At 72.5% G+C, this 56894-nt stretch carries 51 protein-coding genes, 1 pseudogene and 1 riboswitch (1 of these 53 running past the window's edge); of the genes and pseudogenes, 22 read left to right on the forward strand and 30 right to left on the reverse strand.

What is annotated here, in order from left to right:
* Positions 1 to 8 precede the first annotated feature (8 nt).
* The gene (locus tag AC156L_RS41065; RefSeq protein WP_330881824.1) at positions 9 to 1091 is read right to left on the reverse strand and encodes a VanZ family protein; all 1083 of its coding nucleotides are present in this window, start codon (positions 1089 to 1091) and stop codon (positions 9 to 11) included.
* 120 nt (positions 1092 to 1211) lie between these two features.
* Positions 1212 to 4844 carry a BTAD domain-containing putative transcriptional regulator gene (locus tag AC156L_RS41070; RefSeq protein ID WP_330881826.1) on the reverse strand — a complete coding sequence of 1211 codons (3633 nt, stop codon included), beginning with the start codon at positions 4842 to 4844 and terminating at the stop codon, positions 1212 to 1214.
* A gap of 436 nt (positions 4845 to 5280) precedes the next feature.
* Between AC156L_RS41070 and AC156L_RS41075 the strand changes: the two genes are divergently transcribed.
* On the forward strand, positions 5281 to 5904 hold the full coding sequence (locus AC156L_RS41075) for a helix-turn-helix transcriptional regulator (protein WP_330881828.1): 624 nt from the start codon (positions 5281 to 5283) through the stop codon (positions 5902 to 5904).
* A gap of 322 nt (positions 5905 to 6226) precedes the next feature.
* Here AC156L_RS41075 and AC156L_RS41080 read toward each other — a convergent pair whose 3' ends face one another.
* Complete coding sequence (locus tag AC156L_RS41080) at positions 6227 to 9925, reverse strand: BTAD domain-containing putative transcriptional regulator (protein WP_330881830.1); 3699 nt, start codon at positions 9923 to 9925, stop codon at positions 6227 to 6229.
* A 98-nt stretch (positions 9926 to 10023) separates the two neighbouring features.
* The gene (locus AC156L_RS41085) at positions 10024 to 12864 is read right to left on the reverse strand and encodes an AfsR/SARP family transcriptional regulator (RefSeq protein WP_330881832.1); all 2841 of its coding nucleotides are present in this window, start codon (positions 12862 to 12864) and stop codon (positions 10024 to 10026) included.
* A 731-nt stretch (positions 12865 to 13595) separates the two neighbouring features.
* On the opposite strand from AC156L_RS41085, the gene AC156L_RS41090 reads away from it, so the two are divergent.
* From AC156L_RS41090 to AC156L_RS41100, 3 genes are all read left to right on the forward strand, one after another.
* Positions 13596 to 13934, forward strand: a complete 339-nt coding sequence (locus AC156L_RS41090) for a response regulator transcription factor (protein ID WP_330881834.1) — start codon at positions 13596 to 13598, stop codon at positions 13932 to 13934.
* 220 nt (positions 13935 to 14154) lie between these two features.
* On the forward strand, positions 14155 to 14439 hold the full coding sequence (locus tag AC156L_RS41095) for a hypothetical protein (RefSeq protein WP_330881836.1): 285 nt from the start codon (positions 14155 to 14157) through the stop codon (positions 14437 to 14439).
* Positions 14440 to 14481: 42 nt separating this feature from the next.
* The gene (locus AC156L_RS41100) at positions 14482 to 14772 is read left to right on the forward strand and encodes a WXG100 family type VII secretion target (protein WP_330881838.1); all 291 of its coding nucleotides are present in this window, start codon (positions 14482 to 14484) and stop codon (positions 14770 to 14772) included.
* 50 nt (positions 14773 to 14822) lie between these two features.
* On the opposite strand, the gene AC156L_RS41105 is transcribed toward AC156L_RS41100, so the two are convergent.
* The gene (locus AC156L_RS41105; protein ID WP_330881840.1) at positions 14823 to 15380 is read right to left on the reverse strand and encodes a DUF2017 family protein; all 558 of its coding nucleotides are present in this window, start codon (positions 15378 to 15380) and stop codon (positions 14823 to 14825) included.
* Positions 15381 to 15573: 193 nt separating this feature from the next.
* A riboswitch (cobalamin riboswitch) is annotated at positions 15574 to 15792 on the forward strand.
* Positions 15793 to 15917: 125 nt separating this feature from the next.
* Between AC156L_RS41105 and metE the strand changes: the two genes are divergently transcribed.
* The gene (gene metE, locus AC156L_RS41110; RefSeq protein ID WP_330881842.1) at positions 15918 to 18167 is read left to right on the forward strand and encodes a 5-methyltetrahydropteroyltriglutamate--homocysteine S-methyltransferase; all 2250 of its coding nucleotides are present in this window, start codon (positions 15918 to 15920) and stop codon (positions 18165 to 18167) included.
* 61 nt (positions 18168 to 18228) lie between these two features.
* Entirely contained in the window at positions 18229 to 19044 is an 816-nt protein-coding gene (locus AC156L_RS41115) for an arylamine N-acetyltransferase family protein (protein ID WP_330881844.1), read from the forward strand.
* Between the two features lie 12 nt (positions 19045 to 19056).
* Here AC156L_RS41115 and AC156L_RS41120 read toward each other — a convergent pair whose 3' ends face one another.
* The 12 genes from AC156L_RS41120 to AC156L_RS41175 form a co-directional block, all read right to left on the reverse strand.
* Positions 19057 to 20124, reverse strand: coding sequence for an ABC transporter ATP-binding protein (locus AC156L_RS41120; protein ID WP_330881846.1), 1068 nt, complete (start codon positions 20122 to 20124; stop codon positions 19057 to 19059).
* Positions 20103 to 20906 carry a molybdate ABC transporter permease subunit gene (modB, locus tag AC156L_RS41125; RefSeq protein WP_330881848.1) on the reverse strand — a complete coding sequence of 268 codons (804 nt, stop codon included), beginning with the start codon at positions 20904 to 20906 and terminating at the stop codon, positions 20103 to 20105. Before modB ends, AC156L_RS41120 begins: the two co-directional genes overlap by 22 nt.
* Entirely contained in the window at positions 20903 to 21691 is a 789-nt protein-coding gene (modA, locus tag AC156L_RS41130; RefSeq protein ID WP_330881850.1) for a molybdate ABC transporter substrate-binding protein, read from the reverse strand. The genes modB and modA overlap by 4 nt, the downstream gene beginning before the upstream one ends.
* Positions 21692 to 22090, reverse strand: coding sequence for a TOBE domain-containing protein (locus AC156L_RS41135; protein WP_330881852.1), 399 nt, complete (start codon positions 22088 to 22090; stop codon positions 21692 to 21694).
* A gap of 411 nt (positions 22091 to 22501) precedes the next feature.
* Entirely contained in the window at positions 22502 to 22939 is a 438-nt protein-coding gene (locus AC156L_RS41140) for a cupin domain-containing protein (protein WP_330881854.1), read from the reverse strand.
* Positions 22940 to 23123: 184 nt separating this feature from the next.
* The gene (locus AC156L_RS41145) at positions 23124 to 23708 is read right to left on the reverse strand and encodes a TetR/AcrR family transcriptional regulator (protein WP_330881856.1); all 585 of its coding nucleotides are present in this window, start codon (positions 23706 to 23708) and stop codon (positions 23124 to 23126) included.
* Between the two features lie 136 nt (positions 23709 to 23844).
* Positions 23845 to 24450 carry a response regulator transcription factor gene (locus AC156L_RS41150; protein ID WP_330881933.1) on the reverse strand — a complete coding sequence of 202 codons (606 nt, stop codon included), beginning with the start codon at positions 24448 to 24450 and terminating at the stop codon, positions 23845 to 23847.
* On the reverse strand, positions 24450 to 25421 hold the full coding sequence (locus AC156L_RS41155; RefSeq protein WP_330881858.1) for a sensor histidine kinase: 972 nt from the start codon (positions 25419 to 25421) through the stop codon (positions 24450 to 24452). The genes AC156L_RS41150 and AC156L_RS41155 overlap by 1 nt, the downstream gene beginning before the upstream one ends.
* 92 nt (positions 25422 to 25513) lie before the next feature.
* A complete protein-coding gene (locus AC156L_RS41160) occupies positions 25514 to 27289 on the reverse strand; it encodes a peroxidase family protein (protein WP_330881859.1) in 1776 nt (591 codons plus the stop codon).
* Between the two features lie 61 nt (positions 27290 to 27350).
* Positions 27351 to 27920 (reverse strand): hypothetical protein, encoded by a 570-nt coding sequence (locus AC156L_RS41165; protein WP_330881861.1) that lies wholly within the window; start codon positions 27918 to 27920, stop codon positions 27351 to 27353.
* Positions 27921 to 27963: 43 nt separating this feature from the next.
* On the reverse strand, positions 27964 to 28542 hold the full coding sequence (locus AC156L_RS41170; protein WP_330881863.1) for a hypothetical protein: 579 nt from the start codon (positions 28540 to 28542) through the stop codon (positions 27964 to 27966).
* A 9-nt stretch (positions 28543 to 28551) separates the two neighbouring features.
* A complete protein-coding gene (locus tag AC156L_RS41175) occupies positions 28552 to 29130 on the reverse strand; it encodes an NADPH-dependent FMN reductase (RefSeq protein WP_330881865.1) in 579 nt (192 codons plus the stop codon).
* Between the two features lie 52 nt (positions 29131 to 29182).
* Between AC156L_RS41175 and soxR the strand changes: the two genes are divergently transcribed.
* Entirely contained in the window at positions 29183 to 29638 is a 456-nt protein-coding gene (gene soxR / locus AC156L_RS41180; protein WP_484407817.1) for a redox-sensitive transcriptional activator SoxR, read from the forward strand.
* 7 nt (positions 29639 to 29645) lie between these two features.
* On the opposite strand, the gene AC156L_RS41185 is transcribed toward soxR, so the two are convergent.
* Together AC156L_RS41185 and AC156L_RS41190 are read right to left on the reverse strand one after the other, a co-directional pair.
* Positions 29646 to 30824: an NAD(P)/FAD-dependent oxidoreductase gene (locus tag AC156L_RS41185; protein WP_330881869.1), complete on the reverse strand. Its 1179-nt coding sequence runs from the start codon at positions 30822 to 30824 to the stop codon at positions 29646 to 29648.
* A gap of 48 nt (positions 30825 to 30872) precedes the next feature.
* Positions 30873 to 31688, reverse strand: a complete 816-nt coding sequence (locus tag AC156L_RS41190) for an SAM-dependent methyltransferase (protein WP_330881871.1) — start codon at positions 31686 to 31688, stop codon at positions 30873 to 30875.
* 337 nt (positions 31689 to 32025) lie between these two features.
* On the opposite strand from AC156L_RS41190, the gene AC156L_RS41195 reads away from it, so the two are divergent.
* Positions 32026 to 33306 (forward strand): cytochrome P450, encoded by a 1281-nt coding sequence (locus AC156L_RS41195; RefSeq protein ID WP_330881936.1) that lies wholly within the window; start codon positions 32026 to 32028, stop codon positions 33304 to 33306.
* A 547-nt stretch (positions 33307 to 33853) separates the two neighbouring features.
* Positions 33854 to 34072: pseudogene (locus tag AC156L_RS41200) on the forward strand (ATP-binding protein); the annotation flags it as partial.
* A gap of 37 nt (positions 34073 to 34109) precedes the next feature.
* Here the strand turns inward: AC156L_RS41200 and AC156L_RS41205 are convergent.
* Positions 34110 to 35204, reverse strand: coding sequence for a VanZ family protein (locus AC156L_RS41205; protein WP_330881873.1), 1095 nt, complete (start codon positions 35202 to 35204; stop codon positions 34110 to 34112).
* Positions 35205 to 35386: 182 nt separating this feature from the next.
* On the opposite strand from AC156L_RS41205, the gene AC156L_RS41210 reads away from it, so the two are divergent.
* Genes AC156L_RS41210 through AC156L_RS41230 form a run of 5 tightly spaced genes read left to right on the forward strand, consistent with a single transcriptional unit; the run spans position 35387 to position 41023 of the window.
* The gene (locus tag AC156L_RS41210; protein WP_484407818.1) at positions 35387 to 36448 is read left to right on the forward strand and encodes a sugar ABC transporter substrate-binding protein; all 1062 of its coding nucleotides are present in this window, start codon (positions 35387 to 35389) and stop codon (positions 36446 to 36448) included.
* A 30-nt stretch (positions 36449 to 36478) separates the two neighbouring features.
* Positions 36479 to 37567: a mandelate racemase/muconate lactonizing enzyme family protein gene (locus AC156L_RS41215; RefSeq protein WP_330881877.1), complete on the forward strand. Its 1089-nt coding sequence runs from the start codon at positions 36479 to 36481 to the stop codon at positions 37565 to 37567.
* Positions 37564 to 38583, forward strand: coding sequence for an ABC transporter permease (locus AC156L_RS41220; protein ID WP_330881879.1), 1020 nt, complete (start codon positions 37564 to 37566; stop codon positions 38581 to 38583). The genes AC156L_RS41215 and AC156L_RS41220 overlap by 4 nt, the downstream gene beginning before the upstream one ends.
* Positions 38580 to 39524 carry an ABC transporter permease gene (locus AC156L_RS41225; RefSeq protein WP_330881881.1) on the forward strand — a complete coding sequence of 315 codons (945 nt, stop codon included), beginning with the start codon at positions 38580 to 38582 and terminating at the stop codon, positions 39522 to 39524. The genes AC156L_RS41220 and AC156L_RS41225 overlap by 4 nt, the downstream gene beginning before the upstream one ends.
* Positions 39524 to 41023: a sugar ABC transporter ATP-binding protein gene (locus AC156L_RS41230; RefSeq protein ID WP_330881883.1), complete on the forward strand. Its 1500-nt coding sequence runs from the start codon at positions 39524 to 39526 to the stop codon at positions 41021 to 41023. Before AC156L_RS41225 ends, AC156L_RS41230 begins: the two co-directional genes overlap by 1 nt.
* A 250-nt stretch (positions 41024 to 41273) precedes the next feature.
* On the opposite strand, the gene AC156L_RS41235 is transcribed toward AC156L_RS41230, so the two are convergent.
* Entirely contained in the window at positions 41274 to 41975 is a 702-nt protein-coding gene (locus AC156L_RS41235; RefSeq protein WP_330881885.1) for a GntR family transcriptional regulator, read from the reverse strand.
* Positions 41976 to 42227: 252 nt separating this feature from the next.
* On the opposite strand from AC156L_RS41235, the gene AC156L_RS41240 reads away from it, so the two are divergent.
* Positions 42228 to 42581 (forward strand): hypothetical protein, encoded by a 354-nt coding sequence (locus AC156L_RS41240; RefSeq protein ID WP_330881887.1) that lies wholly within the window; start codon positions 42228 to 42230, stop codon positions 42579 to 42581.
* 15 nt (positions 42582 to 42596) lie between these two features.
* Here the strand turns inward: AC156L_RS41240 and AC156L_RS41245 are convergent, their stop codons facing one another.
* Positions 42597 to 44444, reverse strand: coding sequence for a DNA/RNA non-specific endonuclease (locus AC156L_RS41245; protein ID WP_330881889.1), 1848 nt, complete (start codon positions 44442 to 44444; stop codon positions 42597 to 42599).
* Positions 44445 to 44514: 70 nt separating this feature from the next.
* On the reverse strand, positions 44515 to 45267 hold the full coding sequence (locus AC156L_RS41250) for a hypothetical protein (protein WP_330881891.1): 753 nt from the start codon (positions 45265 to 45267) through the stop codon (positions 44515 to 44517).
* 287 nt (positions 45268 to 45554) lie between these two features.
* Here AC156L_RS41250 and AC156L_RS41255 point away from each other — a divergent pair, with 287 nt between their 5' ends.
* Genes AC156L_RS41255 through AC156L_RS41275 form a run of 5 tightly spaced genes read left to right on the forward strand, consistent with a single transcriptional unit; the run spans position 45555 to position 49600 of the window.
* On the forward strand, positions 45555 to 46682 hold the full coding sequence (locus tag AC156L_RS41255) for an acyl-CoA dehydrogenase family protein (protein WP_330881893.1): 1128 nt from the start codon (positions 45555 to 45557) through the stop codon (positions 46680 to 46682).
* The gene (locus AC156L_RS41260; RefSeq protein ID WP_330881895.1) at positions 46682 to 47701 is read left to right on the forward strand and encodes a s-methyl-5-thioribose-1-phosphate isomerase; all 1020 of its coding nucleotides are present in this window, start codon (positions 46682 to 46684) and stop codon (positions 47699 to 47701) included. Before AC156L_RS41255 ends, AC156L_RS41260 begins: the two co-directional genes overlap by 1 nt.
* Entirely contained in the window at positions 47698 to 48384 is a 687-nt protein-coding gene (gene mtnC, locus AC156L_RS41265; RefSeq protein ID WP_330881897.1) for an acireductone synthase, read from the forward strand. Before AC156L_RS41260 ends, mtnC begins: the two co-directional genes overlap by 4 nt.
* Positions 48381 to 48983, forward strand: a complete 603-nt coding sequence (gene mtnB / locus AC156L_RS41270) for a methylthioribulose 1-phosphate dehydratase (protein ID WP_330881899.1) — start codon at positions 48381 to 48383, stop codon at positions 48981 to 48983. Before mtnC ends, mtnB begins: the two co-directional genes overlap by 4 nt.
* Positions 48980 to 49600: a 1,2-dihydroxy-3-keto-5-methylthiopentene dioxygenase gene (locus tag AC156L_RS41275; RefSeq protein WP_330881900.1), complete on the forward strand. Its 621-nt coding sequence runs from the start codon at positions 48980 to 48982 to the stop codon at positions 49598 to 49600. The genes mtnB and AC156L_RS41275 overlap by 4 nt, the downstream gene beginning before the upstream one ends.
* A gap of 170 nt (positions 49601 to 49770) precedes the next feature.
* On the opposite strand, the gene AC156L_RS41280 is transcribed toward AC156L_RS41275, so the two are convergent.
* The 7 genes from AC156L_RS41280 to AC156L_RS41310 all read right to left on the reverse strand — a co-directional run bounded on the left by AC156L_RS41280 (position 49771) and on the right by AC156L_RS41310 (position 55044).
* Entirely contained in the window at positions 49771 to 50382 is a 612-nt protein-coding gene (locus AC156L_RS41280; RefSeq protein WP_330881902.1) for an HD domain-containing protein, read from the reverse strand.
* A gap of 1 nt (position 50383) precedes the next feature.
* The gene (locus AC156L_RS41285; protein WP_330881904.1) at positions 50384 to 51664 is read right to left on the reverse strand and encodes a HAMP domain-containing sensor histidine kinase; all 1281 of its coding nucleotides are present in this window, start codon (positions 51662 to 51664) and stop codon (positions 50384 to 50386) included.
* Positions 51661 to 52347, reverse strand: a complete 687-nt coding sequence (locus AC156L_RS41290; RefSeq protein ID WP_330881906.1) for a response regulator transcription factor — start codon at positions 52345 to 52347, stop codon at positions 51661 to 51663. Before AC156L_RS41290 ends, AC156L_RS41285 begins: the two co-directional genes overlap by 4 nt.
* A gap of 14 nt (positions 52348 to 52361) precedes the next feature.
* Positions 52362 to 52517: a hypothetical protein gene (locus AC156L_RS41295; protein ID WP_330881908.1), complete on the reverse strand. Its 156-nt coding sequence runs from the start codon at positions 52515 to 52517 to the stop codon at positions 52362 to 52364.
* Positions 52514 to 52918, reverse strand: coding sequence for a hypothetical protein (locus AC156L_RS41300; RefSeq protein WP_330881910.1), 405 nt, complete (start codon positions 52916 to 52918; stop codon positions 52514 to 52516). The genes AC156L_RS41295 and AC156L_RS41300 overlap by 4 nt, the downstream gene beginning before the upstream one ends.
* Positions 52919 to 52983: 65 nt before the next feature.
* On the reverse strand, positions 52984 to 54105 hold the full coding sequence (locus AC156L_RS41305) for a hypothetical protein (RefSeq protein WP_330881912.1): 1122 nt from the start codon (positions 54103 to 54105) through the stop codon (positions 52984 to 52986).
* 141 nt (positions 54106 to 54246) lie between these two features.
* Complete coding sequence (locus AC156L_RS41310; RefSeq protein ID WP_330881914.1) at positions 54247 to 55044, reverse strand: FadR/GntR family transcriptional regulator; 798 nt, start codon at positions 55042 to 55044, stop codon at positions 54247 to 54249.
* A gap of 488 nt (positions 55045 to 55532) precedes the next feature.
* Here AC156L_RS41310 and AC156L_RS41315 point away from each other — a divergent pair, with 488 nt between their 5' ends.
* Positions 55533 to 56750 carry an aKG-HExxH-type peptide beta-hydroxylase gene (locus AC156L_RS41315; protein WP_330881919.1) on the forward strand — a complete coding sequence of 406 codons (1218 nt, stop codon included), beginning with the start codon at positions 55533 to 55535 and terminating at the stop codon, positions 56748 to 56750.
* On the forward strand, positions 56747 to 56894 hold the 5' portion of the coding sequence (locus AC156L_RS41320) for a hypothetical protein (protein ID WP_330881921.1). The gene runs 56 nt beyond the window's last position; 148 of the gene's 204 nt are visible here — the first part of the coding sequence; it begins with the start codon at positions 56747 to 56749; the stop codon falls past the right edge of the window. The genes AC156L_RS41315 and AC156L_RS41320 overlap by 4 nt, the downstream gene beginning before the upstream one ends.

Raw genomic sequence — 56894 nt, forward strand, 5'->3', positions numbered from 1 at the left:
GCAGGCGGTCAGCGCGCTGCCAGAGGGGTGCGCACCGGTGCCAGCAGCACGCCGCGGGTGCCCGCCACGCGTTCGTTCCAGCCCAGCTGGTCGCGGCGGAACGCCGGGGTGGCGAAGGAGCCCAGCAGCACCAGCGCCACGGCGGCCAGGTCGAGGCCGAAGCCGGTCCAGCTGGTGAGGTGCGGGGACAGCAGCACCGAGTAGGCGACCAGTCCGGTCACGCCCAGGAGTTCGCGCACCGCGACCCTCGCCGGGGACGGACGGCCGCCGTCCAGGGCGCGCATGCGGTAGCGCATCAGCCTGCTGCCCAGGGTCCAGCCGCCGGTGGCGGCGGGCAGGACCACGCGCAGGGCCACCGCCAGGCCCACCTGGAGCCACCCGTTCGTCGGGAAGAGGAGCCGGGCGAGCACCAGGAACACCACGGCGTCCGCCGCCAGCGCCAGCGCCTTGCGCGGCACGCTCACCGTGCCGGGGCGGACCACCGCCTCGTCGGGGTCCGGCAGCGCGGGCACGACGATCGCCACCGGGGCGATCATCCAGCCGAGCAGGGAGCCGGAGGTGTTGGAGATGAGGTCGTCGACGTCGGAGATGCGGTAGGGGCACGGGTAGATGCCCATGTTCCCGGTGTACTGCACCACTTCCACGATGAGCGAGACGCCGAGACCGATGAACACGGTGGCCAGCACGCCCTTGCCGTAGGCCTTGCGCAGCACGATCCCCAGCGGGACGAACAGGGCGGCGTTGAAGGCCTGCTGGACGAACGCCGAGGACGTGGCCATGGCGACGACACCGGACCGGCCGTAGGCCTCCATGTTGTTGCGCATGTCCGTCACCCACTGGAACGGGACGGTCGAGAGCATCTGGTCGCCCTGGCACAGGTTCGCCCGGTCGGGGAACGGCAGGAAGATCAGGGCCATCGCCACCAGGCCGTAGGCCATCAGGCCGTAGAGCACGACCGCGCGACGCGGCTCGATCCGGCCGAACCGGTAGTAGTGCAGCGCCACGAGGGGCAGCAGCACCAGCGCGCCGATCCCCACGAAGGCCAAGAAGCCGGTGCGGATGTTCTCCAGGTACGAGCTCAGCATGTCCATCCGTTCCACGGTCGTGCGCGTGGGACGTCTCTACCCCCGCGCACCTCGGCGGAAACACGAATGGGAGCTGTTGCGCCGAACGGTAGCCACCGCTGCGGCGGACGCACCGCGGACGGTCCGTCAGGCGGTGGGAACGCGTCCCGCGTGCCGCTGCACCACCCGGCGGGTCACGCCCAGGCGGGAGTCGACGCCGAGCTTCTCCAGCAGCCTGGTCACGTGGACCTGCACGGTGTTGCGGGACATGCTCAACCTCGTCGCGATGTCCGAGTTCGGCCAGCCCGCCGCGATCAGGTCCGCCACGCGCCGCTCGACCTGGTCCAGCGGGCGGCCGTCGACCGCGCTGCGGCCGCCCACCCGCCAGCGGATGCCGAACGGCTTGAGCCGCGACTCGGCGCGGCGCACGTCCCAGGCCGCTTCCAGTCCTGTGTAGACGGTCAGTGCGTCGTAGAACGCGGTGTGCGCGTCCTCGGTGCGGCCCTCCGCCGCGAGCAGCACGGCCCTGTCCTCCGACACGGCGGCCTGCTCGACCTTGCGGCCGACGGTGCCGAAGTGCTTGGCGACCGCCGCCAGCGCGACCGGGTCGCGGTCGACCAGCGCCCGGCACCACTGCGCCGCGACCGCGGCCCGTGCCGGTGACTGCTCGCGGTCCGCGCCCCGCTGGCACAGGGCGAGCGCGCTCCGCGCGACACCGGTCTCGCCGAGGTCCAGCGCGAGCCGCGTCAGGCGCGGCAGCCACTGGTGGCGCGGGACCAGCGGCGGGTAGTCGTCGCCGAGCAGCGGCAGCAGCGCGCTCAGCGCCTCGTCCTGGCGGTCGAGCTGCTCGGCGGCGAGCGACGTCGCCATCGACAGGAAGTCGTCGCGGACCACGGCGGAGGACCGCTCGTACTCGGCCGCGGACTTGAGGTGCGTCTCCAGCGCCGTCGAGTCGTCGCGGTGCGCCGCGATCAGCGCGCGCACGCCGTGCAGCAGCCGGATCGAGCCGTGCTGCCGCACCGCGTGGAAGGTGATCTCCGGGCGGTCGCGCACCACCGCGTCCAGCTCCGCCAGCGCCTCGTCCCACCGGCCGAGCCAGTAGTGGTGCACGGCGGCGGGCAGGTGCGGTCCGCTGGACAGGCCGCGCTGGACGACGGTGTTGCGGGCACCGTCCAGCGTCCGGCCCGCCTCGTCCATCTCGTCGAGGTTGTGCAGGGTGTGGACCCTGTCCTCGGCCAGGCACAGCTCCAGGTCCACGTGCGCCGCGTCGCCCGCCAGCGCCGCGAGCGCCTCCTGCACGTGGGCCAGCGCGTCGCGGTGCCTGCCCTGCGCCGACGCCTCCTCCCACAGCCGCTCCGCGGCGAACGCGCGGGAGAACGGGTCCTCGCGGACCACTGTGGACGGTGCGACCGCGGCCAGCAGAGCACGGTGCCTCGCCCGCCAGCGGTCGGGCACGGACGGGTCGGCCGACACCTGCCGCAGCGCCGCCGCCGCGCGCTCGCCCTCGCCCGAGCCGTGGTCGAGGTAGGCGAGCACGAGCCGCATCTCGGCGGCCCGGTTCGGGTCGTCGGTCGTGGCCAGCACGGACCGGGCGTCCGTCGCGGGGCACTCGCCCAGCCAGAACCGCAGCCGCACCAACCGGGTGGTCAGCGCCTCGCGCGCCCGGTCCCGCAGGCTCGGGTCCGTCACGGCGCCCGCCAGCAGCTCGGCCGCGAGGGCGGGCGACCGGCCCGCGACGGCGTTCGTGTGCGAGAGCAGCCACTGCGCGACCCACGCGTCCGCCGGGACGGGCCCGCCGAGCAGCTGCTCCGCCACCCGTTCCACGTGCGCGCCCGCGGTGTCCAGGGTCTCGGCGGACTGCCGGTGCAGCGCGACCCGCACGGTCTTGGGGATCGCCTCGTACAGCGCGCGCCGCACGAGCGTGTGCCGGAACGCGAACCGCTGGCCGGACTCGCCGATCACGCCCGCCGCGGACGCCTCCTCGACGGCGGGCAGCAGCTCGGAGGCCTGCTTGCCCATGACCGTGGCGAGGTCGCTGAGGTCGAACTCGACGCCGAGCAGCGCGGCCCACCGCAGCGCGTCCCTGGTCGTGTCGTCGAGGTGGTCGAGCCGCCTGGTCACCACCGTGTTCACCGTCGGCTGCGCCGGGTACCGGGCGCGGTCGTGCGCGATGTCCGCGACGCCGTCGAACACGGCCACGGCGTCGTCGCGCACCAGGGCGTCGACGATCTCCTCCAGGTAGCGGGGGTTGCCGCCCGCGCAGTCGGTCGTGGCGAGCAGTTCGGCACCGGGCTCGGTGCCGAGCAGCCTGCGGACCAGCTCGGCCGAGGCGGCGTCGTCCAGCGGGTCGAGGCGCAGCAGCTCGCCGCCGCCCATCGACACCATCGTCCGCAGCGGGTCCAGCTCGGCCCGCCGCGGGTGCGGCCTGCACGAGCCGACGAGCAGCAGCGGCAGGTGCCGGGTCGCCTTCGCGAGCCGGTGCCACACCAGCAGGCTGGCGTCGTCGCCCCACTGGAGGTCTTCGAGCACCAGCACGACCGGACCGTCCGCGCACAGCTCGTCGACGAACCCGACGACGCGGTCCACCAGGCCGATCAGCCGGTCGACCGCCACCAGCACGGTGTCCTCGGACTCCCACGGGTACGCGGGCTCGACCGCGCGGCCCGGCAGCCCCGTCGCGAACTCGGCCCGGCGCGGGTCCGGCGACAGCGAGTCGATGTCCAGGCAGGCCAGGACCATGCTCAGCGGGAAGCGCCTGCCGACCTCGTCTCCCGCGTGCCACAGCACCTCGCAGCCCCGGTCGACCGCGTCGGCCAGACCGGTCGCCAGCAGGGCGGACTTGCCGACGCCCGGCTCGCCCTCGACCCACACGGCCGTGCCCCTGCCCGCCTGCACGTCGTGCAGCGCGGTGCGCAGCGCGGACAGCTCGGCCTCGCGGCCGACGAACACCGCCGGGTACGGCGGGATCGGCGACCGGGGCCCGACGGCGGGCGCGCCGCCCGCGCGCTCGTGGGCCGCGGTGATCTCGTCGTGGACCTTGCGCAGCTTCGCGCCCGGCTCGATGCCGAGCTGCTCGACCAGGACCTCCCTGGTCTCCCGGAACACCTCCAGCGCTTCGAGCCCGCGCCCGGAGCGGTGCAGCGCCAGCATCAGCAGCGCCCTCGGCGTCTCGCGCAGCGGGTAGGCGGTGCTCAGGTCGAACAGCTCGTCGACGGCGGCCGTGAGGTCGCCCGACTCCAGCATGATCTCGGCCCTGCGCTCCAGGACGTCGAGGTGCAGCTCGGCGAGCCTGCCCCGGTGCAGCGCGGCGAACGGGCCGTCGATGCCGGTGAGCGCGTCGCCGCGCCACAGCACGAGCGCCGCGTCCAGCGCCGCCCTGGCGCCCGCCGCGTCCCTGCGGTCCCAGCACTGCTGCGCCACCTCGCGCAGCCGGTCGAACTCGCGCACGTCCAGCAGGCCCGGTTCCAGCCGCAGGCTGTACCCGGAGCCCGCCGACACCAGCATCTGCCCGCCCGTCCACTTGGAACGGACGGGTTCGAGCGCGCGCCGCAGCCGGGAGACGTAGGTGTAGAGGCTGCTGTCGACGGCGCCGGGAGGGGACTCGCCCCAGATGGCGTCGACCAGCTCCTCGCGGGTCACGACCTGGTTCGCGCGCATCGCCAGCACGGTGAACAGCGCCCGCTGCCGCGCGGAGCCCAGCGCCAGCTCGGTGTCCCCGCGCCACGCGCGCACCGCGCCCAGCAACTGGACCCGCAGCGGTTCGGCTGACTCCGTCGACATCTCCGCCGCTCCTGGTTCGCAACGCGTCCGCTGACCCACGCGGGCACCGCTGGTGCCAGAAGTCCACTTTACCGGTCGTGAGGCCGAAAACCCTTGCGTTGAAAAGGCAACATCGTTGATGAATGACGGGTCAAGGGCCTCGGGAAGGGCTTACCCGCCAGTACCTTGACGAGTTCCGACGAAATGAGACGGAGTTTGCAAGGTCGTGGAGGCGGCGTCGAGAACGGTGAGGGCGGAAGTGCTTCCGGGCAGGCATCGCAGGTCAAAAGGCCACGATGTATCAAAACCGCGTGACAGTTCGAGGCTCGTGGGGCACGCTCTCATAGTAAGTTCACGCGTCGTCAAGACTGCGGCGTCCGTCGCGCGCGCGTCGTCAAGAGTTCATAGAGGTCGCTTGGCCACACTTCGATTCAGAGATCGAAGTGTGGAGGCACTCATGGCACGGGTACGGGTCGTCGTACACAGCACGGACCCCATGACCTACGTGGGGCTGACGAGCTACCTCAAGTCACGCCCCGAAATGGTCGTCGTCGAGAAGCACGAAGCAGGTCACGCGGACGTCGCCGTGTTCTCGACCGAGCGGCTCACGTCGGAGGCCATGAACCGGCTCCGGGCGCTCTCGGCGGAACGCACGGTGCCCACCGTCCTGATGGCGAGCGAACTCACCGAGGCGCCGCTGCTCGCGGTGGTGGAGTGCGGTGTGGTCGCGATCCTGCCCAGGAGCGCGGTGACCGGTGACCAGCTGGTGGACAGCATCATGGCCGCCGCCGCGGGCAACGGCGTGATGCCGCGCGACATCCTCGGCAAGCTGCTCAAGAGGGTGGAGATGCTCCAGCGGGAGGTGCTCGCGCCCAACGGGCTCAACGTCGCGGGCCTGGAGCCGCGCGAGGTCGACGTCCTGCGGCTGATCGCCGAGGGGTGGGGCACCGACGAAATCGCGAAAGAACTTCAGTATTCGGAGAGGACCGTCAAGAACGTCATCTACAACGTCACGAACCGCTTGAAGCTGCGCAACCGCGCGCACGCCGTCGCATACGCGTTGCGCGCGGGCGTCATCTGACACGCGAATGTTCGTATAGTTCACGTAAGTTCGTTTCGTTCACCGAGTGACCTTTAGTTCGTTCACCGTTTGACCTAATTGCCGCCGAGGAACCGCGCGCCGCCACGTGAGCGCACCGGTCCGGCGGACACCGTTTTTTCGGGAACGGCGATCGACCGCACGATCGCCGGCAGGAGAGGAACGCGCACCGGTACGGGTGCGCGTTGGACGGACCGGGGCGACCGCACGCCCCGGTCATTCGTCTGTCAGGGTCCTTGTGCACGTGCATCTGCTCAGCACCACGCCGTACGGGATGACCGCGCCGCGAAGTGGGACGCGACCGTCAGCGACCGGTGGCCGAGCGACCCAGCTCGTGGTGGCGTTCGGCGATCTGCGACCTCGACCGCACGCCGAGCTTCCCGAGTATCCGGGTGACGTGGGCCTGGACCATGCGGCGCGGCAGGGACAGCCGGACCGCGATGTCCGGGTTGGACTGACCGCTCGCGACCAGCTCGGCGATCCGGCGCTCGACCGGGGTGAGCGTGTCCCAGCCTCCGGTCGCGCGAGCGGACGCGGCGACCTCGTGGCGGATCCCGAACTCGTCCATCCTGGCCTGGGCCCTCGCCAGGTCCCACCTGGCGTCCAGCTCGGTGAAGATCTCCGCCGCCTCGGCGTAGGCCGCACGGGCGTCCGCCCGCTTCCCGGCCTTCGCCAGCAGCAGGGACGCCTCGTCCAGCGCCGCCGCCAGCTCCACCCGGCGACCCACCTGGCGGTAGTGGCTCACGGCCACGAGCGCCGGCTCGGGGTCACCGGTCACCAGCGCCTTGCACCGGTGCAGCGCGGTGTACGCCCGCGTCGGCACGGACTCGCGGGCCGCCTCCATCTCGGCGACCTCCATGACCTCGGCCACCCGCTCGTGGTCGCCGACGTCCAGCGCGAGCCGCAGGATGTCCGGCAGCCACTGGTGCCGCAGCATCATGTCGGCGTACGCCGGGTTCAGGATCCGCTTCACGGCGTCCAGGCCTCGCCGCACGTCGCCGCCCTGCACGGCGGCGAGGGAGCGGGCCAGCAGGAGGAAGTCGCACGCCTCGCGCTCGGCCGCCGTGACGACCAGCAGCTGGTCGGCCGCGTCCAGGTGCGCGGCGGACGTGGCGCTGTCGTGGCGGTGCAGCGCGATCAGCGCGGACACGCCGTGCAGCAGCAGGCCGTTCGGGCCGGGGTCGACCAGGCCGCTGTAGCTGATGGCGGGGCCGTCCTCGGAGACCGTGTCCAGTGCGAGCAGGGCCTCGTCCCAGCGGCCGGTCCAGTAGTGGTGCACCGCCGCCGAGATCTGGGGCCCGACCGGCAGGCCGTGCTTCACGGTCAGCTCGTCCACGGTGGCCAGCGCGACGTCGACCTCGTCGAGCTGGTCGAGGTTCTGGAGCGTGAACATCTTGTTGTCGAGCAGGTTGAAGTACATCCCGGCCAGCTCGGGCGAGTCCACGACCGCGGCGATGGCGTCGTCCACGTACCGCAGGGCGGCCCGGTGGTTGCGCCGCACCGACTCGACCAGCCACAGCGTCTGGAGCGCGTGCGCGATCAGGTAGGCGTCGCCGTTCGCGACGGCCTCGGCGTGCGCCGCCTTGCCGCTCACCTCCGCCTCGTCGATGTAGGTCACGTCGCGGCGCAGGTGCGCCAGCAGCGACTTGTGCCGGAGCTGCCAGATCTTCGGCACCGACGGGTCGACCTCGACCTCGGTCAGCGTGCGGAGCGCCAGTTCCCGCTTGTCCTGCCGCAGCAGCGTGGCCGCGAGCAGCTGGCGCAGCTCGGCCGAGCGCGCCGGGTCGGTGGAGATCGCCAGCGCCTGCCGCGCCTCGGCGTCGGGGTTGCGGGCCAGGCGGAACAGGACGCGCACCAGCGCCGTGAGCAGCAGCTCCCGGTTCGGGTCCCCCGGCCCGACCAGGTCGAGCGACTGCTCCAGCAGGTCGGCGGCGATCAGCGGCGCCCGGTTCGACAGCTCCGCCGCGCTCCCGATGAGCCAGTCGCCGACCCACGGGTCGAGGTCCGACGCGGCGGCCACGAGCTGCTCCGCGACGCGGCTCGGCGGCGCGTCCGCCTCGGCCAGCGCCTTCGCGGCCTGCTTGTGCAGCACCCCGCGCATCGGGGCGGTGATGCTGACGTACACGGCTTCGCGCAGCAGCGGGTGCCGGAACACCAGCCGCGGCTCGCCGTGGCCGAGCACGTTCGCGGCCATCGCGTCCTTGACCGCGCGGGCCACCTCGGGCACCAGGCGGCCGGACAGGCTCGCGATCTGCGCGATCGTGGCCTCGGCACCGAGGACGGCGGCCCACCGCAGCACCTCGCGGGTGCGTTCGGGCAGGGACTGGGACGTCCGCTGCACGGCGGCGAACAGGGTGCGCGGCGCGTCGTCGGCCTGCGCCTCGTCCACGTGCGCCACGCCGTCGATCAGGTCGACGGCCTGCTCGCGGACCAGCGCGCCCACCATCTCCCGCAGGTACAGCGGGTTGCCCGCGGCCCGCGCGGTCAGCCTGCGCAGCAGGTGGCCGGGGCGACCGCCGACCAGGTCCGCGGTCATCGAGTCCACGTCGGCGTAGGTCAGCGGTTCGAGGACCAGCACGTCGCCGTCGTTGGCGCGGACGCGGGAGCGGAGCTGGTCCAGCTCCGTGCGGCCGTGACGCGACCGCGAGCAGGTGACCAGCAGCAGCGGCAGCTGGCGGGTGGCGGCGGCCAGGCGCCGCCACAGCGACACCGAGGACTCGTCCGCCCACTGGAGGTCGTCGAGCACCAGCACGGTCGGCGCCCGGTGGCACATCCGGTCGACCAGGGCGAGCAGCCGGTCCACCGCGCTCTGGATCGGGTCGTCGTCATCGGTGCCTCGGCTGCTCGGCTCGCCCGTGCGGAGCCTGCGGGCCAGGTCGGCGCGGTCGGGGTCCGAAGAGGACTGGTCGACGCCGAGGCATTCGAGCAGCACCTGGAGGGGGAACCGGCCCGCCAGCTCGTCGGCGACCGCCCAGCCGACGTGGCAGCCGAGGTGCTCGGCGTCCGCGAGGCCGACGGCCAGCAGTTCGGTCTTGCCGATGCCCGGCTCGCCCTCGATCCACACCGTGCCGCCGACGCCCGCCGCGACGTCGACCAGCCGGGCGCGCAGGCGGTCGGTCTCGGCCTCGCGGCCGACGAAGACCTGGCTGTTGGCCTGCCGCAGCACGCTCGGAGCCTGCGGCTCCTCCTCCGGCTCGTCCTCGACGGAGTCGGCGGGGCTCGCGGCCTCCTCGCCGCTGAGCACCACGGCGTGCGCGTGCCGCAGCGCGGGACCGGGCTTCGTGCCGAGTTCGCGCATCAGGGTCTCGCGCGCGTCGCGGAACACCGCCAGCGCCTCGGCCTGCCGTCCGCCCCGGCTCAGCGCGATCATCAGCAGCGCCCGCAGCGACTCGCGCAGCGGGTAGTCCTGCACCAGCGCGCCCAGTTCGGCGGCCAGCTCGACGTGCGCGCCCAGCACCAGTCGGGACGTGGCCAGCGCTTCCACCGCGGCGACCCGGCGTTCGGCCCAGCGGGTGCGCATGTGGTCGGCGAACGGGCCCGGCACACCGGAGAAGGGCTCGCCGCGGAACAGGCCCAGCGCCTGCTCCAGCGTGCCCGCCGCGCCGCGGTGGTCACCGGAGCCCGCCAGGGTCTGCGAGCGGGTGAACAGCTTGTCGAACGCCACCGTGTCGACCCGGTGCGGGTCGAGCCGCAGCGCGTAGCCGTGCTTGGTGGAGAACAGCGTCTCCTTGCTGTCGGCCACCCCGGCCTCGGCGAGGGCGCGACGCAGCGCGGAGACGTAGGTGTAGACGCTGCCGGGGGCGCTGACCGGTGCGGACTCGCCCCACACCTGGTCGATCAGCTCCTCGCGGGAGACCGCCTGGCCCGCGCGCGAGGCGAGCACGGCGAACACGGCTCGCTGCCTGCTGGGGCCCAGTGGGATCTCGACACCGCCGAGCACCGCGCGGACCGGGCCCAGCAGCTCGACGTGCACCTGCTTGCCGCTCGTTTCCTGCACCTTCACTGTTTTCCTCAAGGCGTCGGTGTGCTCATCTGCTGGACGGTCACCCCCGGACGCCTCTGGTGCCGAATGGGGCACGGGGGCGCAGCGGGGTCAAAGTATCAGGCCTGATCCAGTCGGGCGATCCTCTCCCGGACCTCGTCCGCCGAGAACAGGGACGGTCCGACCCCTGCCATGCGGCCGTTCTCGATGAGGTCCGCCGCCTCGGACCACACCGCGCGGGCCTCGGTGCCCGCGCCGGAGCCCGCCAGCGCGTCGCCCATCAGCACCAGGCCCTCGACCTCCCCGACCAGGCTGGCCTGCGCGCGGTGCAGTTCCACCGCGCGCCGGAAGCAGGTGATCGCCTCCCCGTGCCCGCCGAGGCTCGCGTGCGCCGCACCGAGTTCCGACCAGCAGTTCGCCTCGCCGTGGAGGTCGCCCGCGAGGCGGAACGTGGACATGGCCCGGTCCAACAGCTCCAGCGCCTCGTCGGAACGGTCGAGGCGCAGCGCGCACACCCCCATGCCCTCCAGCGCGATGGCCACGCCCTGCGGGTGGTCCATGTCCTGGTACAGCGCGTGGGCGCGCCGGTAGTGCGCGAACGCCGTGGGGTGGTCGCCCCCGTCGCCGCGGCCCCGCCTGGCCAGCACGTCGCCGATGTTGCGCTGCACGTAGGCCTGCTCGCCGACCCAGCCCAGCTCGGCGAGCAGCTCCTCGGTGGCGCGCAGGACCTCCAGCGACCGGTCGACGTCGCCGGTGAAGTAGTGCGCGCCTGCCAGGCTGCGCAACGTCCGGGCCTCGCCGACCCGGTCGCCCGTGCCGCGCGCGGCGGCCAGCGCCGCGGTCATCGTCGCGGCCCACGACAGGTGCATGCCCCTGCGCTGGAAGAACTCCTGCATGTCCAGCGCCACCTGCCACGCGTGGTCGCCGAACCCGTCGGCCGGGGCGTGCTCGACGAAGTCGTGCAGCACGTCGTGCTCCGCGAAGAACCACGCCATCGCGCGGTCGGCGTTCGGCGCCGTCTCCGGTGTCACGCCGGGCGCGGGCTCCCCGATCGGCACGGCCGCCTGGTGGGGCTTGAGCAGCAGGCGGACGGCGTGGGCGGAGTGCAGGTAGTGGTCGGCCGTCCGCCGCCGCGCCGCCGCGCGGTCCTCCTCGGTGTCCAGCTCCTCGCCCAGCTCCAACCCGTAGGCGCGCACCAGGTCGTGGAACTGGAACCGGCCGGGCAGGTGCTCGGTCACCAGCCGGGTGCGGTTCAGCTCGGCGAGCGCTGCCCGCGTCGTCCTCGGGTCCTCGCCGAGGACGCTGGCGCTCGCGGCGAGCGAGATGTCCGGCCCCCTGGTGTGCGCGAGCAGCCGGAACAACCGGGCGGCGCGGGGGCTCAGCGTGCGGTAGGACCAGGAGAACACCGCCCGCAGGTCGCTCGTGTCGTCGTAGGCGAACGCGTCCAGGCCGCCCTGCGCGTCGCGCAGCTCCCTGGCGATGGCGCTCAGCGGCACGTCCGGGTACGTCGCCGCGCGGGCGGCCACGATGGCCAGCGCGAGCGGCAGCCGTCCGCACATCCCCACGATCCGGTCGACCGCGTCGGGTTCGCGCGCGCTGCGGGCCTCGCCCAGCCGCAGCGCCACCATCGCGCGGGCCTCGCGGACCGGCATGGGGTCCAGCGTGAACGTCTGGCCGCCCTCGGTGGCGACGAGCCCGGTGAGCCTGTCGCGGCTGGTCACGATCGCCAGGCAGTCGGGAGAACCGGGGATCAGCGGCAGCACGTGCTCGACGTCGCGGGCGTTGTCCAGCACCACCAGCATCCTCTTGCCCTTGAGGAGGCTCCGGTACAGGCCGGTCTGCGCGTCGAGGTCCGCCGGGATCCGGCTGCTCGGCGTGCCCAGCGCGTAGAGGAAACCGCGCAGCGCCTCCGCCGTCTCCATCACCGAGCCGCTCGGGTCGTAGCCGCGCAGGTTGACGAACAGCTGGCCGTCCGGGAAGTCGGCGACCACGTCGTAGGCGAGCCGGACCGCGACCGTCGTCTTGCCCGCTCCCGGCATGCCGTCGATGAGGGCCAGCGACATCGGCCGGTCCGGGTCGCGCAGCGACGCCACCATCCCGGCCAGCTCGGCGTCGCGCCCGCTGAACGTCGCCAGGTCCTTCGGCAGCTGGGCGGGGCGGACCGCGACGGGCTCGGGGGAGTCGCCGCCGAGCGCCTTCTGGTGGGCCGCCCGCAGCCGGGCACCGGGGTCGATGCCCAGCTGGTCGGCCAGTCGCTCCACCAGCGACCGGTACACCCCGACCGCCTCGGCCCGCGCCCCCGACGCGGCCAGAGCGAGGATCAGCCTGGCGTGCAGCTCCTCGTTCAGCGGGTCGAGCGGGGACACCTTGCGCAGCAGGGGGAGCACGTCCCGCGCGGCGCCGCAGCGCAGCGCCGTGTCGGCCGCCTCGACCGCCGCCGACACGCGTTCGCGGTCCAGCGCGGCGAAGTCCTGGTCCTCCAGCGGTCCCCGCCGCAACCCGTGCGCGCACGGGCCGTGCCACAGCTCGACCGCGTCGGTGAACAGCCGCAGCGCCTCGACGTCCGAGCCCCGCGCGGCGGCGGCACGGGCACCCGCCACGAGCTGCCGGAACCGCGGCACGTCGGACGACGCCGCGTCGACCCGCAGCCGGTAGCCACCGCCGTCGCGCAGCAGCCACCCGCCCGCCGCGCGCAGCGGCAGGTCCGGTTCCAGCACCCTGCGCATCTGGCCGACGTGCCGGTGCACGACGTTCGCCGCGCTCGCGGGGGCGTCGTCGCCCCACAGCGCCGCGATCAGCTCACCGAGGCCGACGGGCTGGTCCGGGTGCACCAGCAGCACCGCGAGGAGCAGGCGCTGCTGCCGCGGCCCGAGGTCCAGTTCGTCGTCCCCGTGCCACGCCCGCAGCGGACCGAGCACGGAGAACCGGATCCGCGAGGAGCCGCCGTGCGCGGTCGACATCCCGGCAACCCCCCCTCGCGTTCCGCGCGCCGCTACCCCGGTGAACGACGACGTGCCCGTCACGGGCGACGTTCCGATGAGGACCACTGACGCGATCCTAGTGCGACCCGAGGAGTGGGGGTCTCGACTCGGGGATGCTCATTTCGTTGTTTGCGCAACGAGCGGGGAGCGGCGGAACAATCATGGCGGTGGCTTTCGGTGTGATCTCCGAGGTCCCGTGAACCGTTCTGCGGCGGGCACTTCCGGCACGCGGGCGGGGTGTGCGGTCGGTGCGGCCCCCGCGGTGGCGGCAAGCGCTTCCCGCGTGACGGCGGAGGAGTCCGGGACGGCCCCCGAGCGCGCGACCGGGGGGCCGGCAGGCGCTCGGGGGCCGTCCCGCCCGCTCGCGCCGGGGGCGCGGAACGGGACGGTGCGCGCGGTGGGGAAGGGGGTGTGCGCACCCGGCACACTACGGGCGGAACCCTCCCTGAACAGGCGTTCTCGTGGCGTTTTGTTGCCAGGGGGAGGTGCGGTCCCGTCGGTGGCTCTATGGTTGCGCGACACGTGCCGCGAGCGCTGTCGCCGGTCTGACGACCCGCGTCACTGGTGCGTCACTACTTGGTCACTCTTTCTCCACACGCTTCTGCCTACGCTGAGGCGGACGCCAGGGCCGCGCCCTTCGAGTTCCGCCGCGGAACCAGGCCCCGTGAACGTGTCGGTCCAGGTTCCGCTCGCGTGGGTATGGAGAGACCATGACTATTTCAGACAATTCGACCCGAGTGGACGGGATCAGCTCCCCGCAGCAGCGGGGAAGCGCGGGGAAATTCTCACCTGAATTGGCCATGCTCAACGAGCAGCAATTCCAGCTCATGCAGATGTTGGCGATCGGTCTGCCTGACCGTTCGATTGCGCGTCGGCTGTGCCTCGCACCGCGCACGCTCGCGCGGCGGATATCCGAGATCTACCGCATCCTCGGCGTCGAGACGCGGTTCCAGGCGGGGGTGGCGGCCCAGCGGCTCGGGCTCATCGGCGAGCCGGTAGGGGTGGACCGACCCGTGCGACCTCGTACGGGAGCCGCTGCTCACGGGTGATGTGCGGAAGGGCAGAGTAGGGGTACCCCTAGGGCAGTGTTGTTGCGGGAACCGGGTGTCCTGTCGTTAGCTGGACATCGTCGTACTGTTCAGCATCCAGCACCTCACATCTCGTTCGCGGTTTCACGGGCACGGGGATGAACGCTGTTCTCCTGTTTGGTCGAATTGAGATGATTCCCGCCCGAGGAGGGTTCCAGTGCCGGCAGGTGACAGCACCTCGGTGGACTTGGTCGGTATGGGTCAGGCGCGGATCCAGTTCGAGAACACCGCCTCGGCCTTCGCCAGGCAGCTCGGCCAGGTCGTGGACGAAGTCACTTTGTTGCATTCCACCTGGATGGGCGGCGAGTCGTTGGAGTTCGGCTCGGCGGTGGACGACTGGGAGAACAGCCTCTCCACCGTCATCGAGGAGTTGCGGGCCGTGGTCGAGGCCATGGGCGGCGGTGCCCCGGCGTCGACCGCGCGGCAGGACGACGCCGCGGGCGGTTGGTCCGACGGCAACGGCTAGGCCCGCCCCTCCTGCTCCTCGACCGCCGAAAGGACAGCCGCGATGACACCCGCGTACACCTTCAGCTTCCAGATCGCGGACAGCGTCCGCGACAACATGGCGGCCTGCACCAGGGCCGTGCTGGACCAGCTCGCCGAGCTCAACACCACGGCCCAGAGCGGCCTTGCCGGTTGGGACGGTGCGGCGCGCGACGCCTACGCGGCCCACAAGGCCAATTGGGACAGCGCCGCCGCCAGGATGCCGGAGGCGCTCGGCCGCGCGGAGGCCGCGCTGAACGAGATCTCCGGCGGGTACCTGAAGGTGGAGCACTACGCACGGGGTGCGTGGCTGTAGCGGGAGGTCGGGGCCGCACGTCCCGTCGACGCGGCCGTTCGCCCGCGGGGTCAGATCCAGTACGTGCGGACCTGGTTGATGCTGTCGACGAGGTCCTGGGGCACCGGCTCGGGAGCCTTGGTGGCCGCCGTGTCGAGCGTGCGCACCACGGACTTCAGCCACCGGGTGGTGAACCGGGTCCGGCTGGCCAGCACGGGATCACCGTCCCGCGCGGCGGCGGACATCGCGACCCGCAGGTCGGTCAGCGACCGGGACCAGGCCTGCGCGCAGTCGACCGAGTGCAGCTGGACCAGCCCGCCCCGCTCGGGCAGCGACCCGAGGACCCTGGTGATCGCCTTGTGCAGGGGCCGGAACACCTCGGGCTCGCGCCACGGGCCGACCTCGCCGACGCGGCGGCGCATGATGGCCCGCAGCCGCTTGTCGTCGCTCTCCACGAGGGGGTAGGGCACGCCGAGCTGCTTGCCGGGCGGGCAGTCGCGGGTGTACTCCGCGAACCGCGCGTCGAGCACCTCCCGCAGCCCCACCAGGTAGCCGCGCAGGCGGTCGACCTCCATCTGGTCGAACAGGCCAAGCACGAGGTGGTCGCCGACTCGGTCCCAGCAGATCACGGCCTGCACCTTCCTCGTTGACGGGTCGCGTCCGAGTAGACCACCGTCCTCCGGTGAAAGTCCGGGAATCGCCGATCTGTGGTCGCCGGTACTCCGACGGCTGCACTTTCGCACGTCGGCCGGTGCGTTCCGGTCGGTCATTGCGTTGGCAACGACCGCTCCCACCCCTTGGAACGGACGTTCCGACTCCGCTACCCTCGGTCGCGCTGGTGGTTCGCCGAGCCCTCCGGGGCGGAGCGAGGCAAGAGGGAACCCGGTGGGAATCCGGGACTGCCCCGCAGCGGTGAGCGGGAACGACCGCCGTCACGAGAGCACTGGGCCCGCGGGGCCCGGGAAGCGACGGCCACTAGGTCCACCGGTCCTCCGGTGGGTGCCCGCGAGTCCGAAGACCTGCCACCGGTACGCGCACCACCGGTGCGCGTGGAGTCCGGGACCTCGTGGGAGGGTCCGCGCGGACCTGGACGGCGTGCGCGCCGTCCCTCCTCGTGTGCCGCCACGCCGCCTCGGGCTCGTCGGCACGCTCGCGAGGAGAGAGCTGTGAACACCCCCGAGATCGGCAGCACCGTGCTGGGCTACCCCCGGATCGGCCCCCGGCGGGAGCTCAAGCGCGCCGTGGAGGCCTACTGGGCGGGCCGCACCGACGCCGACGCGCTGGCCGCCGTCGCCCGCGACCTGCGCGCCGACACCGTCCGGGAACTGGTCGAGGCGGGCCTGGATTCCGTGCCGGGCAACACCTTCTCGTTCTACGACCACGTGCTGGACACGGCCGTGCTGTTCGACGCGGTGCCCGCGCGGTTCCGCGACCTCGGACTGTCCGCTGTGGACACCTGCTTCGCCGCGGCGCGCGGCCGGGACGGTGTCGCGCCGCTGGAGCTGACCAAGTGGTTCGACACCAACTACCACTGCCTCGTGCCGGAGCTGGAGCCGTCGACCCGGTTCGCGCTGACCGGGGACAAGCCCGTCGCCGAGTTCCGCGAGGCGCTCGACCTCGGCGTGACGACCCGGCCGGTGCTGCTCGGCCCGGTCACGTTCCTGCTGCTGGCCAAGGCTTCCGCCACCGCGCCGCCGGACTTCGCGCCGCTCGACCTGCTCGACGAGCTCGTGGACCGCTACGTCGAACTGCTGTCGGCGCTGGCCGACGCGGGCGCGCCGTGGGTTCAGCTCGACGAGCCCGCGTTCGCGGCCGACCGCACCGAGGCCGAGCTGGCGGCGCTGCGCCGCGCGTACACCCGGCTCGGCGGGGCCACCGCGCGCCCGGCGATCCTGGTCGCAGGCTACTTCGGCGACCTCGGCGACGCCCTGCCCGTGCTGGCCGACGCGCCCGTCGAGGCGGTCGCCGTCGACCTCGTCACCGCGCCCGCCGCGCTGAACCGGATCCCGACCCTGCTGGGGCTGCGGGACAAGACGCTGGTCGCCGGGCTCGTGGACGGCCGCAACGTGTGGCGCACCGACCTCCGCGGCGCACTCGCGACGGCCGCGACGCTGCTCGGCTCGGTGGGCTCGCTCGCCGTGTCGACGTCGTGCTCGCTGCTGCACGTGCCGTACGACCTGGACGCGGAGACCGACCTCGACCCCGCGGTCGTGTCCAGGCTGGCGTTCGCGCGGCAGAAGGTCGCCGAGGTCGTCCTGATCGGCAGGGGCCCTGCGGTGCGAGGGCACCGAGATCGGCTCCTCGGCCGGAGGCTCGCCCTCCGTGACGACGAGGTGCGGGCCCGCGTCGCCGCGCTGGGCCCCGAGCACCGCACCCGCGCCCCGCACGCCGAGCGCGCCGCCGTGCAGCGGGCCCGCATCGCGCTGCCCCCGTTGGCGACCACGACCATCGGCTCGTTCCCGCAGACCGACGACGTCCGCAGGGCCAGGGCCGAACTCCGCGCAGGCACGCTCGACGAGGCCGGGTACGCGGAGCGGATCCGGGCCGAGGTCGAGCGGGTGGTCCGGCTCCAGGAGGAGATCGGGCTGGACGTGCTGGTGCACGGCGAACCCGAGCGCAACGACATGGTGCAGTACTTCGCCGAGCACCTGGAGGGCTTCGCGTCGACGGCCTCCGGCTGGGTGCAGTCCTACGGGTCGCGCTGCGTCCGCCCGCCGATCATCCACGGCGACGTGTCCCGCCCCGGACCGATCACCGTCGGCTGGAGCGCCTACGCCCAGTCGCTGACCGGCAAGCCGGTGAAGGGCATGCTGACCGGGCCGGTCACCATCCTCGCCTGGAGCTTCGTCCGCGACGACCAGCCGCTGCGCGACACCGCCGAGCAGGTGGCGCTGGCGCTGCGCGACGAGATCCGCGACCTGGAGGCCGCGGGCATCGGTGTCGTGCAGGTGGACGAGCCCGCGCTGCGGGAACTCCTGCCGCTGCGCGCGGAACAGCGGGAGGCCTACCTGGACTGGGCCGTGGGCTCGTTCCGGCTGGCCACCGCGGGAGCGGCGGCGTCCACCCAGGTGCACACCCACCTGTGCTACTCGGAGTTCGGCGACGTCATCGGCGCCATCGACGGGCTGGACGCCGACGTGACCACGATCGAGGCCGCCCGGTCCCGCACGGAGGTGCTGGACGACCTGAGGGCCGTCGGCTTCAGCCGCGCCGTCGGGCCCGGCGTGTACGACATCCACTCGCCGAACGTGCCGACCGAGGACGAGGTCGTCGACCTGCTGCGCGCCGCGCTGGACGCCGTGCCCGGCGAACGCCTGTGGGTCAACCCGGACTGCGGGCTGAAGACCCGCGGCTACGCCGAGGTCGAGCCCGCGCTCCGCACCCTGGTCGCGGCGGCCCACCGCGTGCGGGGCTGACGTGCCGTGGGGGACGGCCGCCCCGCCGTCCCCCACCGGGGCACCCAGTAGGTTCGGGGGCGTGGACGCGCTGTGGGGTGGGGCAGAGCTGGACCTGGACGCCTACCTGGCCCGGATCGGCTACGACGGCGACCGGACGCCGACGGTCGGGACGCTGCGGGGTGTCCAGCGCGCCCACGTCACCTCGATCGCGTGGGAGAACCTGGACATGGTCCTGGCCCGCCCGGTCGACCTGGCGCTGCCCGCGCTCCAGGCGAAGCTGGTCCGCGGCACCCGCGGCGGCACCTGCTCGGAGCACACCACCCTCTTCGCCGCGGCGCTGGACGCCCTGGGCTTCCCGCTGTCCGGGATGCAGGCCCGCGTCCGCCTCGGGGCGACGGAGGTCCGCCCGTCCACCCACAACGTCCTGCGCGTCACCGCCGACGACCGCGTCTGGCTGTGCGACGTCGGTTTCGGCAGCAGCCCGCTGGAGCCGGTGGAGCTGGCCGACGGCGCCGAGTCGGCCCAGGGCGGGTGGCGCTACCGCCTCACCCGCGAGGCCCCGGAGTGGGTGCTGCACACGCGGCGCGGCGACCGCTGGCTGGCCGTCCACGCCTTCACCGAGTCGCCGCGCTACCCGATCGACTTCCTGGCCACCAACCACTTCATGGCCACGCACCCCCGCTCCCACTTCCACGGCCGCGTCATGGCGCAGCGCATGGGCGCGGACCGGCTCAGGGTCCTGGAGGGCACCCGCCTCACCACCCACCACCCGACCGCGGACCGCGAGGACCTCGAACTCGCACCGACCGGGGTCGTCACCGCGCTGGCCGACGTGTTCGGCGTGGTGCTGGCCGACGACGACGCGAAGACCGTGATCACCAGGCTCGGGGGCTGATCGGCGGCCCGCTCACGCCGGGTAGGTGTGGACCTCGGTCGCCTTCAGCGCCGCCCACAACCGGGTTCCCGGCACGAGGCGCAGCTCCGCCACCACGGCGGTGGTCACGTCGACCAGCACCGCCGGGCTCCCCGACAGCCGCACCCGGACCGTGTGCGCGTGCTGCTCCACGCCGACCACGGTCACCTCCCACGTGTTGCGCGGGCTCCCGGACGGCCGGTCGGGGTGCAGGCTCACGGCCGACGGCGGGAACGCCACGTGCACCGAGCCGGACGCGGGCGAGGCGACCGTGAGGGTGCCGCCGTCGTCCAGGTCCACCGCGGTGCCGGACGCCCGGCCCCGGTAGAGGTTCAGCCCGACCAACTGGGCCACGTACTCGGTGCGCGGCTGCCGGGCGACCTCGGTGGGCGGCCCCGACTGCACGACCCGCCCGTGCTCCACGATCACCAGCCGGTCGGCCAGCACCATCGCGTCCAGCGGGTCGTGCGTGACCAGCAGCGTCCGGCCGGGGTAGTCGGTCAGGTGGTGGCCCAGCTCGGTGCGCACCAGCAGCCGGTTCCCCGCGTCCAGCGCCGCCAGGGGCTCGTCCAGCAGCAGCAGCGACGGCGAGGTGGCCAACGCCCGCGCCAGCGCCACCCGCTGCGCCTGCCCGCCGGACAGGGCACCGGGCTTGGTGCCCGCGTGCTCGGCCAGCCCGACCCTGTCCAGCCACTCGGCCGCCGTCCGCCGCGCGGTCCGCCGGTCGGTGCCCCGCGCCCTCGGGCCGAACGCGACGTTCTCCAGCGCGGACAGGTGCGCGAACAGCAGGTAGTCCTGGAACACCACGCCGACCGGCCGGAGTTCGGGGCGCAGGAAGACCGACGGCGGCTCGTCCCACACGACGTCGTCGAGCCTGATCCGCCCGCCGTCCAGCGGCAGCAGCCCCGCCAGCGCCCGCAGGGCCGTCGTCTTGCCCGCCCCGTTCGGCCCGAGCAGCGCGACGACCTCACCGGGCGCGACCGTGAGCGCCAGGTCGAGGCGGAACGCCGACCGCTCGACCCGGACGTCGGCCTCCAGCGTCACGTCGCGCTCCTGGTCCACCGGTCGCGCAGGCTGGCCAGCACGACGACCGACACGAGCAGCAGCACGACGCTCAGCACGATCGCCGCGTCCGGATCGCTCTCCAGCGCGAGGTACACGGCGAGCGGCATGGTGGTCGTCCTGCCGGGGAAGTTGCCCGCGAACGTGATCGTGGCGCCGAACTCGCCCAGCGCCCGAGCCCAGCACAGCACGGTGCCCGCCACGATCCCCGGCATGATCGTCGGTAGCGTGACCCGCCGGAACACCAGCCAGCGCGACGCGCCCAGCGTGGCGGCGGCCTCCTCGAACCGGGGGTCGGCCGCCCGCAGCGCTCCCTCGACGGAGATGACGAGGAACGGCATCGCCACGAACGCCTCCGCGATCACGACCCCGGTCGTGGTGAACGGCAACGAGATCCCGAACCAGGAGTCCAGGTAGGACCCGACCAGCCCGCGCCGCCCGAGCACCAGCAGCAGCGCCACCCCGCCCACGACCGGCGGCAGCACCAGCGGCACGGTCACCAGCGCCCGGACCACCCCGCGCCCCGGCACGTCGCCGCGCGCCAGCAGCCACGCCAGCGGCACGCCGAGGAGCAGGCAGATCACCGTCGCCAGCGACGCGCAGACCAGCGACAGGCCGAGGGCCTCACCGACGGCGGGGCTGGAGAGCTGGTCGAGCAGCGTCGACCACGGAGCCCGCACCAGCAGCCCCGCCAGCGGGACCACGAGGAACGCCAGCCCGACCACGGCGGGCACGACGAGGACGGCGGGGAGCCGCCCCCGCGTGCCCTGGCGGCGGCTCACGGAGCGGCGAAGCCGGCGGCGGACAGCACCTCGCGGCCCGCCGCCGACAGCACGAAGTCCACGAAGGCCTTGGCCGCGGCGGCGTTCGGCGCCTTCGCCAGCGGCGCGATCGGGTAGTCGTTCACGGCCTCGTCGGCTTCGGCGAACTCGATGCCCTCGACCTCGGAGCCCGCGGCCCCCACGTCCGTCCGGTACACCAGGCCCGCGTCCACCTCGCCGAGCTTCACCTTGGTCAGCACGGCCTTCACGTCCTGTTCGAGGGTGTCCGGCGCGGGCGTGACCCCGGCCGCCTCGAACACCTTCCCGCTCGCCGCCCCGCACGGCACCTGCTCCGCGCACAGCGCGATCTTCAGGTCCGCCGTGCCGAAGTCGGCCAGCCCGGAGACCTTCGCCGGGTTGCCCTTCGGCACCACGATCTCCAGCTCGTTCTTCGCGAACGTGGTCGCGTCGCCGGTGATCCCGCCCGCGTCGGCGACCTGCCCCATGCTGGTCGGCGCGGCGGAGGCGAACACGTCGGCGGGCGCGCCGGAGTTGATCTGCTGCGCCAGAGCGGAGCTGCCCGCGAAGTTGAACGTCACCTCCACGCCGGGGTTGGCGGCCTCGAAGTCCTCGCCCAGCCGGGTGAACGACTCGGTCAGCGACGCCGCCGCGAACACCGTGAGCGGTCCGGTGACGGCGGACGAGCCCGATCCGGACGGCGGGCTGGTGGCCGCGGTGTCCCGCGCCGAGCAGCCCGCGAGGGTCAGGGCGGCGGCCAGCACGACGGCACCGGTGCGGCGGAACATTCAGGCCTCCGGGATCTCGACCACGACGTGCGTTGACTTGATCGAGGCGACGGCGACGACCCCGACCTCCAGCCCGAGCTCCTCGGCGGCTTCCCGGCTCATCAGGGACACCACCCGGAACGGCCCGGCCTGCATCTCGACCTGCGCCATCACGCCGTCCTTCACGACGCGGGTGACGATGCCCCGCATCCGGTTCCTGGCGGACGCGGCCACCGTGCTCCCCGCCTCGGGGTTGTCGGCGAGCCGCTGGGCGAACGCGGCCAGCGCGCTGCCCTCGACCGCCATCCGCCCGTTGTCCCCGTGGACGACCGGCAGACGGCCCTGGTCGGCCCACCGGCGCACGGTGTCGTCGCTGACCCCGAGCAGCGCGGCGGCCTCGCTGATCCGCAGATTCGGCATACCGCGAATTGTATAGCCGCTTTCGCGGTTGCGGGCTGCTGCCGCGGCTGCGGATCTGATCCCGATCGGTGAACGCGGTTGCGTACCGCTTCGGCCTCACGACGTGCACTCGCGGAGAACGGCGGCTTCCCGTGATGGTGGCTTCCGCGGAGACCGGTCCGGCCTGCCGGTGACTCACGACCCCAGGCCTGCCCGCCCGCGCGGGCCCGCTCGCGGCCAGGTCCACCGGCGTCGAGGTCCGACAGCAGGTCGTCGCCGGGGTTCGCGCGCTTCTCGACGATCGGGGCGGCGAAGAACTCCTCGACCTCCTTCCGGTCGGCGTGGGGGACGCCCGGCAGCTCCGAGATCACCTCGTGCGGGCGAGCGTGAACCGGCGGTCGACCCGGAGCGGGTCCCCGGACCGCGGATCGGTCATCGCTCGCACGCGGGTGCGTCCGCGTCCCTGGAGAGGGGAGCGCCCGCGGGGTTGACGTACAGGACTTCCAGCACCATCGGCGTCGTGCCGTGGTTGCGTCCGATGTGGACGTAGTCGGAGCCGTTCGGCTCGCTGATCGACTCACCCGGCCGGTACACCCCGTCCACGGAGCAGGTGTCGTCGTAGTGCGTGAGGGTGCCGGACCTCACCACGCCGTACACCCTGCCGTCGTGGAAGTGCCACCCGGTCTCGCCACCGGGCTGGATGGTGATCTCGCGGACGACGTAGTCCTTGTCGCCGACCGTCTTCTGGAAGAGCAGCTTGGCCGACACCCCGGTGCCGGGCGTGGCCGACGAGACGCCCGCGAGACCGCCGAGGGCGGCGACCGCCGCGGTGCCGATGACGAGTGCGCGAACGGAGGTGGTGCTGCGCATCCGGGTTCTTCCTTCCCTCGCTGGTCTGCCGACCCCTCCATGCTAGGAGCCGGAACCGGTCGGGTCGTCCGGGGAAGCGCGCCGCCACACCCGAGCGGCACGGGGCCCACCAGGCGAATCCGGTGCCCCGCGCGGACTTCCGGGAGGAGGAGCGTGGCTCGAACTCGCCACCTCGGGGAGGTCGTCACGCGCTGGCGGTCGCCTCGTCGACCAGCCTCTCCACCAGCGGCCGGGCGGAGTCGAACGACGTCAGGTCGCCGGTCGAGGTCGCCAGCGCCGTCGCCCCCTCGAAGAGCAGCATCAGCGTCCGGCCGAGCCGCTCCGGATCGCGGCACCCGGCCTCGCGCGCCGAGTCCGCGATCCGCCGCTCGAAGCTCTCCTTGTACGCGTGGATGACCTGCGCGGCCGGGTGGCCCGGCGTCGTCAGCTCCACGCTCGCGTTGTGGAAGGGACAGCCCCGGAACGGGCCGGGGTCGGGGCGGTCGAACAGTCGCACGATCCGGTCCCTCGGCGGGAGGGCGTCGTCGAACAGGGTCCGCTCGGCGGCGAGGACCTTGTTGTCGCGCACGTGCGCGAGGTAGGCGGCGACCAGGTCGTCCTTGCCGCCGTAGAGCTGGTAGAGCGTGCGCTTGGAGACCCCCGCGACCTCGCACAGCTCGCTGACCCCCGTGGCCTGGATCCCGTTGCGGTAGAACAGGCTGATCGACGCCGCCAGCAGGCGTTTGCGCGGGCTGGGCGGTGGTGCGAAATCCGTGCCTGAGTTCCCCATTCCACGAGGGTACTGAGAGCACTCCGCCGTTTCACCCGAAAAACGGAACCCAGGGGAACGGGTGGTTTCAGGTGGTGAACTCCCTGGTCGGCCCTGTGGAAACCGGTCGGTATCCAATTTCCCGGCCCGCCTCCGGCTAGAGGCGCGCCCTCGCCCACCGCGACAGCGCCCGCCGGTCGGGGAGTTGCAGCTTGCGCAGCACGGCGGCGGCGTGGGTCTCGACCGTGCGCCCGGAGATCGACAGCCGCACGCCGACCTCCCGGTAGGTGTACCCGGCGGCGACCAGCCGCAGCACGTCCCGCTCGCGGGGCGTCAGCCGGTCCAGCTCCGGGTCGCCGCGGAACGCGTCCAGCACGAACCCGGCGAGGTGCGGCGAGAAGCACGCGTCGCCCTCGTGCACCTGGCGGATCGCCGCCCGCAGGTCGGCCCCGGTGATCGCCTTCGTCACGTAGCCCCGCGCACCCGCCCTGATCACCGCGATGACGTCCCGCGCGGCGTCCGACACCGACAGGGCGAGGAACCGGACGGTCGGGAACGCGGGCACGGCGGCCTCCAGGACCGCCCTGCCGCCACCGCCGGGCAGGTGGACGTCCAGCAGCACCACGTCCGGGACCAGCGCCCGGACGGCCTCCAGCGCGGACGCCACGTCCCCGGCCTCGCCGACCACGTCCAGCCCGTCGTCCATCTCGGCCCGCACGCCCGACCGGACCAGCGCGTGGTCGTCGACCACCAGCACCCGGATCACCCGCGCCCCAACGGCATCCGCAGTTCCACCTCGGTGCCCTCGCCGGGCGCGGACCGGATCACGGCGGCGCCGCCCTCGTGCCGCATCCGCCGTTCGATCGAGTCGGGGATGCCGCGGCGGTCCGCGCCGCAGCGGGTGGCCGGGTCGAAACCCCGCCCCCGGTCGCGGACCAGCGCGAACACCTCGGCCTCGCTCACCTCGGCGAACACCGACACCCGCCGCACCCCGCCGTGCTTCGCCGCGTTCGTCAGCGCCTCCCGCATCGCGCCGACGACCGCCCGCGACCGGGTGTCCATCGCGCACGTGCCGACCGACACCAGCTCCACCACCACGTCGAACGCGTCCTCCACGACCTCGGCGGTGGCCGTGACGGCGGCCGAGAAGTCGTTGCCCGCCACGGGTTGCCGCCCGTACAGCCACGACCTCAGGTCGCGTTCGGTGCTCCGCGCCAGCTTGCGGACCTCCGTCGAGTCGGCCTGCTTCTGGATCAGCGTCAACGACTGGAGCACCGAGTCGTGCAGGTGCGCCGCCAGGTCCGCGCGCTCCTCGGCGCGGGCCCTGGCGGCGCGTTCCCTGGCGAGCATCCGGGTCGTGAGGAACAGCCACGGGAACACCACCGCGCCGACCAGCGCGACCCCGCCCGCGGCCATCACGGACAGCATCGCCGCGGGCGACGCGAGCCTCTCCTGGTAGCTCAGCGCCACGGCCGCCGCGACACCGCCGACCGCGATCACCACCGCCGCGACCAGCACCCCGCGGAACAGCCCCCTGACCTCGGGGTCGTCGCCGAGCCTGGCGTGCACGAGCGCCACCCAGGGCCCGACGGCGGCCGTCACCACCACCAGCACGATCGCGACCACCGCGGGGAGGCCGGGCCGCGGCGTGTGGCTGATCGCCCACAGCAACCCGCCGAAACCCAGCAACCCCAGACACCCCAGCACGACCAGACCGCGCGACCCCATGCGCATCCCCCGAGACTAGTGCCGCGCCCGGCGACCTCCGCCGCGCATTCGACGCCCGGCACCGCGCCCGGCAGACCGCCGAGCACGGGCCGCTCCCACTAGGACGTGCGGAACACGTTGCGGGCCAGGTCGCGGCGCGGGACGTCGGTGTTCAGCGCGATCACGTCGCCGAGCCCGTGCCGGTGGTCGATGCCGAACCTCTGCCTCACCATCGCGAGCACCGGGTCGTTGCCCAGGTGGAACCGGTCGCCGTCCCGCATGGCGGTGAACTGCTCGCGCCAGATCGCCAGCTGGAGTTCACCGAACTCCGTGCCGGGCACCTGCGGCTCGGCGCTCATCCCGACGAACGCGTCCAGCGCGGAGACGTCCCCGTACAACGCCTTCAGCCGGGCCGCGACGGTCGTCCGCCGCACGCCGGGGCTCACGAAGTCGATGCTGTCCGGGTCGTCGACCTCCGCGCCCGGCGTGAGCTCGGGGTCGACCGGGAAGGCCTCGGTCGACTCGCCGGTGACGGCCTGGAACGACGCCTTCGGTCCCAGCCCGTAGGCCGCGCGCAGCTCGTTGTAGGAGGGCATCCCGTGGTCCCGTCCGCGTTCCACGTCGATCGCGGCGATGTCGAAGATCGCGGTCAGGCAGTTCGACCCGCACCCCGGCTGCGTGAGCGCCAGGCTGCGCACGACGTCGTCGATCTGCTCGTCGTTGCGCGACTGCGCCTGCGACGCCAACCCCTTGAGCAGCGGCCCCAGCTGCACCTCGCCCACCAGTTCCGGCCGGAACGCGCCCAGCGCGGGTGGGATGGTGATCTCCACCTGGTCGCCGCTCGGCACGACCAGCGCGCCCTTGGCCCGCAGCGCGTCGAGCTGCTCCGCCGAGTACCGGGAGGCCTCGGTCCGCACCAGCACGTTGCCGCGCAGCATGCTGTGCGCCCGGTACCCGACGGTCGCGAACTCGTTCGACAGCGTCGCGTCCACCGACGGGTCGTAGCCCCGGTACGGGGCCAGCCGAACCCCCAGCGCGGGCAGGAACTCGGTGTAGGTGATGTGCTGCTGCGTGGCGATCACGACCCGCCGCGCGAGCTGGAACCGCTGCTCCTCCGGCAGCCACGACGGCAGCAGCGACACGATCCTGTTGTGCTCGCGGGCGAACAGCGTCTGCACGGCCGTGAGCGACACGTTCTCGTTGCCCCGGTCGTCCCCCGTCACGACGGCCCGCGCCCCCATGCCGACCGGGTCGTCCGCGCGCGGCGCGGTGGAGGCGTCGCCGCGCGCGTCCCGGCGCGGCAGCAGGTTGTCCGGCATCAGCAGCTTCGCGCCGTCGCGCATCCACGCCAGGCGGTCGGGCTCGTTGCCGTACACGGCCTCCGCGTCCAGGTACGAGTTCAGCCTGTTCGGCTGCTCCCGGGGGGTCGTGACGCCGGTCCCCGGAGCCACCGCGCTGCGCCCGAACGGCACCACCGGGAGGTCGCTGTGGAAGTCCTCCATCGGTGCCCCGTTGACGAACGGGATGCTGCCCGGCTCGTTCGACCCGATCCGCTGGCCGAACGAGTGGTCCAGGAACTGGCCCCACGCCGTGCCCCACTGCGTGACCCGCTCGGACGGCCGCGTCACGCCGCCGTCCGCGAACACGCGGTTGCTCAGGTACCGCGCGCTCGGCCCCGTGACGGGTGCCCCGATCCCGTCCGCGTAGTGCGCGGGCGCCACCCGCGAGTAGTTGGCGCCCGCCGCGCCCCACTCCGGGTGCGCCCTGTTGTTCCCCGTCCCGTCGAGGCTCTGCACCTCGAACGGGACCCCGGTCCCAGCCCCGGCCGTGCCCGTCAGCAGCGACGACCCCGCCACGACCGCCAGCACGACCCCCAGTGATCTCCTGCGTCCCATGGGTTCCATGCTCGGCGGCACCACCCGCCCACCACATCCGTAGACGGCCCGCGCGCACCCCTTAGCCCAAACGGGCGCGGAACTCCTCGACGGTCCGGACGCCGTGGTCCAGCACCGCGTCGTACACGTCGACGCCGCTGACGACGTCGGGGTACTCGTCGAGGCGGCACCAGTGGTCCTTGATCACGAGGATCGCCGCCCGCGTCTCGTCGTCCAGCCGGTCGCGGAGCGCGGCGGCGTCGGAGAACCCGCCGGACGGCCCGGTGCTGGTCCACAGCGACAGGTCGACCTTCCAGCCCCGGTGGTGCAGCACGGCGTAGTACCGCTGGTCCTTGGGCAGGCCGGAGGGGGTGTGCGGACCCGTGAAGTGCAGGTCCGCCACCTCCGGGTGCGCCACCAGGTCCCGGACCACGTCGGCCACCTCGGCGCGGGAGGCCGACGTGTGGACGCTGATGTCCAGGTCCCGCCACACCATCAGCCCGGACGCCGCGCTCCCGATCACCTCGACCCGGCCCAGCCTCCCCAGCAGGGCCATGAGGTCGAGGTCGGCGACGACCCGCGCCGCCTCCCGCTGGAGGTCGGCCTGCCGGGCCAGCAGGTCCGCCAGCCGCTCCGCGTCCGTGTCAGCCATGGTCTGGATCGTGCACCCCCGAGAGGGTCGCGGTCGACCCGTTTCAGACCTCCCGCACCAGGCGGAACCTGGTGAACCCGCCGCCGGTCGTGCCGGGGAACTCCTTGACCGCGCGCCACTTCTCGCCGAGTCCGACGGTGCCCTGCCCCGAGGCCTCCAGCGCCGCGACGTGCGCCGCCTCCGACGTCCAGCCCGCGAGGTTGAGCGCCCGCGTGCCGTCGGCGCTGACGTGGAAGTGCGCCGAGATGCCGCCGGGGGCGGGGGAGTCGTCCGCGGCGAGCGCGTCGAGCACCGCGTCGACCCACGTGCGCGGGTCGACGACGCCGTCGAACTCGGCCGTGACGATGACGACGCAGCCGACCTCGGGCGGGTCCGGCCGCGTGGCACCGCGGTACCACCGGTACTCGACCGCGCCCTCCCGCCGTTCGGTCGGGGTGCCCCGCCACTGCTCGTACAGGAGCACCGAGGTCCCGTCGAACCCCGCGTACCCCGCCGCGGCGACGAGCCCCTCGGGCTTCGCCCCCGCCAGCGCCTCCACGACGGCGGCGTCCGGGTCGTCGGCGGTCCACCTCGTGACCAGGACGGAGTCGACGTCCGCGCGTTCCGGATCGAGCACTGCCACTCCCGTTCCTCAGGCCGCGTAGGGGGTGCGGGCGTTGGCGTCGCGCAGCGCGCGGGCCCACCAGGCCACCTGGTCGAGCATCACCCCGGCCGCCCGCTCGCACGCCTCGGGATCCTTCGGCACGCCGTCGTCGAACCGGCCGTGCGCGTTGTGGAAGCTGACGGTGTCCCGGACCGTCACCGCGTGCAGCTCCGCGAAGACCTGCCGCAGGTGCTCGACGGCCCGCAGCCCGCCGGAGATCCCGCCGTAGGACACGAAACCGACGGGCTTGGCCCGCCACTGCGTGAAGTGCCAGTCGATCGCGTTCTTCAGCGCCGCCGGGTAGCTGTGGTTGTACTCGGGCGTCACGACGACGAACGCGTCCGCCTCGGCGAGCTTCGGCGTGACGGCCGCGAGCTGCGCGGCCTGCTCCGGCGTCGGGTCGCCGGTGATCGTCGTGGGCAGGGGCGTCTCCGCGAGGTCGACCACCGTGACGGTGAGGTCGGCGCGCCGCTCGGCCAGGCCGGTGAACCAGGAGGCGACGACCGGTCCGAAGCGGCCGTCACGGGTGCTGCTCACGATGATCGCGAGCCGGAGTGGTGTGGTCATGGGCCCAGCATCGAACTTCAACAAAGGTTGAAGTCAAGCTACCGTGGCCGACGTGGCTCAGCTCCCGGCGAACATCCACGAGATCACCATCGGTGAACTCTCCGCGCGCAGCGGCGTCCCCACCTCCGCCCTGCGCTTCTACGAGCGCGAGGGCCTGATCCGCAGCCGCCGCACGCCGGGCAACCAGCGCCGCTACGGCCGCGAGGTCCTCCGCCGGATCGCCTTCATCCGCGCCTCCCACCACCTCGGCATCCCGCTGGCGTCCATCGGCGGCGTGCTCGCCCTGCTCCCCGAGGGCGTTCCGCCCACCCGCGAGTTCTGGGAGCGCGCGTCGAACTGCTGGAGCGAGCAGGTCAACGCCAGGATCGAGAAGCTGGAACGGGTGCGCGACCGCTTCACCGAGTGCGTCGGCTGCGGCTGCCTCTCGTTCGACACCTGCGCCCTGGTCAACCCCGACGACCGGCTGGGCGCCAAGGCCGTCGGCCCCGAGCGCCTGCTGGACCCGTAGCGGCCGGTCAGCCCGCCAGGGTCGCGAGGTCCACGTCGGGGTCGGCGAGGCGGTCCACGGCGGGCGAGGTGCCGATCAGGGCCTTGATCCGGTCGTTGACCTCCCAGACGTTCACGTTCGTGCCCGCGACGAGGACGCCGTCCTTCAGCCAGAACGCGAGGAACTCGCGGCCGGGCACGTCGCCGCGGAACACGACCCGGTCGTAGCCGGTGATGTCGCCGACGAACTCCATGCCGACGTCGTACTGGTCGGTGAAGAAGTACGGCTGCTCCTGGTAGCTCGCGCCCCGCCCGAGGATCGCGGCGGCGACGGTCGCGGGCTGGTGGAGCGCGTTCGCCCAGTGCTCGACCCTGATGTGCCTGCCCAGCACCGGGTTGAACGCGTTCGCCACGTCGCCGACGGCGTAGACGTCCGGGTCGCTGGTGCGCAGCGTCGCGTCCACGACCACGCCGTTGTCCACGTCGAGCCCCTCGGCGAGGTCCACGTTCGGCACCGCCCCGACCGCCACGAGCACGTGGTCGGCGGGCAGGACCGCGTCGTCCAGCCGCACACCGGTCGCGGTGATCTCCAGCACCCGGCTGTCGAACCGGAACCCCACGCCGTGCTCGGTGTGCAGGTCCGCGAACACCCGCGCCACCTCGGCTCCCAGCGCGCGCCGCAGCGGCAGCGACGACGAGTGCACGACGGTCACCTCGACCCCGGCCTGCCGAGCCGCGGACGCGGCCTCCAGACCGAGCCACCCGCCCCCGACCACGACCAGCCGGGAACCCGCCGTGAACGCCTCCCGCAGCCGGTCGGAGTCCTCGACGGTCCGCAGGTACAGCGCCGACCCCGCACCGGGGATCGACGGCACCCGCGGCGACGACCCCGTGGCCAGCACCAGCTTGTCGTAGTCGAGGTGCGACCCGTCGTCGAGCACGACCCGGTGCCCGGCGAGGTCGACCGCGACCGCCGTCGTCCCCAGCCGCAGGTCGACGTCGTTCTCCGCGTACCAGCCGTCGGCCAGCGCCGTGAAGCTCGACCGGTCGTCCCGGCCGCCCAGGTAGCCCTTGGACAGAGGGGGCCGCTCGTACGGGCGGTGGCGTTCCCCCGCCACCAGCACCACGGCGCCGTCGTACCCCTGCGCGCGCAGGGCCTCCGCGGTCTTGGCACCCGCCAACCCGCCGCCCAGGATCACGATCGTCATGGCCCCAGTCGTACACCCTCCGGGGCGGGTCGGCCCGCCGAAGAGCACCTATCCCGGCAGCCGTCCCACGCCCGCGAAACCGGGGAAGCGGGCCGCGTCCGGCTCCAGGTCGTCCACCGACTCGGGCCGCCACAGCGGGATGCGCGTCACACCCGGATCGACCAGGTCGAAACCCTCGAAGAACGCGGTGACCTCGGCGTGACCGCGCGAGGAGAGCGGTGTGACCGAGGCGGCGTACAGGTCGCGGTAGCGCTGCCAGCCCTCCGGTTCCTCGCCGGGCTCGGTGCCCAGCTGCGACAGCGCCAGGTGGCTGCCCGGTGCCAGGCGGTCCCGGTAGCCCCGGATGATGCCGATCGGGTCCTCCGAGTCCGGCACGAAGTGCAGCAGCGCCACCATCAGCACCGCGACCGGCTCGCCGAGGTCGAACAGGTCCTGGACCTCGGGCGAGTCCAGCACGGCCCGCGGGTCGCGGATGTCGGCCTGGAGCACCGCCACCCCGGCGTCACCCATGAGCAGCGACCGGCTGTGCGCCACCGCCACCGGGTCGCGGTCGACGTACACGACCCGCGAGTCGGGAGCGGCCTGGCGGGCGACCTCGTGCACGTTGCCGACCGTCGGGATCCCCGACCCGAGGTCGAGGAACTGCCGCACGCCCGAGGCCGCGAGGCTCTGGACGGCCCTGCGCAGGAACGCCCTGTTCATCATGATCGCCGACTTGAGGCTGGGCATGACGCCCAGCGCCTGGTCGGCCAGCGCCCGGTCGGCCGCGAAGTTGTGCGCGCCGCCCAGCCAGTAGTCGTAGACCCTCGCGATGCTCGGTCGTTCCAGGTCGATTTCGTCGGGTGCCCAGTCAGGTCTTGCCACCGGCTCATGGTGTCAGAAGGACGTCGCCGTGGAACGCGCGCGAACGGTCGGATCGACCGCCGCTCCCGGCGCGGCCGTCCGCCGTTCCGGAGAAGCCGGAACTTCTCCGCCGGAATGGTTCTCCGGAGGCGCGATCCGTCCTATCCGGATCTTCACCGGGCTCCGCCGGTGCGAATTCCCGAAGGCCGGGGAAGGCCGAACCCGCCGGGGCCGCCATCGGGGGCGTCGTCACCTCGGACATCGTTGTTATCGTAGCCACGGGGTCGCGAGGCCCGCCGGTGGCCGAGTGAGCCCCGACGGAACAGAGAACCGAACGACGGTGGGGTTGATGTCGACGATGGCGAATCTGCGGTCTCGTGTGCTGACCAGGCTCGGGCGGGGTTACCTGACGCGGTTGCAGAAAAAGCCGTTGGACCTTTCGACGCTGTCTTTCTTCCCCCATTCCGCGCTCATGCCGCTGCGCCGCGACGGCGTGGACCCGGTGCCGGAACTAGGGGTTCGGCGCAGGCGTGAGCCGGTGAGCAAGCTGAAGCTGCCGTTCGGCATCAACGTGTGGTTGGTCACCGGTTACGAGGAGTCGAAGGAGGTGCTCGGCAAGGTCGAGGAGTTCAGCAACGACTTCGCGAACCTCGTCGGCACGTCCGGCGGCCTCTCCGCGGACAGCAACCCCGGTGGCCTGGGGATGGCGGACCCGCCCGTGCACACCCGGCTGCGCCGCCTCCTGACGCCCGAGTTCACCATGCGCAGGCTCAGCAGGCTGGCCCCGCGCATCGACACCATCGTGAACGACCGCCTGGACGCCATGGCCGCCGCCGACGGCCCGGTGGACCTGGTCGAGGCCTTCGCGCTGCCCATCCCGTCGCTGGCGATCTGCGAGCTGCTCGGCGTCCCCTACGAGGACCGCGAGGACTTCCAGCGCCTCAGCATGACCAGGTTCGACCTGTTCGCGGGCGCGAACCCGTCCCTCGGCGCGATGTCCGAGTCGCTCGCGTACTTCATGGACGTGGTCAAGAAGCAGCGCGAGAACCCCGGCGACGGCCTCCTCGGCATGATCATCAAGGACCACGGCGACGAGGTCGGCGACCGCGAGCTGGCAGGCCTCGCGGACGGCGTGCTCACCGGCGGCTTCGAGACGACCGCCAGCATGCTCGCGCTCGGCGCGCTGGTGCTGCTGGAGGACCGCGAGGCGTTCGAGAAGCTCCGCGACGACGACTCGGCCGTGAACCCGTTCGTCGAGGAGCTGCTGCGCCACCTCACGGTCGTGCAGGTCGCGTTCCCCCGCTTCGCCCGCACCGACCTCGTCGTCGGCGGCAAGCACATCGCCAAGGGCGACGTCGTCGTGTGCTCGCTGAGCGGGGCCAACCGCGACGAGTCGATGGGCGGGGACATGGAGTCGTTCGACCCGACCCGCAAGTCCCCGTCCCACCTGGCCTTCGGCTACGGCATCCACCGCTGCATCGGCGCCGAGCTGGCCCGCATGGAGCTGCGGGCCGCGTACCCGGCGCTCGTGCGGCGGTTCCCGAGCATGCGGCTGCACGGCACGCAGGCCGACCTCGCGTTCCGCAAGACCTCGGTCGTGTACGGCGTCGAGGCCCTGCCGGTCGTGCTGGGCGGCTAGACCGCCGCCAGCGCCTCCGTGGGGGTGAGCCGGGCCCGCCGACGAGCAGCGCCACGCCCGCCAACCCCGGGAACAGCGCGGAGAAGCTGCTGTCGGCGGCGCGCGCGTCCGACGGGCGGGCTCACCCGCACCAGCCCCGGCAACCGCGGGTGGAGCGTGGCGGGCAGCACGGCCCGCACGTCCTCGCGCGACTTCACGCGGACCACGGTCGGTGCCCGTCGAACCCCAGCTCCGAGCGGGCCGCCTCCCACCCGACGAGCACGGACCGCTCGACGTCCGGCGCCGGCGGCACGGGCTCCAGCACGCCGACCACGGTGAACCACGTCGTCCCGGTGCGCACCTGCGGGGCGCGGCCCGCCGGGACCTCGGCGATCCCGAGCCTGCGCGTGCGGGAGGTGCGGCCGACCTGCTGGAGCAGGCCGCGGTCGCGCACGGGGCGAAGGCGCGCGCGGCGGGCGCTGACCTGCGCGTGGACGCCGCCGACGTGACCGCGGTCGCGGATCCCGAGCGGCTGCGGCAGGTCGTGGACAACCTGGTCGGCAGCGCCGTGCGGCACACCGGTCGAGGGGGTGTCGTCGCGGTCGCCGCCCGCCGCGAGGACGAGCGGGTGGTGGTCGAGGTGGCCGGCACCGGCGTCGGCGTCGAGGACCTGGCCTGGGTGTTCGACCGGTTCTGGCGGGCCGAGAAGTCGCGCGACCGCGGTTCCGGCGGCGGCGGGCTCGGGCTCGTCATCGTCCGCGACCTGGTGCGGGCGCACGGCGGCGCGGTCGCCGCCACCAGCGTCGTCGGGCGGGGGTCGACGTTCACCGTGCGGCTACCGGCTCGCGGCCGACCTCTCGGGAGTCCACGACCCGCAGGCCCGCGAACACCCCGGACAGTCCCCGGTGCCCCTTGGTCCGCCACGCCCCGACCAGGCTCGCGAACAGCCACAGCGACAGCAGGCCCCGCAACCCCTCCGAGCCGGTGGCGGTCTCCAGCCCGCTGGCCAGGAAGTAGCCGCCCGACCCGGCCAGGAACCGCACCAGCACCCTCCCGAGCGCGGGTGGGCCCTCCGGCCGCAGCCGGACGGACCGCTGACCGGGTGTCGCGCCGTTGCCGAGCAGCGGCACGACCAGCAGCAGGACCACCGCGGGCAGCCACTCGCCGAGCACCGCGTCCCGCAGCGGGTGCTCGTCGAGCACCGCGAGCGACCGGTCGTCGGAGAGGACGTACTCCACGGCCCTCGACAGCACGACCAGCGCGACGCCCGCGAGCGTGACGCCGATCAGGTCCAGCACCATCCCGAGCACCCGCCGCCCGGTCGTCACGGGCCGGGGTGCCGCGGCGTCGGCGGCGGCCACCGAGGCCGCGGGTCTGGTCAGGACCGCCCCGACGGCCGCGCCGAGGGTGTTGAACAGCAGGTCGCCGGTGTCGAACAGCCGGTACGGGCACTGGAACAGGAACCACACGCCGGTGAGCTGGGTGCACTCGATGAACAGCGACACCAGGAACCCGCTCGCCACCGCCGCGCCGACGCCCCTGCCGAACAGCCTCCGCAGGAAGAAGCCCCACGGCACGAACAGCACGACGTTGAACACCACCTGCTGGAGCGCCGGGTTCGACAGCGGTCCGGTGTCGAACTTCCGCATGTCGGTGAGGAACTCCAGCGGGTTCCACACGGGGTGCGCCAGCGCGGTGTTCGCCGCGCAGAACTCCGCGTCCACGACGGGCTGGGGCAGCAGCGTGTACGTGACCAGCGCGAGCGCGTGGACGAGGAACGCCAGCCCCATCACGGCCCTGCCGGTGCCGACCCGGCCGCGCATCCGGTAGCTGCGGGCGACGAACGGCAGCACCAGCACGAACGCCAGGGCGAACCCGCCCATCAGCGCCAACAAGGTCTGCCCTGTCCACTGAGACATCACCGGAGGGTAAGCAGAACGGCGGTCTCCCGCCCGGCGTGGATCACCGCCGCGCACCGGCGTGACACGCATCGTGCGGGCTGGTAACGATTGTCCACGTCCCGCGCGGCGACCCTGTTGACACTTCGTTCACCGTGTCGTAGAAATCAGCTATCCAATATCCTATAGGATTGAGGCTGGCGATGAGGCCGTTCGCGAAGCGGACCAGGCTGTGCGCGGTGGCCGTAGGGCTGCTCGCGGTCACGGTCGGATGCACCACCAGGGGATCGGACGCCGGGCGGTCGGCGGCCGGGCCCGAGAAGAAGGACGCGTCGAGCGTCAAGGTCGCCTTCGTGCCCGGCGGCCCGCACCCGTACTTCCAGCCGTGGAAGGCCGCGGCCGACCAGGTGAAGGCCGACTTCGAGGTCGGCGGCACGGTCTTCGACGAGACCAGCCAGTGGGACCAGGCGAAGCAGAACAGCGCGCTGAACTCGTTGGCGTCGCAGGGTTACAACGCGATGGGCATCTTCGGCGTCTCCCCGACGGACATCAACAGCACGTTCACCGACCTGAAGGCCAAGGGCATCACCGTGGCCTCGTTGGGCTCCTGCCCGGCCGGTGACGAGAACGAGGCCGACTTCTGCCTGTCCACCGACGTCGGCGAGGCCGCGTACAAGGCGGCCAGGACCGCCATCGAGGCGATGGGCGGCACCGGCAAGCTGGTCCACCTCACCGGCAACAACGTCGACGCCAACACGCAGCGCCGCATCGCGGGCGTGCGGAAGGCCGTGGACGAGACCGGCGGCGAGGTCACCATCCTGACCACCATCCCGGACATCGACAAGGACCTCCAGACCGCGCAGAAGGCCGTGGCCGACCTGCTCTCCGCGCAGGGCAACCAGATCCAGGGCGTCGTCACCACCGCGTACAACCCCGCGGTCGCGGCGGCGGCCGGGGTGAAGTCGGCCGGACTGCCGATCAAGGTGGTGGCGATCGACGACGACGCGACCATCCTGGCGGGCATCAAGGACGGCTCGGTGGCGGCGACCATCGCGCAGAACCCCACCGGCCAGGCCTACGTCGGCGGGTGGGCGCTGACCCAGCTCGCCACCGGCGCCTGCACGGTGGCGACCCCCGGCACGGCCGTCGACTCCGGCTCGTTCGTGATCACCCAGGCCAACGTCGACACCTACGACACCGAGCGCGAGGCCAAGACGACGCAGCTCACCGAGCAGTTCAAGAGCAGCGTCCTCAAGTGCTCCTGACCTGAACCAGCGCACGGAGAGGGGCCCGCGGTGGCCGTCGTCAGCAGAGCCGAAGCGTTCATCGTCGACCTGGAGGTGGAGCAGGTCCGCACCGACGCGGTGCAGGCCTTCCTCAAGCAGGAGACCGTTTTCGTGGAGGTGGGCACGGACGACGGCGCCGTGGGGCTCGGCTACTCCTACACGATCGGCACGGGTGGGACCGCGGTGCACGCGCTGCTCCGGGACCACCTGCTGCCGAGGCTGATCGGCCAGGACTCCCGGCTCGTGGAAGGCGTGTGGCACGACCTGTTCGCGTTCACCCGCGCCACGACCGTCGGGGCCATCACGTCGCTCGCACTCGCGGCGGTCGACACCGCGCTGTGGGACCTCAAGTGCCTTCGCGCGGGCGAGCCGCTGTGGCGGGTCGCGGGCGGTTTCCGGCCCGTGGTTCCCCTGTACGACACCGAAGGCGGCTGGCTGCACCTGAGCACCGACGAGCTGGTGCTCGGCGCGGAGGCCGCCGTCGACGCCGGGTGGAACGGCGTCAAGGTCAAGGTGGGCAAGCCGACCGCGCACGAGGACCTCGAACGCCTGATGGCCGTGCGGGACGCCGTCGGACCCCGGTTCGACCTCATGGTCGACGCGAACCAGTCCATGACGGCCGCCGAGGCGATCCGGCGGGCGGAGGCGTTCGCGCCCGCGGATCTGTTCTGGCTGGAGGAACCGCTGCCCGCCGACGACGTCGCCGGGCACGAGCGGCTGGCCCGCTCCACCAGCATCCCGATCGCCGTGGGCGAGTCGTTGTACTCCGTCGGCCAGTTCCGCGACTACCTCCAGCGCGGCGCGGCGTCGATCGTGCAGGTGGACGTGGCCCGCGTCGGCGGCATCACGCCGTGGCTCAAGGTCGCGCACCTGGCCGAGGCGTTCAACGTGGCCGTGTGCCCGCACTTCCTGATGGAGCTGCACGTGAGCCTCACCGCGGCCGTCCCCAACGGCCGGTACGTCGAGCACATCCCCCAGCTCCGGTCGATCACGACGGCGGAGATGGCCGTCGAGGACGGCCAGGCCGTCGCGCCGTCGGCGCCCGGCCTGGGCATCGCGTGGGACCGCGACGCCATGGACGACCGGAGAGTCGCGTGACCCCCCAGGTCCTCCGGCGGTCGCTCGCCGACCAGCGCACCGGTCTGGTGCTGCTGCTCGTCCTGCTGGTCGCGGTCTTCGGGTCGATGATCCCCACGTTCTTCGACGAGCGGTTCGTGGTCTTCCCGCTGCTGCGCGACGTGGCCACGCTGACCGTGGTCGGGCTGGCGCAGCTCGCCGTGCTGTCCATCGGGCACCTGAACATCGCGGTCGGGCGGATGGCGGCGTTCGGCGCGATGTTCACGGGTCTGGCCTACGAGCAGTGGCACCTGCCGCTGCACGTCGGGCTGGTCATCGGGGTCGCCGCGGGGGCCGCGATCGGCGCCCTGACCGGGCTGATCATCACCTCGTCGGGGGTGAACTCGTTCGTGGTCACGCTGGCGATGGACTTCGCGCTGCTGGGGTTCGTGTCGCTGGTCTACTCCGAGCTGACGGCCTCCGCGGCGTTCACGACGAAACCCCCTGGGATGCAGGAACTCCGCACGTTCTCGCTTGCGGACGTCTGCGTCGGCCCGATCTGCGGCACGGGCGCGATCCCGCAGCTCGCGGTCTTCGCGGTGGCCGCCATGCTCGCGGTCGGCTACCTCTACTCCCGCGCCCGCACGGGCCGCGAGATGCTCATGGTCGGCAGCAACGCCGTGGCCGCCGAGCTGTCGGGCATCCCGGTCGACCGCCGGATCGTCGGCGCGCACGCGCTGTCCGGCGGACTGGCGGCGCTCGCGGGCTTCATGCTCGCGGTCACCAGCGGCTCGTTCACCGCGACCATCGGGGCGGAGTTCATGCTCCCGTCGTTCCTCGGGCCGGTGCTCGGCGGGACGCTGCTGACCGGCGGCGCTGTGTCGATCATCGGCACGTTCCTCGGCACGTCGCTGACCCAGGTCATCCGGCAGGGCCTCACGATGCTGGGCGCCAGCGTGCAGAGCCTGTCGATCTCGCTGGGGATCATCCTGCTGGCCGCGCTGTCGCTCGACCGCGTGCGCCAGGTCATCTCCGAGCGGAAGGCGGTCCGGCGGTGATCACGCTCGACGCACGGCTCAAGTCCAACGAGACCACGCTCGCCGTGGTGGCGGTGGTCGGCTACACCGCGCTGGTGGTGACCTCCGGCGGTGCGCTGCTCAGCGGCTCCGCCGTCGAGACCTTCTTCGCCTACCTGGCCGTTCCGGTCCTCATCGGACTCGCGCAGCTCGTGGCGCTGGCCGTCGGGCAGATGAACCTGTCCGTCGGCGCGCTCGGCGGGTTCGTGGCCTGCGCGGGCGGTGTCGCCATGGCGCAGCACGGGGTCCCGGTCTGGCTCGCCGTGCCGGGCGCGCTGGTGCTCGGGGCGCTGTTCGGCACGCTCAACGGCGTGCTGGTGGTGCTGACCCGGATCAACGGGTTCATCGTCACCCTCGCCACGATGACGGTCCTGACCGGCCTCCAGTACGAACTGGTCGGCACCACCACGGTCTCGGACTACTCGCCGGTGCTGCGGGACCTCGGCCGGGCAGCGGTCTTCCACATCCCCGTGGTGTTCCTGGTCGCGCTGGCCGTCGCCGTCGTGCTGGCGGTCTTCCTGCGCCGAGCCGTGCTGGGCCGGTACCTGCTCGCCAGCGGCGGCAACCCGGTGGCCGCCAGGCTGTCCGGCATCTCCAACAACCGGTCGATCGTCCTGGCCCACGCGCTGTCCGGACTGCTGGTCGGCGTCGCCGCGGTCGTCACGCTGGCGTCCGCGCCGGGCGTGAACCAGAGCATCGGCGGCGACTGGCTGCTGGCCAGCTTCGCCGCGCCCATCATCGGCGGGGTCGCCCTGTCCGGTGGGGCCGTGTCGGTGTCCGGGACCGTGCTGGCCGCCGTCATCATCCGGCTGGTCGACGTGGCCCGCGCGCAGTTCTCGCTGAACCCCAGTTGGGTCAACTTCGTGGTCGGCGCGGTGGTGCTCGGCACCGTCGTGCTCACCCACCGTCGAGGGGCGGCGTAGTGCTCATCGCACAGGACCTGGTGAAGCTGTTCCCCGGCGTTCGGGCGCTGGACGGGGCGAGCCTGCGGATCGAGCCCGGCTCGGTGCACGCGCTCCTCGGCGAGAACGGCGCCGGGAAGTCCACCCTGATCAAGATCCTCACCGGCGTGCACCGGCCGGACGGCGGCACGCTGTCGGTCGGCGGCACCGAGGTGCACCTGGACTCGCCGCAGGCCGCGTCCCGCGCGGGCGTCGGCGTGGTGCACCAGGAGCGCAACCTCGTGCCGGAGTTCTCCATCGGCGAGAACATCGCCCTGCAACGCCTGCCCGCCAGGGGCGGCCTGCTCGACCGGGCCGCCATCCGGGCGGAGGCCGAGCGGTGCCTGCACCTGCTGGACCTCGACCTGGACCCGGACCGCCGCGTGCGCGGCCTGCCCGTGTCGCAGCTCCAGCTGGTCGAGGTGGCCAAGGCGCTGTCGATGAACAGCAGCGTGCTGCTCCTGGACGAGCCGACCACCGCGAGCACGCCCAGCGAGGTCGAGCGGCTGTTCGAGGTCATCCGCAAGCTGCGCGACAACGGGACCGCCGTGCTGTTCGTGAGCCACAAGCTCGAAGAGGTCTACGAGCTCTGCGACACGGTCACCGTCCTGCGCGACGGCGTGTCCGTGCTGGAGTCCGTGCCGCTGGGGGAACTGGCCAAGCAGGACCTGATCACCGCGATGGTCGGCCGCGCGCACAGCGCCGTCGACCTGCCCGCCCGGCCCGCCGCCACCGCGGAACCCGTGCTGGAGCTGGTGGACGTCTCCACCGCCGTCGGGCACCGCGACGTCTCGTTCTCGTTGCGGCCGGGGGAGGTCCTCGGCCTCTACGGGCTCGTGGGCGCGGGGCGCAGCGAGCTGGCGAAGGCCGTGCTCGGGCTGTCCGCCATCACCTCCGGCGAACTGCGGGTGCGCGGGAGGTCCGTGCGCATCAGGGACGTGCGCGACGCGCTGCGCACGCACCGCATCGGCTACGTGCCCGAGGACCGCAAGGAGGAGGGGCTGTTCCTGGACCAGCCGGTCGCGAGGAACATCGCCGTGGCGGTGTGGGACCGCATCCAGAGGCGGATCGGCGGCGTGTCCGCGAAGAGCGAGCGCGCGCTGGCCGAGACCTACGTCGAACGGCTGGGCATCCGGCTGTCGTCCACGGACAAGCTCGTCGGCGAGCTGTCCGGCGGCAACCAGCAGAAGGTCAGCCTGGCCAAGTGGCTGGCCGCCGAGACCGAGATCCTCATCATCGACGAGCCCACGGTCGGCATCGACGTCCGCACCAAGGCCGCGTTCCACGAGCTGATCTGGCAGCTGGCCACCGACGGGCTCGCGGTCCTGCTGATCACCAGCGACCTGGTCGAGATGGTCACCCTCGCCGACCGGATCGTGGTGATGCGCGACTTCCACGTGTGCGGCGAGGTCGACAACGACCACGACTACGAGCCGACGAGCCACCGGGTGATGGGGTTGATCCACCAGGACGCCGGGTGAGCACCGTCCTCCGCGTCGACCTCGCCGCGGGCCGGTCCCGCGGTGTCGGAGCACGGCGGCCGTACCGCCCTCGTGCTCACGGGCCGCGCCCCGCGTCCGTCCTACCCGCCGGTGCGCCCCACGCCGGCCCACGGCCTGGACGCGGAGGACCTGCCGGCGCGGGACGTCGCCGAGGTGCTGCCCGCCAGGCGCGGTCGGGACGCCCGCGTGGTCGACGCTGAGCGCTGCCGGGCCGTGGTGCTGGGACCCCCTACCGCCTGGGGTAGGCGGCGCGCAGGCGGGCCCTGGACGAGGTGAGGTGCGCCCGCATGGCGGCCTCGGCGGCCTCGGGGTCCTGGTCGGCGATGGCCTGCACCACCCGTTCGTGCTCGCGCTTGGTCTCGTCCGCCATGCCGGCGCGGAAGTACAGCCGGTAGTTGTGCGTGTGGGCGTGCAGCCGCGACAGCGCGTCGACGATCAGGTGGTTGCCCGACGCCTCGGCGATCGTCCGGTGCAGCAGCGCGTCCAGCACCGCGAAGTCCCGGTACCCCTGGTAGTTCTCGCCGTGGGGGCGGCCCGCCATGTCGCCGATGACCTTCCGGAGGTGGTTCACCTGCGCCTTGGAGGCGCCGCTCGCGGCCAGCCCGGCGGCTGCCGGTTCGATCAGCAGGCGGAACTCGTACAGGTTGTCCAGGGACACCTGGTCCATCAGCGGGGCGACGGTGTAGCCCGCGTGGGGGCGCTTCGCGACCAGGCCGTCGGATTCGAGCTTGGTCATCGCCTCGCGGACCGGTGTGGGGGAGACCTCCAGCTCACGGGCTATGCCGTCGATGGAGAGCCGGGCCCCCGGAGCGAGGTCGTTGTCCATCAGCATGCCCTTGATGGCCTCGTAGACCGTGTCGCGCAGCATCGTCCGCGGTGGCGGTGTCAACCGCGGCAGACGTGACGACGCGTCCTTGGGCACTGTGGCCATCCTCCCTCGTTCCCCTTCCGACCCGGTCGTCCGATCTTAGGCCCGAGCCCGGTCTTCGCCGACCGCCTCCGCGAGCGAGTCGGCACCGGCACAGAACGACACTTTCATATCTGATATCCGATCTTAGCGCATCTCGGCCCGTCGGTTCCGGACGAGAACGCCACGGCGCGACCTGCCGCACGCCGGCCGTCGACCCGCTTCGGGCCGGAGCGGCGGGGAGGGACTTGTTCCCCGTCCGACGCCTGGTCCTTCGTGGTGCCGGGCTCCGGCGTCGTGCGGTCCTCCACCGGGTTCGGCACCGGTCCGCTGGTGCTCGACCACGCGTCCACCGCCCTGCGTGCCAACGCCGGGAACGCCACCGCGGTCGGGGGTTCGGCGCGCCCGCTGACGTTCAGCGGGCGCCAGGGCGCCACGGTCCCGGCCGGGTCCACGGGGGCGACCCGAGGCGCGGTGAACGAGTTCATCCGCACCGGCGGCCTGCTGGACCTCGACGCCGCCCCGCGCGGCCCGCGGACCCGCTGCGCCTCAGCGCCGAGCACGACTCGGGCGACCACCCGCACCCGACCGACGCGGGCGACGCGGCGCTCGCCGCCGCGGTCGACCTGAACGCGCTCTACCCCTTCACGACCAGCGGATCTCGTCGGTGCTGGAGAGCGGTGCGCGGTCCGCCGCCTCCAGCACCTCGGGAGCCACGACCTGGGCGTCGTGCAGCACCTGGTCGAACTTGAGGCCGGTCCGCTGCTCCAGCTCGGCGATCGTCACCTGGAAGACGCGGAACTCGTCGAGGTCCAGCGCCTCAAGCTGGTCGAGGTTCTGCGTCAGCAGGAACGCGCTCGTCCTCAGCACACCCGCCTCGGCGAACGTGATGACCTTCCAGAACTCGCGCGGCAGCGCGACACCGCGGAAGACCCGGTCGTCGCCCCCGAACACCGGCCCGCCGCTGACGGACACCCGCAGGTCGTCCACCTCGACGTCGGCGTACAGGGCGTCCTCCAGCCTGCCCCACAGGCCGTCGCGGGCGCTCTGGTTGAAGTCGTCCCTCTGCGGCGCGATGTTGGTGAAGCAGAAGGAGTCCGTGTTCGCCCTGCGCGCGGCGGCCTTCGAGCCCCACAGCAGGTCGGCGCGGCGCGCGAGGTGGCCGCGGTCGAGCCGGTTGTTCCGGTACAGCTCGTCGCCGACCTGGGACTCGGCCGGGAGACGGGTGTCCTTGACGAACGGGATGCCGCTGCGGTCCAGCTTCTGGATCGACCCGCCGTCGACGTTCCACGCCACCCACAGCGCGAACCTGCGCGACTTGCTCATGGCCAGCGAGAAGTGCGTGTAGTCGATCCGCTCGGTGCCGCCGACGAGCAGCGCGTCGTCCTTCGTGGACGCGGTCAGCGCGGGCGCCTCCACGCGGGTGCCGAGGAAGTCGGCGTCGTAGCCCGCGGACACCGCCTCGGCCGGGACGCGGGGCGGGTCGAGCGTGATCTCCAGCTTCTCGAACACCGAGCGGGGCAGGCACGCCAGCGCGTGCTCGTCCGGGTCCCCGCCGCCCTCGCCCGCGAAGTGCAGACCGGCCAGGACCCGGCTCGGACGGCCGTTGCCGAGCTTGAACACCCAGGCGGCGCCGGAGTCGCCGCCGGAGCTGATCTCGCCGTCGGCGGGCTTGTTCCGCTCGTCGACGCCGATCTCGAAGCCGCCGATCTCGCACTCGCCCGCCGTGCCGCCGTAGTCGATCTTCACGAGGGTGTCGACGCGCCGGACGACCCCGTGCGTGACCCCGGTCGTCCGGCCGCTCTTGACGACCTTGTCGCCCAGTTCCGGCTCGCCGATCCGGTTCACCGCGACGCCCAGCTCGATCGAGGTCGGGTCGAAGTCGCGGTCCTCGATGGACGCGACGGCGCAGTCGCCCGCCTTGCCGAGGTAGGAGCGCACCAGCCTGCCCAGCCGGTTGCGGTCGACCCGGTTGTCGTCGTGAGGACCGGGCTGCACCACGTCCTCGCCCAGCTCGCCCCTCGCCCCGTGCAGCACGTGCCAGTTGCTCAGCACGTACGGCGTGCCGTCGGCCCTGTCGTAGACGACGCAGCCGATCGTGCCCGCGCTGACCCGCACGTGGCCGACGCTCGCACCGGGCGCGATCGGGTCGACGCGCGTCTTGCGCTCGACCGCCGCGGCCTCGGGCACGACCGTGAAGTCCGGTTTGTAGTCCCGTTCCAGGACGTCCGTCGGGACCTCGACGCCGTCCACCACGACCACCTTGGGCAGTTCGACGGTGCCCAGCGCCTCCAGCTGCTCCGGCAGCGCCTTCCGCCGCACGGTGAACTGGACGGAGATCTCCTCGGTGGGCTTGCCGTCCTGGTGCTTGTACCCCACGCCGATGGACGACACGTTGTCGTCCCGCAGGAAGTCCGAGCCCCTGGAGCGGATGAACCGCCGCAGCGAGACCATCAGCTCGTCGCGGCCCCTGGCGGACTTCCTCGCGGCCATCGCGCACTTCCTCTCGGATCACCTTGCTGTCGCCCGGTGTCCGAGGGGTGTTAGCCCAGCCGCGAACCGCTCACCCGAACAGCCCAGGATCCACGCGCACGGCGACGATCGGTCGCTCCAGTGTGGTGCGCGACGCGGAACTGTTGACGCTCCAGCGGTACCGGCTGAACCCGCCGGTGGCGTCGGAGGCGTAGAACATCATGTGCCCGTAGCCCGCGCCGGTGCGCTGCGTGGTCCCGTCGACGATCCGGCTGTCCGGGAACCTCGGGTAGTCCCCCAGGCCGAACACGCCGTGCGGCTCCGACGTGCAGTCCACGACCTCGACCGCGTACTGCGTCTCGCCCGCGAACGCGCTCCGCCCGTCGTAGACCTCCTTGACCTCCCGCACCATCACGATGTGCCCCGTGTTGGTGCCCTGGTCCTGCCGGAAGTCGATCGCGACCAGGTCGCCGGGCTTCAGGTCCGCGACCTCCTCGACGACGGAGAAGTGCGGCACCCGACCGCTCGCGAACGCGGTCAGGTAGCCCCGCGCGTACGGGCTGCGCGACCCGAAGTGCTTCGCGAAGAACCACCGCGTGGCCCACTTCGGGTAGGCCCGCCGCAGCACGGCCGTGATGAACGACGCGCACTGGCTCTGGTTGGTCCAGCTCTCGGGAACCCCCGGCCTGCCCCACCGGACCACGTTCCGCTGGGACGGGTCCTTGTAGACGTTCCGGTCGGCGGGGAGGTTGTCGATCAACCGCTCCGCGACGACCAGGTGCGCGGGCCGCCCGTCGGCGGACCGGTCCGCGGCACCGTGGAGAGCCGCCCGAGTGCTTCTCATGGTGGACCACGATAGGTGCGGGTGACGGCGCGCCCGGCGTCCGGGGGCAGGGCACCGCTGCTCCGCGGAGACCGCCGGGAGGGCCGCGACGACCGATCGAAGGGCTCTGACCAGCCGGGGAGCGCCCGGTGCCGCGACGGCCACCGCGTGTCGAGGTGTCCGCGCCCGCCCGCCAGACCGAAACGGTGTTCATGTGGCGAGACGCTCATCCACGCACCGTGACCGGCCATTAGGCTCGACCGTGCGGCCGGCGGACCGGGCGCGACGCGGAGCCTGGAGGCAGTTGCATGACGTTCACCGAGGGGCGGCAGAAGTGGCTGACCGTCGCCGAGGAGTTGGCGACGGCGTTGCGCGTCGACGCCGCCGAGCGCGATCGACTCGGCGGGTCCCCGGTGCGGGAGCTGGAGCTGCTCAAGCAGTCCGGCCTCCTGACGATCCCGGACTGGACGACCCAGCAGGCCGTCACCAGGGTGGTCGGCGCGGCGGACGCGAACATCGGGCACCTGCTCGGCTACCACTACCTCCAGATCTGGCGCAGCGGGCTGTTCGACACGCCCTTCGAGACCGGTGACAACCTGTTCTGGGCCGGTGTCAGCAACCCGCTCGACGCGGCGCTCCAGCTCACGCCGGTGGACGGCGGCTACGCCGTGGACGGGCGCAAGACGTTCGCCACCGGCGCCGCGCTGGCCGACCGGCTGGTCGTCAGCGCCACCCGCACGGACGACGGCGAGAAGCTGACGTTCCTGCTCGACGGCGGCGCGCCCGGCCTGTCGTTCGCGGGCGACTGGAACAACATGGGGCAGCGCCTCACCGCCAGCGGCGGCGTCGTCTTCGAGAAGGTGTTCGTGCCCGCCGCGAACGTGCTCGGCGTGCAACCCGACGGCGGCGGTTCGCCGCGCCTGTCGCTGGCCGCGCTGGGCTTCCAGCTCGTGCTGGCCCAGCTCCACGTCGCCATCGCCGAGGGCGCCCTGGCCGAGGCCGCCCGCTACACGCGGTCGACCACGCGGCCGTGGTTCCTCAGCGGCGTCGACAGCGCCACGGACGACCCGTACGTCCTCGCCACCTACGGCGAGCTGGTCGCGCAGGTCGAGGCGGCGGGCCTGCTCGCCGACCACGCGTCCGAGGCGCTGCTGGCCGCGTCCGACGCGGGCCCGGAGCTGACCGCCGACCAGCGCGGCGCGACGGCCGCCGCGATCTCGTCGGCCAAGGTCTTCTCGACGAGGGTCGTCAACGACACCACGTCCAAGGTGTTCGAGCTGTGCGGAGCCCGCGCGACGGCCTCCGGCTACGGCTTCGACCGGTTCTGGCGCAACTCCCGCACCCTGACCCTGCACGACCCGGTCAGCTACAAGGCGCGCGAGGTGGGGGAGTACTTCCTGACCGGCGGACGGGCACCGTTCACCGGGTACACCTGATGGAGCCGGTGCTCGCGAACAGCGTCCGGCTGGAGGCCGACGGCGTGCACGTCCTCGACCGCCGCGACTTCCCGTTCGAGCGGACGTGGGTGCGCTGCACCACGGTCGAGGCCGTCGCCAGGTCCATCGAGGACATGGTCACGCAGTCGTCCGGCCCGTACTTCGCGGTGCTGTGGGGCCTGGTCCTCGCGGCCCGCGAAGCGGCACCGCTGAACGCCGCCGACGCCCGCGCCCACCTCGGCCGCGCGGCCGAACGGCTGGAGAACACCCGCCGCACCAACAACCACCTGCGCAAGGCGGTCGCGGCCGTGCTGACGGCCGTGGACGCGGCGGGTCCGTGCACGGGCGCGGACCTCGAAGCCGCCGCGCTGGCGGGCGCGCGGGCAGGGGACGAGCGCTACCGCTCCCGCAGCCGCGCGCTGGGCACCGCCACCGCCGCACTGCTGCCCGACGACGCCTGCGTGCTCACCCACTGCTGGGCCGACCTCTACCTGACGGAGACCGTCTCCGCGGCCCAGCGCGATGGCAAGCGCTTGCGGTTCATCTGCACCGAGACCCGCCCGTACCTCCAGGGCGCCCGCCTCACGGCCGAAACCCTGGCCGAGATGGGCGTCGACACCACCGTCATCACCGACGGCACGGGCGCGGCCGTCCTCAGCTCCGGCGAGGTCGACGCGCTGGTCACGGCCGGCGACCGCGTCACCATGGACGGCCACGTCGTCAACAAGATCGGCACCCTGGGCCTGGCCGTGGCGGCGAGCGCGTTCGACGTCCCGTTCCACGCGCTGGTCCAGGCCCCCGACCGCCTGGCCCCCACGGCGTCCGACGTCCCCATCGAGTACCGCGACGGCGACGAGGTCCTGACCGCGCGGGGCACCCGCACCGCCAGCCACCGGGTGCGCGGCCACTACCCGGCGTTCGACATCACGCCGCCGAGGTTCGTCACGTCGATCGTCACCGACCGCGGCGTCTACGCCCCGGACCGCCTGGCCGACTACTACCGAGGAGAACAGCAGTGAGCACCCCCACGTGGGTAGTCCTGGACATCGAGGGCACCCTCAGCTCGACCGACCAGGTCCTCGTGGTCCTCTACGACTACGCCCGGCCCCGACTCGGCCCGTGGATCGACGAGCACCCCGACGACCCCGCCGTGGTCGAGGCGGTCGCCCAGATCCGCGAGCTGGCGGACCTGCCCGCGGACGCCACCACGGCCGACCTCGTCGCCGTGCTGCACGACTGGATGACCCGCGACCAGAAGATCGGCCCGCTGAAGACGTTGCAGGGCCTGATCTGGCAGCGCGGCTACGCCGAGGGCGACCTCGTGGCGGAGTTCTTCCCCGACGTCGTCCCCGCCCTCAGGGCCTGGCACGCGAGCGGTTCCCGGCTGGCCGTCTTCTCGTCCGGTTCGGTCGCGGGCCAGGTGGCGTTCTTCGCGCACACCACCGACGGCGACCTGACCCCGTTGCTGGAGCACCACTTCGACACCGTCAACGCGGGCCCGAAGCGCGAGGAGCAGTCCTACAAGACCATCGCCGCCGCCCTCGGCGCCGCACCCGACGACATCGTCTTCTACTCCGACGTCCCCGCCGAGCTCCACGCCGCCGCGGCGGCGGGCTGGGGGACCGTCGGCGTGGCCAGGATCGGTGAACCGTACGGCGAAGCCGACTTCACCCCGCACAGGACGGTCCGCGCGCTCCCGTGAACCTGGACGAAGCAGGTCGGGCCCTGGCCGCCGAGTGCGCCCGCTACACCGCCATGGGCTGGATGCGCGGCACCTCCGGCAACCTCTCGGTGGTGCTCGACCGCGACCCCCTCAGCCTGGCCGTCACGGTCAGCGGCAAGGACAAGGGCGAACTGACCGAGGACGACGTCGTGGTGATCGACGCCAACGGCGACACCACCGACCCGGTCAAGACCCCCTCGGCGGAAGCGGGCCTGCACGGCCGCATCGCCGCCGTCTCCGGCGCGGGCGCGGTGGTCCACGTCCACGCCGTGGCACCGGTCGTGGCGGGGGAGCACTGGCCGGACGGCGTTCCCCTGCGCGACCTGGAGATGCTCAAGGGCTTCGGCAGGGCCGCCCACGACGACGACGTCCTCATCCCCGTCGTGCCCAACTCGCAGGACATGCGCGTGCTGGGCGACGCCTTCGAAGCCTGCTACCGCGAGGACACGCCGGCCTTGATCGTGGCCCGGCACGGGGTGTACGTCTGGGGGGACGACCTGCACCAGGCCAGGCACCGGGCGGAATGCCTCGACTGGCTGCTCCGCTTCACCGTCGAAACGAGGAGGGCAACCCCATGACCCTGCTGACAGTCTGGCCCGACTCGGACCCGACAACGGTCCTCACCAGGACCAGCACCCCCGGCGACATCGCCGTGGAGCTGAAGCGGTTGGGCGTCCGCTACGAGAACTGGCCGGTAGCGGAAGGCCTACCGCCAACGCCGACGTCGGAAGAGGTGCTGGCCGCCTACCGCCCGCACGTGGACCGGGTGGTGGAGACCGAGGGCTACATCCTCGTGGACGCCATGCACATGACCCCCTCGACCGACCCGGAGTGGCAGGAGAACGCGGCCGAGGCCCGCAAGAAGTTCCTGGCGGAACACACCCACGACGACGACGAGGACCGCTTCTTCGCCAGAGGAGCAGGAGTCTTCTACCTCCACGTGGAGAACAAGGTCTACGGCATCCTCTGCGAAGCGGGAGACCTGCTCAGCGTCCCGAAGAACACCACCCACTGGTTCGACATGGGCACCACCCCGGACTACATCTCGATCCGCTTCTTCCACGACGACGACGGCTGGGTGGGCAACTTCACCGGCAGCAAGATCGCAGACGACTTCCCGACCTTCGACACCTTGATGGAGGGACACAGGTCCTCCCACCGGCCATCCACGACGGAACCGGCAGCCACGACCTGAGAAGCGCGGCCGATTTCACTCGGGGGGTTCGACCCTTGGCCTGTGTCGGGCAAAGGCTTCCCACCCGCCCTTTCCAGCCCGCCAAAGGGTCGGATCGAGGGGTCCCCGAGTCAAATCGGCCACACCGCGCCGGAACCGGCACGCTCACCCGTCCGCTGGAACAGGCACGCTCACCCTCCGAGCGAAGCCAACTCCCGAACCATGTTCCGCCGCGCGCCCGAACTCCAACGCTCCCGCGCCACCTCGGTGATGTACAAGGGCTCCCGCCCCACCAGCGACGCCAGCACAGCCGCCCGCCCCACCCGCCAGGCCTCCTCGGGCACGTGCGAGTACTCCAGCCGCACAGCAGCCCGGTACCGCTCATAACCAGCCGGATCAGAGCCCAGCACGGCCAGGTCGGCGTCGAGCAGCACCGCGGCGAGACGGTCCCCCGGCACGACCTCGTGCGTCAGCGTGGCCAACACCAACCCCTCCACCCGAGCCACGTCCGGGCCGGCGACTCCGGCAGCCGCCAACTGGTCCCGCACCCACTCCGCGGACCGCCGCTCGTCATCCCCCGGCTTCCCGTCGTACACCACGTCGTGGGCCAGCGCGGCCAACGTCACCACGGCGACCTCCCGAGCGGAACACCCGACGCACAGACCCACCGCGTCCCGCACGACCTGCCGCACGTGGTCGGCGTTGTGGTACGCCCGGTGCGGCTCCGTGTACCTCTCCCACAGGTCGGTCGGCCGGGGCACCCCACCCAGCACCCGAACGGCGTCGTCCCACAGCGCTTCCACGTCACACCCCACCGGGCAACGTCATCGTGAAGCAGGCCCCACCCTCGGGAGCGGGCCCGGCCGAGATCGTCCCACCCAACCGCGTGACCAACCCGTGCACCAGCGCCAACCCCACCCCCGTCCCCACCGGCCGCGTGGTCGAGTACTTGGCGTGCAACGCCCCCCGGTCGAACGCGATGGCGTAGTCCTCTTCGGACAGCCCCGGCCCACCGTCCCGCACCTGCACCACCGACCCGAGCGACAGCACCACCACCCGCCCGGCGGGCGTCACCCGGACCGCGTTCTCCAGCAACCCGTCCATCACCTGCCGCACCCGCCGGGCGTCGGTCGGCACCACCACCGGCGCGTCGGGCACCTCGAGGCTGAACAGCACCCCCTTGGCCGCGCACCGCGCGCGCCACACGTCGGCGGCGGCCCGCACGACCGGCACCAGGTCGACGGGCGTGACGTCCAACCGGAAGTCGTCCGCCCCCAGCCGGGCCAGGTCCAGCAGGTCCGACACCAGCCGGTCCAACCGCCGCGACTCCTCCTGGATGGTCCGCCCGACGGCGACCACGTCGGGCCCGGTCACCACCCCGTCGGCCAGCGACTCGGAGAACCCGATCACCGCCGTCAACGGCGTCCGCAGCTCGTGCGACACCGACAGCAGGAACTCCCGCTGCCGCGACTCGCTCCGCTGCAACGCGTCCGCCAACCCGTTGACCGCCCCGGCCACCTCGGCGACCTCCGTGGGCCCGTGCTCGGGCGCCCGCAGGTCCCGCCGCCCGGAACTCATCGCCAACGCCACCCCGGCGGTGCGGCGCAGCGGTCGCGACAGCAGGTTCCCCAGCACCAGTCCGGCCACCCCGGCGATCAGCAGGCCCAACCCCAGCGCCAGCGCGATGTTGCGCACCAGCTTCCGCGTGGTGGACGTCCCGTAGTCCGCCTCCTGCACCAGGGCGAACCGGTCGCGCACCTCCACGATCCACCCGCCGGTGACCCCGCTCGTCCGCCCCGCGTCCCGCACCGCCCGCACGGCGGTCGCGTCCCCGCGCAGCACGCCGTTGGCCCCGATCCGCACCACGGAGATCTTCTGCCCCTGCAACACGGCCACGACCCGCCCGCGCGGCGTCTCCCCGATCTGGTCGGCCACGGTGTCCGCCTGGTTCGCCAACGCCGTCCGGCTCACCTCACGGGCCGTGTTGACCACCAGCCGCACGGACACCAGCCCGGCGACGACCACCGCGATCCCGGCGACCGCGAGGCACAGCGCGGTGATCCGGAACGCCAGGCTGGACCTCACGGGGCCTCCACCGAGTAGCCGACGCCCCGCACGGTGCGGATCGGGCTGTGCGCGCCGAGCTTCGCGCGCAGCTGGGCGACGTGCACGTCCACGGTGCGGGTGCCCGCCACCGCCGCGTACCCCCACACCGCGCTGAGCAGCTGCTCCCGCTCGAACACCCGGCCGGGGTGCTTCATCAGGTGCGCGAGCAGCTCGAACTCGGTCGACGTCAGCGGGACCTCGTCCCCGCCCGCCCACACCCGCCGCCGCTCGGCGTCCAGCCTCACGGCACCGACGACGTGCTCGGGCGCGCTCGCGTGCGCACCGCGGCGGAGCACGGTGCGCACGCGAGCGGCCAGTTCACGCGGGCTGAACGGCTTGGTGACGTAGTCGTCCGCCCCCATCTCCAGGCCCAGGACGCGGTCCACCTCGTCGTCGCGCGCCGTCACGAACAGCACCGGCGTCCAGTCGCCCGCGGCCCGCATCGTCCGGCACACCTCGACCCCGTCGATGCCGGGCAGGCCGACGTCCAGCAGCACCGCGACCGGCTTCAACCGGCGCAGCGCCGCCAGCGCCGCCCGCCCGTCGGACTCGACGTGCACGCCGAACCCGTCCCGGCGCAGGTAGAGCGAGATCAGGTCGGAGATGGCGCGCTCATCCTCGACCACCAGCACGAGGCCGCGGGCAGACTGGTCCGGTTGCACGGTGGGCCATGCTGTCACGGTTCGTCGAGGTCGGCCTCGACGCCGTTCAGCGTCGACTCGATGCTGCTCAGCTCCGCGTCCGGGTTGCCGGTCGACGGGCTGGCCTCGTCCTGGCAGCCCGCGAGCCCCACCGCGGCCACGAGGGCGACGACGAGGGCCAGCGCTCTCACTTCGTGCCGCCGGGGTAGGCGCAGTGCTCGGTCTGGAACGCGTCGATCCGCTTCTGCGCGTCGGCCAGCTTCGTCACCCGCTCGCCCCGCACCTCCTTGCGCGCGTCGAACAGCTTGGCCTTCGACTCCTTGCCCGCGTCCCGAGCCGCCTTCGCCTGGGCCTCCAGCCACTTCGTCGAGCCGCGCGTGGAGGCGTCGCCGTTGATCCGGTCGGTGGCGGCCTTGATCCGCGCCTCGATCTTCGGCACGCGCTCCTCGCAGCGCTTCTTCACCTGCTCGGCGCTGATCGTCATGGGCGCGGGGCCCGTCGGGGTCTCGTCGGCGCCCGCCGTGCCGGACAGCGCGAGCCCCAGTGCCGCGGAGGTGCCCGCGACGGCGATGATTCGAGTCCAGGTCGTCATGGGGACGACCCTGCCGGGCTCGGGTGAGCGGATCGTGCGGCGAGTGTTCGGGTTCTGCAAGGACGTCAGGGCACCTGGTCCCGCCAGAGCAGCGCCACCCCGTGACCGGGCAGCAGCCACGACCGCACGTCCAGGTCGCCCAGCTCGTCCGCCCGCAGCCACCGCGCCGACGACGTGTTGGACCGGAACGTGAACGGCACGATCCGGAACTCCCTGGTGGGAGCGCTGTCGACGGCCAGCTCCTTCGCGTTCATGGTGATCCGCTCGACGTAGCAGGGGTACGGCGACTGCCAGTAGCAGTACCCGTCGTCGATGCGCTGCCTCGTCGTCGACCGCACGGTCAACCGCTCGATGGCGTGCACCACGTGGTCGTCGTCGGCGATCCCGCTCAGGTCGCACCGGAAGATCCGCAGGTCGCTCAGGTGGCTGCGCGGGTTCTGCCGGGGGAGCGGGCCCATCGCCTCGCGGAAGAACGTCAGGTAGTCGGCCCACTGGCCGAAGCTCACGTCGTGGAGGCTGATCCGGCTCGACTCGGCGACCCGGTGCTGGCCCTCGCCGTCGACGTAGTCGATGCCGATCCGCACCGAGTGGGCCATGTCCTCGGTCGAGTCCTGGAACAGCGCGGTGTCCGGGATGAACCACAGCTCGAACAGCGGCAGCCGGGACCCGTTGATGATCGAGTCCCGGAGCAGGGCGTTGCTGGTGGCGAAGATGACGAACTGGTCCACGGCGACGTTCTTGCGGAAGCTGTAGCTCACCGTCGACGTCAGGTGGTAGGTCTCGTGGTCGACGGCCCGCAGCTCGTAGTCCACCGTCGTGCGGGTGCTGATCGTCAGGTCGCCGCCGAGCGGGCGCAGGCCCTCACCGCCGAGCACGCCGGTGAGCACGTCGTCGTTCGCGTCGTTCTCGCCGTAGATGGACGACAGGAACGTCCGCATCACCTGTTGCGGCAGCAGGGTTTCCACGATGCCCGGCCCGGCGATCCTGGCGATCTCCGACAGCAGCCTGCGGTGCAGGTACACCTCGTAGACGGTCATCAGGAACGCGGCGATGACGAGCAGCGGCCAGAGTTCGAACAGCAGGCGGTGCACGACGAGCTGCCAGTCGTCGTCGGCGGGACGCCAGAGCAGCACGACGGCCAGGTCGACGGCGGCGAACGCCGCCAGCCCCAGGGCAGCGAGGAGCACGCTTCGCCTGCCGCGCGGACGAAGGGCGCCCTGACCTGCCCGATCGTCCGTCACGCCGTCAGGTACCCCTCTCACCGCCCTGCACTCCCATGGTGGGAGCGGGACCGGCGATCCACCAGGTCCGTTCGGCTGATCTGCCCCCTACGGCTCCTTGATCCACTCAGGTTCGTCGTCGCCGTCACCGGCGTAGGTGCTCAGCGTGGCGCCCGTCTCCGGGCTCAGGTCGAGGTACAGCCCGAGCAGGTGCGTCGTCATGGCCGCCCGCGCGCCCGCCTGGTCGCCCCTGCGGAGGAACCAGACGATCTGGTTGTGGTCGTTGACGGACCGGTTGTGCACCTCGCGGGTCGCGTGGCCGTGCCACCGGAAGTCCCGAAGCTGCGGCTCCAACGCCTGGTAGGACTGCTCGAACAGCACGTTGTGGCTCGCGCGGACGATCGCGCCGTGGAACGCCTCGTCCGTCCGCAGCAGCTCGTGCTTGTCCGTGTGCGGCGCCTCCTGGTGCTTGGCGCTCAGCTTCGCGATCTCGTCCAGCTCACCCGGCTCGGCCCGCATCGCGGCCATGCTCGCCGCCGTCGTCTCCAGCGCGATCCGCATCTCCAGCAGGTCCGTCGGCCGGTAGCGGTGCGTGCCGAGACCGCCGAGCGGCTCCTCGGCCGGGGAGGTGTCGGTCGACCGCACGTACCAGCCAAGACCGCGCTTGACCTCGACGAACCCCTGGATCTGAAGGCGCTGCAACGCGGTCCGCAGCGAACTGCGCGCGACACCCATCCGGTTCGCCAGCTCGGGCTCGGTCGGCAGCCGGTCGCCGACGGCGAACTCGCCGCCCGCGATCTGGGCGCTCAGCTTGTCGGCGATCACGTCCGGGAGCGGGCGGCGTGAATCCGCGGAGAGCGCCCACTCGTCGCTCTTCGCCGCGGGCTCGCCCGGCTCGGCGCTCATCGTCGACGACCTCTCTGCGTGGCGAAAAGCATTCTCAACAGCGTAGGGCAGTCCGACAACCGAGGCAAGTTGTCTGGCAGCAAGATGTAGGTTGACAGACAACCGACATGGCAGGAGGATTCAGGTGGGACAACCCGGCACCCCGGTTGCCCCGGCCGCCCACCCACCGGAGGTCGTCATGCCCGCGACAAGCGCAGTAGGAATCGCCGTAGTGGCCGCCATCGCCGTGATGGCCATCGGCTGGAGGACGTTGCTCACCATGTTCGTGCTGGCGGTGGTCGCCTTCACGATCGTCGGCCTGGTCAACGTGGTGAACATCTTCTCGGCCTGACCACCCGCGCGGCTTGGTGGGGCGAGTGCCCCGCCAAGCAGTCGGTTGTCAGACAAGCGGGGCGTTGTCTGGCGAGTACCCGGATGGAGTAGTGTGCGCGCACTGTCCGTCGGGGGCCGTGATATCGGAGTCGTCGTTGGCGCCGGACCTAGTTGCAGTGCACGCGGCCTTCGCGAGGCCCGATGAGATCGTCGCCGAGCGCCGCGCGCTCTACCGCCTCGCCGCCGAGCTGATCGGCGTCGCCGGTCCCGTCCCCGACGACGTGCTCGACAGCCCCCTGGTCCGCCACCGGCTCGGCGGTGCGCTCGCGGGCCAGGTCGACCTGGCCGGTCGGGACCTGGCCGTGGACCGGGCCGCGGTCGGCGACGTCGTGGACGCGGGGCTGCCCGTCGTCGCCGACCCGGTGGCGCGGGACGCGCTGGCCGACCTGCTGCGCATCATCGGACCGGTCGCGGGCCTGCGGCTGGTGACCTCGGCCGACGAGGGGTTCGACGACGTCCTGGCCGTCGTCGCCGACGGTGTCCGGCTCGTGCGCGAGGCCGGGGGAGCGCTCGCCGAGGACCTGCTGACCCACGTGGACCTCCTCGCCGTCGTGGACCCGGCGACGGCGGGCGGACTGGTGTCGGCCTCCTCCCGGTACTTCCCCGGTCTGGTCGTCGTCGCGCGCCCCGGCTCGGCGTTCGAGGTCGCCGAGGCGCTGATTCACGAGGGTGCGCACGAGAAGTTCTTCGACCTCGCGATAACTCGCCGTTTCTTCCACGTTAATTCCGATGAAGTGGAGGAGTTCACCCCATCGTGGTCGGGGGCGCGGTGGCCGTTCGAGCAGGTGTTCGCCGCGTGGCACGCCTACCTTTGTCTGGCCCAGTTCGAGCGGGGCTCGAACGGTCTGCCCGCCGGGCCGGACTCGCTGCTCCCCGTCGCCGAGAAGCGTGCCGCCGAGATCGGCGAATGGCTGCGGGAACACGCATTGCACCTGCTCCAGGATGCGCGGACCATGCTGGGTGACCTCCTGGAACGGCCTGTTCCGCAGGCATCTAGTATCCCGTCGAGGTCAATGCCCTCGTCCTATTCGTACGTGACGAATCCAGCAGTGCGTTCGAGCGGTTTGTTGCCGACCGGTCGCACCGTGGTCGGACGTACTGGTTCACCGCCCGAATTGTTCTGGTTGGAAAACGATTCAGCAGCAGTCCTCGACCTCCTGGTCCGCCAGACCGGTGGACCCCGGACCGGGGACGACCTCGTCGCAGCACGAGCGTTGTGGGACGTCGAGGAGAACCAGGTCCTGGAGCGGTTGACCACCGCGCTGGGAATGCTCGCCGACTACCAGCTGATCGACACAGCCCCCGCATCAGAGGAAGACACCAACAGCACATGAGCCCCAACGATCGTCGAGTGGTGCCGAACCACTCCCTCGGTGTGCCGCCGCAGCAGCCCGCGGTCGGCGTTCCCGCACCGCAGTTCCCCGCAGGTGTCGGGCACGTGGGGCAGCCGGTCAACCCGGTCGACTTCTTCCGCCGAA

The organism is Umezawaea sp., assembly GCF_057122925.1.

Excerpts from the sequence above, each read along its gene's own strand:
- AC156L_RS41065 (WP_330881824.1), bottom strand. The coding sequence starts at position 1,091 with ATGGACATGCTGAGCTCGTACCTGGAGAACATCCGCACCGGCTTCTTG.
- AC156L_RS41070 (WP_330881826.1), bottom strand. The coding sequence starts at position 4,844 with ATGTCGACGGAGTCAGCCGAACCGCTGCGGGTCCAGTTGCTGGGCGCG.
- AC156L_RS41075 (WP_330881828.1), top strand. The coding sequence starts at position 5,281 with ATGGCACGGGTACGGGTCGTCGTACACAGCACGGACCCCATGACCTAC.
- AC156L_RS41085 (WP_330881832.1), bottom strand. The coding sequence starts at position 12,864 with ATGTCGACCGCGCACGGCGGCTCCTCGCGGATCCGGTTCTCCGTGCTC.
- AC156L_RS41090 (WP_330881834.1), top strand. The coding sequence starts at position 13,596 with ATGACTATTTCAGACAATTCGACCCGAGTGGACGGGATCAGCTCCCCG.
- AC156L_RS41100 (WP_330881838.1), top strand. The coding sequence starts at position 14,482 with ATGACACCCGCGTACACCTTCAGCTTCCAGATCGCGGACAGCGTCCGC.
- modA (WP_330881850.1), bottom strand. The coding sequence starts at position 21,691 with ATGTTCCGCCGCACCGGTGCCGTCGTGCTGGCCGCCGCCCTGACCCTC.
- AC156L_RS41135 (WP_330881852.1), bottom strand. The coding sequence starts at position 22,090 with ATGCCGAATCTGCGGATCAGCGAGGCCGCCGCGCTGCTCGGGGTCAGC.
- AC156L_RS41140 (WP_330881854.1), bottom strand. The coding sequence starts at position 22,939 with ATGCGCAGCACCACCTCCGTTCGCGCACTCGTCATCGGCACCGCGGCG.
- AC156L_RS41145 (WP_330881856.1), bottom strand. The coding sequence starts at position 23,708 with ATGGGGAACTCAGGCACGGATTTCGCACCACCGCCCAGCCCGCGCAAA.
- AC156L_RS41155 (WP_330881858.1), bottom strand. The coding sequence starts at position 25,421 with ATGCGCATGGGGTCGCGCGGTCTGGTCGTGCTGGGGTGTCTGGGGTTG.
- AC156L_RS41160 (WP_330881859.1), bottom strand. The coding sequence starts at position 27,289 with ATGGGACGCAGGAGATCACTGGGGGTCGTGCTGGCGGTCGTGGCGGGG.
- AC156L_RS41165 (WP_330881861.1), bottom strand. The coding sequence starts at position 27,920 with ATGGCTGACACGGACGCGGAGCGGCTGGCGGACCTGCTGGCCCGGCAG.
- AC156L_RS41175 (WP_330881865.1), bottom strand. The coding sequence starts at position 29,130 with ATGACCACACCACTCCGGCTCGCGATCATCGTGAGCAGCACCCGTGAC.
- AC156L_RS41185 (WP_330881869.1), bottom strand. The coding sequence starts at position 30,824 with ATGACGATCGTGATCCTGGGCGGCGGGTTGGCGGGTGCCAAGACCGCG.
- AC156L_RS41195 (WP_330881936.1), top strand. The coding sequence starts at position 32,026 with ATGGCGAATCTGCGGTCTCGTGTGCTGACCAGGCTCGGGCGGGGTTAC.
- AC156L_RS41205 (WP_330881873.1), bottom strand. The coding sequence starts at position 35,204 with ATGTCTCAGTGGACAGGGCAGACCTTGTTGGCGCTGATGGGCGGGTTC.
- AC156L_RS41210 (WP_484407818.1), top strand. The coding sequence starts at position 35,387 with ATGAGGCCGTTCGCGAAGCGGACCAGGCTGTGCGCGGTGGCCGTAGGG.
- AC156L_RS41235 (WP_330881885.1), bottom strand. The coding sequence starts at position 41,975 with ATGGCCACAGTGCCCAAGGACGCGTCGTCACGTCTGCCGCGGTTGACA.
- AC156L_RS41245 (WP_330881889.1), bottom strand. The coding sequence starts at position 44,444 with ATGGCCGCGAGGAAGTCCGCCAGGGGCCGCGACGAGCTGATGGTCTCG.
- AC156L_RS41250 (WP_330881891.1), bottom strand. The coding sequence starts at position 45,267 with ATGAGAAGCACTCGGGCGGCTCTCCACGGTGCCGCGGACCGGTCCGCC.
- AC156L_RS41255 (WP_330881893.1), top strand. The coding sequence starts at position 45,555 with ATGACGTTCACCGAGGGGCGGCAGAAGTGGCTGACCGTCGCCGAGGAG.
- AC156L_RS41260 (WP_330881895.1), top strand. The coding sequence starts at position 46,682 with ATGGAGCCGGTGCTCGCGAACAGCGTCCGGCTGGAGGCCGACGGCGTG.
- AC156L_RS41275 (WP_330881900.1), top strand. The coding sequence starts at position 48,980 with ATGACCCTGCTGACAGTCTGGCCCGACTCGGACCCGACAACGGTCCTC.
- AC156L_RS41300 (WP_330881910.1), bottom strand. The coding sequence starts at position 52,918 with ATGACGACCTGGACTCGAATCATCGCCGTCGCGGGCACCTCCGCGGCA.
- AC156L_RS41310 (WP_330881914.1), bottom strand. The coding sequence starts at position 55,044 with ATGAGCGCCGAGCCGGGCGAGCCCGCGGCGAAGAGCGACGAGTGGGCG.